Source organism: Halomonas sp. FeN2 (assembly GCF_020595105.1).
In the GTDB taxonomy this organism is placed as follows: Bacteria; Pseudomonadota; Gammaproteobacteria; order Pseudomonadales; family Halomonadaceae; genus Vreelandella; species Vreelandella neptunia.
The window spans coordinates 4,142,406-4,200,076 of the sequence record NZ_CP074200.1 but is presented as its reverse complement, the minus strand read 5'-3'; the positions used below and the strand labels follow the sequence as shown (position 1 = coordinate 4,200,076).

The following is a 57,671-nucleotide window of genomic DNA, read 5'->3' as shown; positions in this document are numbered from 1 at the left end:
TATACTGTTGTAAGATACTCTGGATATTTTCGTCTTTTCTCCGAACAATCTCACTGGCGTCATCTCTGAAATTAATAATTTCAAAACAAAATTCATTATGCCCAACCTCAACATCCATGCTCCATAATATTCTATTACTCGGAACACAATAGAGCAATTGAATATCCCCACTAACAGGAACGTGGAATTTAATTACATTCTTTTTATAAGATTTCCCTGGGTGAACGTGGAAACTGTTAGGAAAATGCTCAGCTGGTATCATCCGCTCGCTTGAAGAGGCGTAGATATCAGCAACGTTAATTTGCAAATTCTCAACAGTCGCCTCTGATACTTTGTGAGCTATATAATCATCTTCGTTAACGTTAAGAATGTAGTCATCACTTTCAGATTCTATAGAAGAAGCAATATTAACTTTTCTAGATTCTAGAAAGTCTCCTAGCTCTCTTTCTCCAAAAATTCTAATTCTTTTCATTTTTGACTAATTCTCCATGAAAGCTAACGGCGGAATGATACGCCCGGCACCTGCGCTGAGAAGACATGGCTAGTTCGATCCTTCGAGAAGCATTTCAGATAGTTCTGTGGTTGGGAGCCAGACTCCTTCGAGACTCTCAAGATAGCTCTGACACAGTGAGACAATTTTATTTTGGCCAGCTATCCTTATATTATGCTGCTCCACCTCGGTACGCCCACTAAGGATATTACCGGTAAAACCCGACGAAGAGACAAGCAAACCCTTAGTTTTGCCACCTGCTTTGACTACTACATCAACCAAAGCCGATAAGACATCACTCCCTGGTCTTTTCCCACTTGCGAGCCAGTGTTTCACCTCAACTAAGAAGATCTGCGCATCACCACCTTCTTCACATTCAAGTCGAAGATCAAAGCCCCCGTCTTTCCCCGACCGGGTTAACTCAGTTTCGAATCCAAGCTGCTCGAATACCTCTCGCAGGGCTCGCTCTAGGTCTCTCCATTCAACGTCACGGAGACATTGCGGATTTTTAGCAATTTCCAATGGAATCGCCTTCATCGCCGTTCGAACTATTACCTCAAGCCGAGACGGGTTTTTTACATCAGGTTCAACGTTGTTTTTAGATGCGGCTTCGCTCAAGTAACGCTTTAGTTGAGGCTTGCCATTTGATGAGAAGACGATACGCCCCTCCGCTTCTAACTCTTCGGCACGCTCTTTCGTATAGCGCCAAGATCGACCTTGCGGCGGCATTTGACCACGCCATTCATATTGAAGCTTTGGCCGATCAACCGGCGACGTTACATCTGCAAGGAGATATGCTCCCCTCGGATCATTGTCCGGGTTCTTATAACGAGCTTTGATGACGGAGTTGCGTAAATTCATTGGTTCAGTTAAACACTTCTAAAGGTTCCGAACAGGTATTAGACGGGCCTTCCTATGATTGGATGAATATGGCGACATGCTCATCTGGAAAATGCAGCTTGCCAAATTCTCCCAAGTCTATACCCCTTCAGCTATTATTTTTTATGAGGCTTTTAAACAAAATATGCGCGACTGCAGCATTTTTCGACAAGTCTGCTTTGATCGTCACGGTGGCTAGTGATTCGCAAATCAATGGTTACCAGCTGATTAACACCCATCGGCCACTACACCCCTGCTTCATTATATTTAAGCAGTATTCATCATTTTCCTAAGCCTGTACAACCAATAACTCTGAGACTTTAGACCACCCTGCGCAGCTGCTCACTGGAACGCCCCGGTACGGCAAGGCCTTACCAGGAATGTCTTTCTAAACTATCGGCCAGCCGGTGGCCTCGCTTTAGGATCTTTCTCTGCCTCTTGCCTGTTGAAAGCGCATAACTCCGCATGAAAACGCATAATTTTCATGCACCCATTTTTCACCAGCCAGCCCAGCAGTGGCGCGGCTTGGTGACGGGCGAGTGGGTGCATAAAAACCACTACATTTAGCGCGCGGGCGGGGCGGGGTGTCGAGTGCGCGGCGTGGGTCGCGGCCGGTGTGGGGGTGGATGGTTGGCAACATCGCCGCATGAAGCCCTCTACGCGCTCGCACAAGGCTGGCTCCCCTTCCGCCGTCCTCTCCCTCGCCTAACACGACAACGCCCCGCACAAAGGCAGGGCGTTGGCCATACGCTTGAGAATGGATTGGTTAGGCTTGGGCGCTATCCAAGTCGTCAAGGCTCGGAACATACTCCATTTGTGCTTCTAGTTCTTTCAACCGGCGGTTAAAGCGAACGGGTGATGGGTAGTCACGTCCGTCTGCTTCACAGGCGAGCAAGGACGGCACCTGTAAAATCTCTGGTTTGGGCTCCGGTTTGGCTTTGGGCATGACGCCCATCAATAGTTTGCCCAATGCAGCATGTTGGCGGCGCTCAATCTCTTCACTAGTCCACCGTCGACTAGCATTATCCATCAAGGGATCGATACTGCTCCCTGGCTGGCTTGATACATCAATGCCAAGCCTCGCCATGTGAGCATAATCGTTGTACGTCCCTTCATGAATGCGTTTGAACAGCCTTGGCAGCTCAGCGCTCAAGGTGGCCATTTCCTCACTGTTGCTCATATTCTTAAGACATTTCATCAACCTCTTGCGTGATGAAATTTCCGCTAGACGACCGATAGCTCCCTCAAGCGGTTGTCGGGCCAAATGCGTCTGCATCCTGAGCCATTCCTGTTGCGGCTCAAGCAGCTCGATCATTTCCTGGGTCTGCTCGGCTTCAGAGGTCAACTGTCCTTTTTGCTTAAGCTGGTCACGTACCGCCTTGCTCTGCTCCCCAAACCCTTTCACGAAATCTTGCCGCCAAGCATCCTTCGTTGCGTTCGTCTGGTGCTGTAGGGCATCGAGCGTTTTCCGTAGCTTGGCCAACCTGCCAGATACGTTTTCGAGCTTCGAGCGCCGGGCGAGGTAAGTGGCGCGTAGCTGCTCGATCTCAGTCTCCAGCTCGGTTTCAGTTTCACCGCTCACGGCAGCTTCGGGGGCTTTGGAGTGCTTGTTATCTGTTGCTTGCATGGTGCATTGCTCCTGCTCAGGTGCTTGGGTGGTGGCTGATGTCTGCTCAGTCATGTTGGCCTCACTGTTGGCATGGGTGCGCGGGTGAAACGGTGGAGCCAAGGCCCCACCAACGGGAAATGTTTAGCTGGGTGGAAAACGCCTGCCAGGAAGGGAAAGGGGTCGCCTCCTTGCAAATATGGGAATAATTCTCAATACCTCCCATACATAATTCCCCTGTCTGATTTTGAAAAACGGGGGCAACGTGGCAACAACGGCAATAGCATTGATTTAATTGATATTTTTTTTGGCAACTTGTAGCCGCTTTTTGAAAACGGCAACAGACAAGCTCAGCCACTCTATAGATATAAAGATATGTGTTGCCTTTGTAGCCACCTCTCTTATTAATAGGCAACACCTGTACCCCGCATGGTTGCTGGGCGTTGCCGTTGTAGCCAGTGTTGCCACAGAAACTAGGTTCACGCGTAAAAAGCCTCTGCATCATTCGCCCCCTCGCTCGCCGTCCAACTTGTCGGGATCAATGACGAAAAAGCGCGTGCTCCCTCCTCCTGGCAGGCGGTAGTTTTTCTGGCGGCGGCCGCTGTCGGTTTTGGCCAGCACGTTGTAGGTTTCCAGTGTGCGAATCACGCGGTCTCTGCCATATCCCGCTGCCGCCTCCGTTAGTGAGGCGCGGTTGAATAGGTAAAGGCGCTTTTTGTCCTCAATCTCGAAGTAACCGGCGCGATGCTTGATCCCAGGATTCGGCAGCTCTGCCGCAATGTTGGAAAAGCGACTATCACCGTGCATGGCGATAAAATCTGATAGCGCGCTAAGTATTTGCCGATCTTCCGCGTTCCCGTCGCCTACCCTGGCGACCCACTCGCGGAATAGCTGACTACATGCGTTAGCGGCGGTGCCTTCTTCCCACGGTAAAATCCCGTAGGTAGATGCCAGCTCTCCAGCTAGTCCAATAATGGCGAAGCGATCCGCGACCCTGCCCGCCTGGGGGCCATCAGAATTGAACCCTCCCCGCACCTCAGCAAACCGCTGATAAAAGTAGTCAGGGTCGGTTTCCTTAATGAGATGCTCCACGAACGCAGGCCCCACCATGCCGTAGTGGTGCGCGGTTGCTGTTGTCAGCTTCCTATGGAATGTCGCTCCATCCATGCCGTGAACGTCATCAAAGGCGCGATAGGCGCGGTTGCCTGCATTTACGTCCACCATGCGCAGCTCTGCCCCAGCGTGGGCGGCATTGCCTGAAATGGCCGCGTGTTCAGAAAGTGACCGCTCCCCGCTGGAAAGCGCCAACACACGCCAGTAAAGCTTGGGCCGCCCTTCCCGCTCACGGGTCATGGTGCCCTTGCCGGTGCCGTTGGCGATGGCGTAGGCCATTTCTTGCACCCGCTTGGGATCGGCGCGTTTGATCTCGTCCAGAATCAGCACCGTGTCATTACGTGACGATGCCTCGATCTCAATACCGCCCTTTGACATATCCCAAGACGCCGCAAAACGGCTGGGGTCGCCCCACACTGAGGCGGCGATAGCCTGGGCCAGTGACTTACCGCTTGAGGAGTCACCCACCAAATGCACGCCACCACCGTTTACGCCTACTTTTGAAAGCAGTGGCCCCGCCAATGCACAGCAAACAGACAGGATCAGCACCGGGTTGCCCTGGCAATAGTGCGCCAGTTCGCTTTGCCAGCTTTCCAGCGTGCCCCGTTCAGAAAATAGGTGGGCACCCTTGCCGCTGTCCTGAAAGCGTACGTCCTGGCCGCCTAAAATTTTGCCTGGGAGTACAAATGCCCCGCTTGCATCGTGCCAGCCCGGTTTGGTCGTGGTGGCCAGCACTCGGTTTAAGTCGTGGTGACTGGCGATATAGGCAGGCACATAGCGGCGCTGGTGGTACTCCACTTTTAAGCCCTGGCGGAAAAGGGCTTTTAAGATCTCCTCTCCCTTACCGGCTAATGCCTCCATGGGCATGACGTATTCAATGACCTTGCCCCGGTGCTTGAAGCGCAGTAAGCGTCCGACGCTGCCGTCATCACTGTTAAGCGTTTCGGCATCCACATGCAGTGGGCCACAGATCCATAGATCAAACGGTTGGCCAATATCATCGCCCTGGCCCTGTTTGATGCCGTGGAACCAAGTTCCTGCCCTAAACAGCTTCCCATCCACCAGCGTTTGGCCTTCATACACGGCATAGCTTGGGCGCTCTAGGGTGTCGATCTCCGGCGCGGTAGGTTGGCCAACTAGCGCAAGGTAGCTTTGCTGCTCGCGTTTTTTCTCACTCATGGTGGCCCCCTTGTTGGCGATACCAGCACGCCAAGTCGTTAAAATCGGTCAGGATATGCGGGGCTTCTTTCGGCCAAGCCGGGAACAGCACCAACGCCCCCACCGCTAACGCGGCGGCATTGGCGGCAGTACGGCCAGGGTTTCCAGGGGTAGCGCGGTCATCGTCGCCAGCGATGACCATTTCAAGGTGGCCATAGCGCTCACATAGGCCACGCGCAACCGGTTCTAAATTGCCCGCGTGCATGGCACACGCCACTGGCTCGCGGGTGTGGGCGTGAATCGTGGCCCCGGTGGCCCAGCCCTCACAGACATAAAGGGTCTTTCCAGGCATGACACGGCCAAGCGGTGAGTAAGCACCCAGCACCTGCCCGCCTTTTAAAAACCGCTTATTCCCCTGGGCATCGATCAGTTGCACATTGACCAGCTCACCATCGGCATAAAGCGGCACCATTAGCTGGCCTTTGGGTGTTTGGCGTAGTCGATAAGGGCTAATCCCTTTGCTCACCAAATACGCATGGCCAGGGCAAGCAGGCTGGCCATTGAGCCAAAGCTGCTTGGCCAGTTGGGCGGCTTTTTGTTGGGCCGCCAGGCGTTGCGCTTCCGCCTGCTGGCGTAGCTGGTTTTTGGTGGGGGTAACAGCAATGGGGGGTGAGGCTTGCGCCTCACCGTTGCGATGAAAAATACCCAGCCCCAACCGCTGATCGATCATCATGGCGGCGTCTACCTGCCGACACCCGCGCAGGTAGCTAAGCAGCGATACAAGGTCACCGCCGTGGGCGTCAGGATCAGCAAAGTCGTTCCACTTGCCGCTGGCCAATGACACACCAAACGAGCCTTTCCCCTGGTCGTCGCGGGCCGTGTTGCGTGCTACCCATTCGCTGCCCTGGCGCGCACCATCGGGCAGCCATTCAGCGACTAGGGTTTCAGCGTCATTAAGCGCAGCTATAGCCACTTGCTGGATTTTTTGAACGGTCGTTTTAGCCATGACGCGCCCCCCTCTTGGCAGGCGGTATTTGCCGTTTGACGGTTTTGCGCGCCACTAGGAAAAGATCAGATGCATCGGCCAGTAAAATACGCGATGCGATAGCCACGTTGGCTAAATCACGCGCATCAGCGCTGGCTCCTGGCGTATCTAGCTGGCAAAGCGACAGCATCAAGTTGCTGACTGCCTCCAGGCGCATTTCTGCATGTTCAAACAGCGTGTCGCCATCGGCGCGGGGGTCGATCAACATGCACTCTGCCTCGGTCAGGCAAACGGCATCTTCAAGGCGTGGGGGAATGGGTGAATTAAGCATTACCCACCTCCTCAACGCACAGGCGTTCAAGCTCGATGAGTAATTGGTCGTGTTCTTGATAAGAGAGGGCGTTTAGCGCGGTGGCCATGCGTGCCATACCCAACAGCTGTTGAAGCTGTTCAGGCTTACGGTTCACACGGTAGGCAATCAGTTTTGCACCGATTAGCGCAGTAGCTATATGCGTGGGGGAAATTTGGGTGTGCGTGTACGCACCTTGGCTTTGATTGGCCATAGGTAAGACTCCTTGGATTTTGGAGTCACCAACAACCGTTCTCACGCGATTGGAGGCGACTGTACGCAGGGTGAGAAACCGGCATCCAAGGGAACCGGCCACGCCGAAACGTGCCCACGCACAGCCGCCATAACGACGCACTACAGGCGGAAAAAAAGCGCCTGCAATGGTAGGGGCGCTGTAGCGCCTTGGATACTTCGGGTTCTCACGCCCGGCTGTAGATTTTGCTACAGCAAGAGCATGATAAGCATTCCCCAGCGTTCCTCGCAAGCTTTTCAGGCAGCAAATGTCGCTCAATTTGATAGGCTTCATGACTTCCCTTTGATGTAACTTCGCTTGGCCCCAGTGCTCCCCGCTCTGGGGCCTTTTTTGCGATCTTTGGGCAAAACTTCCCCATACCCGCTGGGCTTGGCCCAGCAGCGTTATGCCTATTTGGTAGGGTTAGGGGGTTAGCAGTCGGTAAGGATCTCGGCGGGAGGCTGGTGGCGGTTGAAGCGCTCCAAGCCATCGCCCTGGCCATCTAACCATTTGGCGCTAATATCGCCGGTCGAACCTTTACGGAATGCCTTTCGGCTGGGTGATTTGGTGGCGTCTACCATGGCGGCCTCAAGCTTGACCACATCGTCCGCGGTGAGCTTTAGCGTGGTGCCGTTGATGGTGAATTCAAATTGGCTCATGCGTGGCGCTCCTGTTGGTGTGTGGTCATGCGTAGCGGTGCGGGAATGCCTTCCAGGAGTTGGCGTTTGCGTTCTTCCAAGCAGTTAGCGATCCAGCTATCCACCTCCTCTTCTAGCCAAGCAACGCTTTTGCCGCCAATCGGCACCGGTGCCGGGAAAGTGCCCTGGCGAATACCGTCATAAATGGCCGAACGGCTTTTACCGGTTTTCTGCTCTACCTCCTTGCGACGCAGCAGGCGATTACCTAGCTGGATCTTGTTCACCGTTCTGAATGGCGGTGTGTGAGTGGTGAGTTCAGGCATTGATTTGTGTCCTCGCTGTGTCATTCCAGGCAAGTGCCCTAGTGGCCCTATGAAGCTTGACGGTTAACGAAATGACGCGCCATCGATGCGCGTTGTGCCACGATTCCCGCACAACGGGATGGCACACGAACGATTCTGGGCAGCTAGACAGGCATCGAAAGCAGCTTTGGATGACAAAGAGGACGTTGGTTTTTGATGAGCCATAAGGTGGGTTCCTTCAGCGAGTGGTGACGTTGCAAGCCTTACGCTTGAGACACCACTAGCTTGACGAGGAACGAGGAGGACTACCAGAAAGGGCTGTTGTAGAACTGTATGGATATACAACAGAAAGTGTTTCATGAGCTATTTATAACGCGGAGCTGAAGCGTCATCCGAAAGGCATATTTTTTTATATTTTAAATTCAAATAGTTATAAAAAATCAGCCAGTATTTTTCTGTTGTAGAAAACGGAAAATTTACAACACGCAGATGCCTAGCTGGCCACTCAGTGACGGCGCTGGCCATTACTCTCTCCTTCCTTGGTAGCAATGGCGTGCTCGACCGCGTGAAGCACTAGCGTAGTATCCACTACCGTAGAATTACCCTGGTGCAAGTTCGTCATTGCAAGGGTATGGATAGTTTCAGGAAGAAGATCCACGGCGTCGTAACTGAATTTCTCGAAGGTGTAGCAAGCGTCATCGGGAACCCACACGGTGAACCCTAAGTTAGAGGCGCTTCTTACCGTCGCCTCTACCGCTCCCTCACTGGTCGATCCCACCACCACAAGTTGGCGAATGGATCGCTTAAGCAGCCAATCCTCAATGTTGGAGCGTAAAAAGGCATCCGTGATGTTTTTATCGAAAATCTCCTCGTTAGCGAGAGGCTCTAAACCAAGTTTAAAACGCACACCAGGATGGCCGGGGGAATAGGGAGATTCTGGATCACCAGAGAGATGGCGAACATGGATGATGGGCAGCGAGTTCTCACGCCATGCATTCAGCAGACGATACATGTTGTACTCTGCGCGGTCGTTATTGCGCTTTCTAAAATAGGGATAATGCATATCCGCTTGCTGCTGATCGATGATCATTAACGCACATGCATCGGGGTTTAAACTCATTAAATCGAAGTTTTCCGCCACTGCATCGATTGTCGTATCTTTGAATATCTCGTCAGCTTTAAACTTATTGCCACACTCCTCGTTAGTGCACTCTTGGTATAAAACATGATAGCCCTCTGTCATTTTCCGGCTAGATCTAGTCCGGGTTTTCGTTCCGCAATCAGGGCAATTGATAGGTAGCTTTAGTCGCATTTAAACCTCGGCGCTAATGTTATCTAGGTAGTTCGCCCAAAACTGCATCATGGCGGGCCGCTGATCCGGGGCCATGTGTTGGGCATGGGTGTAAACGCCCTCGATCCCTGGCAGCTTGTGCGATAGCTGTAGCTCTATCCATTCTCTGGGATAGCCCAACTCTTTTAAGCCGGTGGCCACAACATGGCGGGTGCCGTGGGGTACGTGCCTGCCCTCATAACCCATACGCTTTAGAGCCATGCCAAAAGCGGCATCGGAGATTGGTTTTCGTGGGTCATTACGGCCAGGAAATAGCAATTTGAAGGGGGCTGTTAGCTTGTGAAGATAACGCAGCTCACACAATGCCTGGCTAGGCAGGGGCACTTGGTGCGCCCTGCCCATCTTCATGCGTTCGGCGGGGATCTTCCAAACGGCTGCATCTAAGTCGAACTCAGTCCACTCAGCCCGGCGTAGCTCTCCAGGCCGAACGGCTGTCAGTAGCAACAGCTTTAGCCCAATGCGCACCATAGGGCTTTTATCGTAAGCCTCAATATCGCGCACAAGCTGTGGAAGCTCACTTTGGGGGATATGGTGGAAGCTACCCCGCTTGTAGGGCTTAAGCGCCGTTTGAAGGTCGGTAAGGGGGTTGTAGCTGGCTCTACCCGTAATGATGGCAAAGCGGTAGATATCACGACAGAAGGCGTGCAGGCGGCGTCTCTGTTCGAATTTCCCTAACTCTTCCAGCGTGCGCAGTATATCCAGCCATTCGAGGGGCAGAATGCTCTCTATCGGCCGATTCCCCACTTTGGGGAACACATACATTTCAAGCACGCGCCTGCTGTCACTGGCACGCTTAGAACTCTCTTTCCAGCGCGGCACCATGGCTGCGTGCCACTCCATGGCCAGCACTTCAAACGTGTTTTCAGTTGCGTACTGTCGTTGGCGTTTGTCGCTCTGCTTTTGCTCTACAGGGTCAATGCCTTGGGATATTAGACGTCTCATATCCGTCCGCTTCTCCCTTGCTTCGGCAAGGCTCACTTCAGGGTACTGACCAAGGCTGATCATGTTGCGCTTGCCGTTAGGGCGTGTGTAGCGCAAACGCCATCCACGGCTGCCATTGGTTGAGATCCTAAGTTCTAATCCCATGCCATCTGAGAGGGTAATAATTTTCGTGCCGGGCTTAGTTGCGTTTATTTGTCGGATAGTTAGCGCCATGGAGGTATACCGAGTATTTCCGAATGGAGGCATATACCGGACTGTATACCACTTGAAAGCGGGATTTGGAAGGAACTGTGAGGAACAACGAGGAGCTAAAAAACCATGTATTTCAGAGTATTGTACTCTTTTTTAGGCCTTCTCAGGACTTGTAAAGAACCCCAGTTGGCGTCCCTGGCAGGAGTCGAACCTGCGACCTGCCGCTTAGGAGGCGGCTGCTCTATCCTACTGAGCTACAGGGACTAACGTCGTCGTTCTAAACTAGCGGGCGCGTAGTATAACGCGTCGACATAGGCAGGGCCAACCGAGTTGGTCTATTTAGCAGAGCTATTCGGCTCTATATCCAACCGAGTAAACGCAGAGCAAAGACCCCCAGCGTAACGGTAATACTCGCCATCAACGTGGTAATAGCGATGATATTGGCAGCTAGGGCCACATTGCCGCCTATCGCTTTCACCATCACAAAGCTGGCGGCGGCGGTGGGGCTGGCGAAGAATAGAAACAGCAAGCCCAATTGCTCACCTGAAAAGCCCACCATCCAGGCCGCAAGAGTTGAGAGTATCGGTAGCGTGACCATCTTCATCAAGCTGGCGCCTAGCGCCACTTGGCTGCTGTCACGCATGCTCGAAACGGAAAGTGTCGCGCCAATACAAATCAGTGCCAGCGGCAGTGTTAACGAGGCAAAATAGTCCCCCGAGGTAACCACCCAGCTGGGCAGAGGAATCGAAAGTGCGGTAAAGGGTAACGCTGCAAATACGGAAATAATTAGCGGGTTCTTCGCTACATGCTTGAGCAGGCTACGCCAATCGGTGGACTGCCCAGGCTGGTAGAATGCCAGTACGACAACCGAGAACGCGTTATACATTACAATCACCACGCCCAGCAGAAGACTACCCGCTGACAAGCCATAGTTACCGTACATGCCCGCCGCTAATGCCAAGCCCACTACCCCGCAGTTACCACGAAACGCGCCCTGGACGTAAATTCCGCGATCCTGATGAGCAACACGGAAATGCGCCCATGCCCAGCTGAGCAGGAACTGGCCGAGCGTTGCCGCGGCAAAAAACACCATCAGCGAAACGTCTAGAGCAACGCTTAAGTCGGCTTTTATCAAACTGAGGAAAATCAAGGTGGGGAGCGTTGCTCTAAATACCAACGCTGAAGCGGTCGAGACAAAGACGCTATCGATCCATTTCAAGCGCTTAAGACCCAGGCCAACAAATACCATTGCGAAGACAGGCAGCGTCACATCAAGCGTGCGGGCAAAAAGTTCAAGTAGGTTCACAACAGTATCTCGGTCAGCCTTGATTTAAAAACTGGCTTCAACAACAAATTTAGCACCTGCTTATACTGTACTGCCGGACAGCGTTTGTCGACTGGCAAGAGCTCCTCTGGATGTAGGGAGCAGAACACAGTTTTACCTGACCTTAATTAGACTGATCAAAGAGCTCCATCACATCATCATGGGGCATATTAATCACAACCCCATCACGCCCGTGCTCTTTGGCTTTGTAACTACCGGCATCGGCGCGTGCCAGGACATCATCCACGCTGCTATCGCTATCATCAAAAGTAGTCACGCCGATACTTAAGGTGACCATAAACTCTTTACCTTCATGGGTAACGGAGATTTCACTCACCGATTGGCGCAATGACTCCGCGATACGCCTTGCCTGAGACAGGGTGCAGCTGGGGAGCAGCACGCCAAACTCATCGCCACCTTGGCGCGCCACATGGTCACTACGGCGAACTTCCCAGGCTACCACCTGTGCAATACGGCGCAGCATTTCATCGCCTAGAGCATGGCCACCTTCGTCATTGATGGGCTTGAAATGATCCAAATCAAACAGTAAAAGGGCTGACGGCGTGCTGGTTTTTTGGAAATCGGCAAAGGCTTCTTCTAAGCGGCGCTCAAAGCCACGGCGATTCAACAACCCGGTTAACGGGTCGTGCTCCGCCTCCCAACGCTGAATAGCTTCCTGCTCGCGGCGCTCGGTAATATCTTTGACAACCCCGACTAAACCCAAGGTCTGGCCATCTTGAGACAGCGTAACCACGCGGGCATGAATATCCAGCCACAGCAGCTCTTGATCGCTACGCAAGAAACGTAACTGACGGACAAAATTGCTGCCGGTGCGAAGGCTATGTATCCACATATCTTGAGCCCCGTCGAGATCATCCATGTGGATCTGCTTAATCCAAGAATCCATGGGGGAGTCAGCGGAAACACCCAGCATCTCCAGTAGTGCGGGGTTCATATAAGTGATATCGCCCTTAATGTTGGCGACAAACATACCCTGAGGCGCCGCATTGAGCACCGAGTCAAGAAACGCCTCGCGCTCTTGAAGATTGCCTAGTAGCAACTGCCGCTCATCTTCCACACGGTTAAAGGTACTCGCCACCTGCTGTAGCTCTTGCATATTGGTCGCCAGGCTCACGCTCTCACGGTACCCTAAGCCCACCTCACCAATCTGCTTCTCCAAATACCTCAAGGGTGAAAGTACTCGGCCCAGCATCCACCATAGTAAAGGGAACATAATTAAAACCAGCACAACCCATGTCCACCATAACTGCCTAATAAAGTCTGCTAATGGAAGTTGCGCTTGAGATATGGGCAAGTAAAGACCGACAATCCAACCGGCAGGCCATACTTGAGAATAGGACTGAAGCGCCATTTCCCCAGTCAGAAGCTCCCCCACGCCATCCCCTTCCCAACCATCTAGCGCCAAGTCCAACAAAGGGTTAAATGACCGGCTGGGTACAGAAGCATTAATCAATGAAGTATTAGGATGGTATAAGACCCTGCCTGAGGAGGTAGCAACACCCGCATAGCCTTTTTCGCCCAAGCGCACTTTGGCTAAACGGCTAAATATCCCCCCGGAATCCAAGCTAAGAACCCCTCCAACAAAACCATTAAAAGCGCCTTCTTCGGTGAAACGCGGCACCCCCACTAGAACCATCGGCATGCCACTTGCCCGACCTACAAAGGGCTCACTAACGTAGGGTCGGCGGATACCGCGCAACATACGGAAATACTCAAGCTCACTGGTTTCAAGCCCTACCCGGCCAACAATAGCGGGCCAATCGGCAACAATCCTTCCGTCGCTGTTGGCAACCACAATTCCCTCAAACCAGGCCAGCAGGCTATCGTTCTGCCGCAATTGATAATTCATCCAACTCGCATCTTCAGTGTCGCCGATCATTTCTCTTAGGCGCTCTAACGCCTGGATGCGCATATCAATTTGTTGGGTAACCTCATCGGCGAGTAGAGTGGCTTCATAGCGCAGGTGTGACATATTAGTGTCATGCACCATGGTTTTGCCGACTTGCCACGCCATGCCCAGTACCAACGCGATCAGCAGCAGCAAGGTAAAGGAAAGCCCCAGCAAGAGCCGGCCCTTTAATGAACTAAAAGAAAATAGATTTTTTAGCAGATAGGCAAAGCGCACCGACCATCCTTTTTATGCATACTTTACTTAGCTCCAGAATCTGCTGGGTAGAATCAATGACACAGAGAACGTACAAACCTACCAAAAAAGCAGCAATCATGCGCGTTGAATGAATCTAACTTAAGTCTTTTATCATGTAAATGATAGTGAGTACTCATTATCTTACCTCACTGCAGCCTTCTTTATGGCAAAACTAATAGCAGGTTAAACATATCCAGGTATTCGCAGGCTAGCTGCCCTGGAAAAATAATGTTCAGGAGAAGGATACGAAGCGTCCCTGCATCCCAAGTGAGGGTTAGACATAACGATCCCAATTTTCTCTACAGCGTAGATCATTCCCGCTCAACGCACTGCAGACATAGTTTTGTGAAGCTTTTCTAGATATACAGATGGTGGAATGGATATTTAAAATGACCAGGAAGACACAGCAATGCCCAACGGGTGCATTATCCAGTGCAAAGGGGGGGAAATTATTTCGGCCCGCCGGCACCTTGCCAATCTAGACACCCTAGGCAAGTCGTAGGCCCCCAACACTAATAACGATACGCTACAATGAGCCTTCATAACCCAATTTTTTTGCATGGAGGCAGGGGTGACATCCTATCGACGCACACATGTTCCTGGCGACTGCTACTTTTTTACCGTCGTTACCTACGCACGACAACCCCTTCTGGCAGATCGTCTCAATATCGAAGCCCTCGGGCGTGCTTTCCGCAGAGTTAAAGAAGAACGCCCCTTCGTAATGGATGCATTCGTACTGCTCCCCGATCACCTCCACTGCCTATGGAGACTGCCTGAAGGCGACGCGGACTACTCTTCACGATGGCGGGATATTAAAAAATACGCCTCACAGGAATTCTTCTTCCCACCCGGCACCCATAACGCATGGCAACGAGGCTTCTGGGAACACGCCATCCGTGATGAAAAAGACTGGCAAAGCCATATGGATTACATCCATTACAACCCCGTAAAACACGGCTGGACTAGAGCGCCCCAGGACTGGGAGTGGTCAAGCTTTCAACAATGCGTTCAAAAAGGCTGGTACGCCCCCGACTGGGGCACCCAAAAAGCCCCCTACATTGCCGCAATGGATTGGGAATAAAGGAGGAAACCCTGGCACCGCTGCGCGATGCTTCCGCGGTGCACTGGGGCTTATGTCGGGCTTCATCTGTATTTAGCTTTGTACCTGAACTCCATACACCAATCTTGGCAATAACAGCGGCGTTCAGCGGCGCTCTAAAATTCAGGCCAGTACACCAGCCAACAATACCTTGGCGTTCTCAATCAATTCATCCAAGTGCTGTGCGCCTTTAAAGCTTTCGGCATACACCTTGTAAAGCGATTCAGTGCCACTTGGCCGAGCGGCAAACCAGCCGTTTTGGGTAGTGACTTTGATACCGCCAATAGCAGCGCCATTGCCTGGCGCGTCTACCAATACAGCGGTGATAGTGTCGCCTGCCAGGGTTTTCTCAGTCACGCTCTCAGCGCTCAGTTTTTTAAACGCCGCTTTCTCTTCGGGCGAACAGGCGGTATCAACACGCTTGTAAAAAGGCTCACCAAAGCGCTCGGTAAGCGTACGGTAATACTCACTGGGCGTTTTGCCGGTGACCGCCATAATTTCCGCAGCCAACAAACACAGCACTATGCCGTCTTTATCCGTGGACCACGCCTTACCGTCGCGGGTTAGCAAACTCGCCCCCGCGCTCTCTTCGCCGCCAAAGGCGAGCCAGCCCTCGTGCAGGCCTTCTACAAACCATTTAAAGCCCACCGGCACTTCATACAGCTCGCGCTGATGGGAAGCCACCACTCGATCGATCATTGAGGATGATACTAGCGTCTTGCCTATTTTTAGCGACGCGGCCCATTCAGGGCGATGTGTAATCAGATAATCGATACACACAGCCAAAAAGTGGTTCGGATTCATCAGGCCACTGGCATCCACTATTCCGTGACGGTCAGCATCCGGGTCGTTGCCAAAGGCGATATCGAAGCGGTCTTTAATCTTGAGCAAGTTAGCCATTGCCGCCGGGCTTGAGCAATCCATGCGGATCTTACCGTCGTGATCCGGTGGCATAAACGCAAACGCCGGATCAACCGTGGTATTTACGACATCAAGATTCAGATTGTAGTGCGCCGCTATCGCCTGCCATACCGGCAGTGCGGTGCCGCCCATAGGATCGGCGCCTAACGCCAAGTCTGCGCCTTGGATGGCGGCAATATCCACCACGCTACCTAGCTTTGCGACGTAATGTGCCGTGAAGTCGTACTCCTGCGCGTGAGCAATCGCCTCCTCAACCGGCACGGTGAGCACATCTTCCAACTGACGCAGCAGATAAGCATTTGCACGCAGCTCAATCCAGCCGGTGGCGTCAGTATCCGCAGGGCCGCCGTGGTGCGGGTTGTACTTAATGCCGCCATCTTCTGGCGGGTTGTGCGAAGGCGTGATGATTAAGCCATCCGCGAGCGCCACATCTGGCGCCGCCTGATCGTGGGGATGATTGTGGTGCAGAATCGCCTGGCTGATCAGCGGCGTCGCGGTGTAGCCGTGATCTTTCTCGACAAATACCGGTACCTTATTGGCAGCCAACACCTGCAGCGCGCACTCCCAGGCAGGGCGCGAAAGCGCATGGGTATCAAAACCTAAAAACAGGGGCCCCTGATAGCCCGCCTCACACCGGTAGTCGACCACTGCCTGGGTGATGGCATAAATATGCGAAGCATTAAACGTACGCTCAATGGAACGGCCACGATGGCCAGAGGTACCAAACGACACCCGCTCCTGAGGGACGTTAGCACTCGGCTGCTGTTCGTAAAATGCTTTTAAGACGGCTTCCATTTTCTGAATTCCTTTTACGTAAACAAACAACCTCATCGGTTTTATGAAAAATGCCAACGCGAATAGTTATCTATAATTTATTAACCTACCGGCATCGTTCACTAGATGTTGAAGAGCATTGATAACACAAAAAGCCAACCATTGGAAAATGGTTGGCTTTTCATAAACGCGTAAGCTTTTGATAAATAATATTATCAGAAGTGGTACCGCGCCCCGGTTATCCAAAACATGTCCTGCATACCGCCACTACTCCGCACACTTGGTGAATCACTATCAGCCAATTCGATGAACACATCGAATGCACTGGAAAACTTGTAGTAACCACCCGCAGCCCAGGCGTTGCTCTCTTCACCTTCGTCACGGTCGACGTTGTAGTAATCTGCAGTAAACGCCCAGGGCCCTGTGGAATAAGTACCACCTAAACCGACCGTTTCGAACCCCTTTACGTAAGTGTCGCTGTTGTCTTGGGTTTCGATACCCAATCTCAGGGATAGCTGGTCAGATAGCGCGTATGTGCCAATAAGGCCATACAGCACTTCATCATTTCCGCTACCGCCACCACGAACTGCGTTTTCCACCGCACCAAACCCAATTTTGAACGGGCCTTGCTGATAGCGAATACCACCTTGGGCCGCGACATCAGAGCCACCCCCACTTTGCTCAGCAGGCGTTAATCCGCGCTCGCTGTAGTGCTTAACTTGTAGGAAAGAAGTAAAACCGTTCAGTTCTGGCGTGTAGTAAGCAATCGAATCGCCCCAAGACTGTAAACCCGATGATTTAAATAGCAATCCGCGGTCTTGATAAACGTCAAACGGCAGCGAGACAAACTGGGCATACATGCTATTAAAATTACCCGCCAGCAATGTGCCGTACTGCTTACTGGATAAGCCAATATAACTTTGTCGAGTTTCGTTGAAGCCCTGAGCCGTATTGCGCTCATCACCAGTAAAACGCCACTCCAAATGACCTAACGCCGTTAGATCTGAAGTGACTGCATGGCTCATTCGAAACCCTAGGCGGGAGTATACATCTACGAATTCCGGGCCATCATCGACCTTATTGCCAGCGCTATCAAACTCAGGGCCACCGCCCGCAATACCCATGGCAATACGGCCGTAAATATCCAGCTTCGTACCATCCTGGTCATAAAGCGCTGCGGCTTGAACCGATGTAATACTCAACAAGCTAGCTACCGCTACCGCCAACTGCTTCTTATGCATTAGAAATAATCCCTTGATACGCTAATTTTATTGACTGCTTTAGTTACCCAACTAAGCAGCCATATAATGTTATACAATATCAAGTAGCTATTAAAGGAAAAACGTTCTTATTTGTATTAGCATTTCAAAAGTAAAACTCCAACCATAAAAAACCGGCCCTTTAGAGGCCGGTTCTTTTTGGTTCTGCTAGGCAGTTATACTTTAAGCGTGGTGTTTAAAACCAAGCTTAGAAGTGGTAACGAGCGCCTGTCAGCCAGTATACGTCGTCGGTCAGGTCACCCAGGGTAACATCACGATCAACAGTCGGCGCATCGCCGTCAGCAAGCTCTAGGAATACATCAAAGTTGCTGGAAACTTTGTAGTAAGAACCAGCTGCCCAGGCGTTGCTGTCATCACGGTTGTCACGGTTGATGTTGTAGTAGTCAAGAGCGAAAGCCCAAGGACCAGTGGTGAAAGTACCACCCAGGCCTACAGTATCGAAACCGTTCTCACCAGTAGCGCTCGGCGTGTAGTTATCGTTCTCATCACGTGTCTCATAGCCCAGACGCGCAGAGAACTGGTCGGTAAAGTCGTAAGAACCGATCAGGCCGTAACGAACTTCATCATTACCGCCGCCTTCAACGATGTCGTCTACAAAGCCTAGACCCAGGGTCACAGGGCCTTGAGCGTAACGAACACCACCTTGCGCAGCCACTTCAGAACCATCGCTAGGCTCTAATTCGCCGCGTGAGCTGTAGTGTTTGCCCTGCAAGAAGACAGTGAAGCCGCTCAGATCAGGCGTGTAGTAGCCGATTGAGTCGCCGCGTGACTGAGTCGGGTGACCAGCAAATTCGAAGCCACGATCGATGTAAACATCGAACGGCAGAGAAACGAACTGGTTATAGAAGGCGTCAAAGTTACCGCCTTGAATAGTACCGAACTGATCGCTTTGCAGACCGATATAGCTCTGACGAACTTCTTTAAAGCCGGTGTTGCCGTTGCCGCTGGGGCCGGTACGCTCGTCACCGTCGAAACGCCACTCAACACGACCAAAGGCAGTCAGGTCGCTGGTAATTTCCTGGCTCATGCGCAGACCAAGACGTGAGTAAACGTCTACAAACTCAGCGCCGTCATCAACTTCCTGACCAGCACCATTGAATTCTGGGCCACCACCAGCAACACCCATGGCGATACGGCCATAGACATCCAGCTTAGTACCGTCTTGGTCATAAACGGTTGCTGCTTGGGCTGCAGCAGAAGCACCCAGGGCGCCAACGATAGCAGTCGCTAAAAGTGTTTTTTTCATGATGTAAGTTCCTTAACTCGTATACTGTTTCGATCGTTGCTGCTCAGCTCTTGATGAGCTGGCAGTTGGCTTTTGCGGGCCATGCTCTTTTGCCATCCGCCGGTTTTTCCCGGTGGTATGCGGCATGTCCTCAACTAAGCCTTGTTATAGTCCAATGCTCGCAGGACAAACTCTATACCGGGACTCAAGGGAACGCAATAGAAAAAAACAGTGTTTTCTTACTATTTGTGCTTTTTTATGGAACCCCTGCTGCTGGGCCCGGTCTCAGCGGCCTTTGAACTTCTGCTGTAAGTCTAACAATTTATCTTCCATGCTAAGCTGCTTACGCGACTCATCTTTTTCCCCTTCAGGCGGTTTAGAAGCCTCTATACGAGGTTTGTTAGCGGCAGGCGACGGTTTAGGTTGCGCTCTTTTTGGCTGCCTGGCCGCTTCCTTATCAGCGCGTTTTTCTTTTTTATCACCGCGTTTTTCTGCCGCATGGAGCGCCGCTTCCTTATCGACCTTGCCAGCGGGCTGTCCATCCAAATCGACTCGTTCTACGCCTTCTCGCACTGCTTTTATATAGCGAGGTAGGTTTACGTAGTTGGCTAAGGCGCGACGAATTAGCTTATTGGGCCACTCTTCCCGCTCGGCAAGCTCTTGGTGAATACCCACTTTTAGCGGTTTGGTGTGGCCCTTGAAAAATGCGTTGGGATACCGTTCGTACCACTGATTAAGCAAAGCGTGCGGTGAAGGTGTTTTGGCCGTTTCAGCGGTAGTGGATGATTCGGCTTTTTCTTCTAAAGCTGTTTCAACAGGGGCAGTCTCAACGGGTGCAGCTTCGTTATTTACTTTCTCTTCAGGAGCCTCTTCGTCGAGGAGTGCTGTATGGAGAATTGCTTCGCTATGGGTTTCAGTTTCTACTGCCGTCGTAGATTCCGAGCTTGGCAGGCTTTGCGCATGGGCATCTTTCTGCGCCAACTGCTGCTTTAGCCGCTGATTCTCTTCACGCAGGGCTTGTAGCTCAGCTTGTGTGCGTTCAAGACGCGTTTCTAAATCGTCTAACATATTTATTAAGCTGGCGGCCATAGCCTTCTCCTCTGCCCTATTCAGTCGGCGATGCGCTCGTAAACGACGAAATCATAGTTTGGCTGCCCTTCTGCTGGCTGCCCCGCTACGCGCTGTACTTCTTGCCACTCGTTGGAGTCGAAGTCAGGAAACGTTGCGTCGCCTTCTACATTTATATCCACTTCCGTTATGTACAGCCGCTGGGCAAAGGGTAATGCCTGGCGGTAAATTTCTCCGCCCCCCATTACCATGATCTCTTCTGCCGCTTCTATAGTGGCGTGCTGGTCGGCTAGCTCTAGCGCTGTGGGGAGGTCATGACACACACGCACGCCTTCGTGGGAAAACTCAGCATTGCGGGTAACCACCACATTAAGCCGGTTGGGCAGCGGCTTGCCAATGGAAGCGTAGGTTTTACGCCCCATCACCAGCGGTTTTGCCTGAGTAATGCGTTTGAAAAACTTTAAATCTTCGGGCAGGTACCAGGGTAACTTGCCATCTACGCCGATCACTCGATTTTTAGCCATGGCAACGATCATTGCCACCGGCACCAGGGAATCGAAAGCGCCGTTTTGGTTGCTCGTATCGTTTTGTTGGCTCATACCGCCACCTCGGCTTTTATGTGCGGGTGCGCCTCGTAAGCATCAATGTGAATATCTTCAAAACGGAATGCGAACAGGTCGTCTACTTCAGGGTTAAGCACCAACTTAGGCGCTGCATTAGGCGTGCGCGTTAACTGCTCTTTGGCTTGTTCAAGGTGGTTACTGTACAGGTGCGCGTCGCCCAGGGTGTGGATAAATTCACCCGGTTGCAGACCGGTCACTTGGGCGACCATGGCCAGCAGTAAGGCGTAGCTTGCAATATTGAACGGCACACCGAGGAAAATATCGGCGCTGCGTTGGTAAAGCTGGCACGACAGTTTTCCATTGGCGACATAAAACTGAAACAGGCAGTGGCAAGGCGGGAGCTGCATTTCATCGACCTGAGCCGGGTTCCAGGCAGAGACAATTAGGCGGCGCGACTGTGGCGTAGTGCGAATTTGACCGAGCACCTTGGCAATTTGGTCAACGCTGCCGCCTTTTGGGTCGGGCCAGCTCCGCCACTGGTAGCCGTAAACAGGGCCTAGGTCACCGTTTTCATCCGCCCACTCGTCCCAGATCCGCACCCCGTTCTCTTTTAGGTAGGCAATGTTGGTGTCGCCTTTCAGGAACCATAGGAGTTCGTGAATGATAGAGCGCAGGTGGAGTTTTTTGGTCGTTAGTAGCGGAAAGCCTCGCGATAAATCGAAGCGCATTTGGTGACCAAACACGGAGCGAGTGCCGACACCTGTACGGTCGTGGCGGTCAACACCATGCTCCAGAACGGTTTGCATCAAGTCTAAATAGGGTTGTTCAAGCGCGGGCGTTGTAGCAGTCACTGAATTTCCAAATTAACAGGCGATGTAGCGGTTTATTCTAGGCCCCCATAGCTGCCCGGTCTAGCGGTGCCGGCTTGTTAGCGCTATTAGACCACTTCCGGCACCACGGTACTTTAGCTTGCATCCTTTATGTCGACTGGCTGAGAGCGCGACCAGGCGATGATGACGAGGCCAAGCGCGATCATGGGGAGCGAGAGCAGCATGCCCATAGTAACCCAGCCGAAGGCGATAAAGCCGATGTGGGCGTCGGGCAGGCGGACAAACTCAACCAGAAAGCGGAACACGCCGTAGCAAACTAAAAACAGCCCGGATAAAAAGCCTCGTGCAGTCGGTTTGGCAGAGACCCACCACAGAATGGCGAACAGCACGAGACCTTCTAGCAAAGCCTCATAGAGCGCTGATGGGTGGCGTGGTTCAGGCCCCATGCCAGGGAACGGCATGCCCCAGGGCAATGAGGTCACACGGCCCGGCAGCTCATGGTTAATAAAGTTACCGATACGCCCGGCGCCCAAACCGATTGGCACCAGAGGAGCGATAAAATCGGTGAGCGTTAAGAATGCCAGCTGTTTACGCCGGGCGAATATCGAGGCGGCGAGCAGTACGCCGAGGAGGCCGCCGTGAAAACTCATACCACCATCCCATACGCGGAAAATCCACAGCGGGTCGGCTGTCCACTGCCCTAGTCCGTAGAACAGCGCGTACCCTAAGCGCCCACCAGCAACGACACCGATCGCACAGTAGAAAAGCAAATCACCGATATCGTCATTATTGAGACCGATACGTGATGCGCGCCGACAGCCGAGCCACCAGGCGGCGACAAACCCCACTACGTACATCAGGCCATACCAATGGACTTGCAGCGGCCCCAAAGAGATAGCCACTGGGTCAATCGTCGGGTAATTAATCATTTACACTCTCTAATCTGACCAAAGGAAGTATTTATAGCACTCACTCAACAAGCCAAACATTCACCGGCTAGGAGAGCAGGAAGCGAACCCCTACCACTGCCAACAGTAACGCGAAGGAGAGTCGTAGCGCATGGGCAGGCAAAACGTGGGCAAGTTTAACGCCTAAGCGGGCAAATGGAACGCTGGTGACAACAATACTGAAGAACGCTGGCCACATAACAAAGCCAGTCGCCCAAGCAGGCAGCAGCGGATTGCCCCACCCCACCACGATAAATGCCAGCGCTCCCACTAGCGCAATAGGCAGCCCGACCGCCGCTGCCGTACCTACCGCCTGGGTCATGCTGGCACCGCAACGTGACAATAGCGGCACGGTCATCGCGCCACCGCCAATCCCAAACAGCGCTGACACTGTGCCAATCGCCCCACCTGCCAGCGCCATTACCCAGTTGCTTGGCGCGGCACTGCCGGGTTTGGGCGTCAACCCAAACACCATCTTGGTGGCAATGAGTAGAACGAAGATGCCAAACATAGTTCCCAGCGAGGAGCCTGAGAGATTATCTGCAACAAACGCCCCAGCGACGGAACCCAACACTAAGCCTGGTAGCAAGGCTTTAAGCCATGCACGGTGAATGCTGCCGCGACGAAAATGCCCCAGCGTTGAAGATGAGCCGGTGACCAGGATAGTAGCGAGGGAGGTGCCAATGGCTAGATGCATGATAATTTCTGGGGCGATGTTTTGCAGCTCAAAGGCAAACACCAGCACGGGAACAATGATAATGCCACCGCCCACGCCAAACACGCCGGCCATTGTTCCTGCGACTGCCCCTAGAGCTAGGTAAATCGCTAACGTCATGGCGATGGTCATTCAGGCGGCGTTGCGTTAACAGAGCCTGGAAACCAGCGAGCAATCATATTAAGCAGCGTTTCGGGCTGATACGGCTTGGCGAGCAGGTCATCCATACCCGCGGCTAGACAGGCATCTCGCCCGGCATTGTCGACGTTAGCTGTTAGTGCGACCAGCACACTTTGACTGCCGCCACGTTCACGTTCGAACTCCCGCCAACGCCGAGTGGTTTCAAGACCGTCCAGGGTGGGCATAAAGATATCCATGAATACCAGATCAAAATTGGTACTTTTTTGGCGCTCCAGCGCCTGCTCTCCGCTGCTAACCCCTTCCACCTTTAAGCCTTGGGTTTCCAGCATTTGCCGGGCGAGCATCAAATTCACTGGGCCATCGTCGACGACTAATACACGCAAACTGCGCTGCTGAGCGGTAGGTTCGCCGCCAACTCCCGACTCATTGCCTACGGTTCCTTGTCCAGGGTTATGCCCATAAGAGCCTTGATCAGAACCCTGCTGGATAAGATTGGTCAATAGCGCACGTATATCCGACACGTGTTCGTGTACTTCCATGACGTTTTGCCGACATTTATCGGTAATTTCTTTATTAGCCATGGAATTCAAGTGATCTAACAAGTTGTCTGTTTCATGTTGCAGTAGTGACAAATAGCCTGATTTCAAACGCGACTCTTCCCGCGCTCTTTCCCGGCCAGCCATCAAATGTTTAAGTTGCCGTTGCTGGTGCTGGAGGTCGTCCAACAGCGTTTGTTCATGTTCCTGCCAGGTTTGCTTGGTGGCGGTGCTGGCCACTTGCGAGCAATTCATGCAGCGTTCAAGACCGGCTAGCACTTCATTAACGCTAGCCAACCGCTGAAGGGGTAAATGAGATTCATCAGCGGCATCTGGCGGTGAACATTTATGCTCAGGTAGCGCACGCGCTGCGGTGGTGCAGAGTGCCTGACTATGCCGTTCAAGCTCGGTGAGTTCTTGCATAAAACGAGCATCTTTATGCCGAGCACGTGTTTTAAGCAGCATAAGGAAGGCGCAGACATTCAAACTACTGCCGATCAGCAGGGCTGCCATCAGCCATAGCATCGTGCTCCACGAAGCATTGCTTGGCGACATCCACCACATCATGGCGCCAACCACTATGCAAAGCACAACTAATGCGGCTTGCACAAGCAGCAGAGGCCACAGAGATGGCCAAACGATGGCGTTCCAAAAGTGTTCCCTTTCATTGGATTGCATGATCTCGCCTTCCTATTGGCCATATGGCCGCTGATAACGTGACCGCTGATTAAGCTTTAAGCTGCCTGTCGATACTCACGCCATTCAGTGTAGTTATTTATGCTACAAACATGATACTGATGTAAGTGTACGTCTACGCTTCGTTACTGTCATGCGGCGGCTGCGTGAAACCTTTTCCACCCTTTTCACCTATGAGTTTGTTATGTGCTTGATATCGTTTGCTTGGCAACCCGGCACTTCCACCCCATTGCGGCTGATAGGTAACCGTGATGAGTTTTATGCGCGCCCCACCGCGCCGCTGGCTGAGTGGCAAGATAACCCCATGCTGGTCGGTGGGCGTGACTTAGAAGCCGGCGGCTCGTGGTTGGCGGCTAAACGCAGCGGCGTCGTGGCAGCCTTGACCAACGTACGCGATCTGCAATTAAACGTGCCCCCCGGCGCCCCAAGCCGGGGGGAACTGGTCGCTAATGCCTTGCAGTGTGACGATATCGAAGGGTGGTTATCTGCACTCAACGAGGGCGAGGCACTGCGCTACGCGGGATTTAATTTATTAGTTGCGACGCCACAGCGGCTTTGGCACCTGCACCGGGGCAGAGATTGCCTGACTCTCAGCGAGGTAGCTCCCGGCATTCATGGTCTATCCAACGCTGACCTCAATTCACCCTGGCCAAAGCTTTTGCATGTTCGCAATGCGCTTGAGCAGGATTTATTGCCAGCAGGCGCATCAAAGACTTGGCCAGGCGCCGTTCAGCGCGCGATGAAAAACCCGCAAGAAGCCGCTGACCAGGAGTTACCAAATACCGGCGTAGGGCTTGAACTGGAGCGCCAGCTCTCGGCGGCGTTTATTGTCGGCGAACGCTACGGCACTCGCGCCACCTCGTGGCTAACCTTGGATAGCCACGGGCACATCGAGATTACCGAGCAGCGCTTTGGGCCGCTGGGGCACTTTGAGGGTGAAACCACACTGGCTCTGCCCAGCGATGCGCCAACCTCCTAAGCATTGATTGTAACGCCCAAACATTCGCGAGCTGAAGCTCCCTCTCACGGGAGCTACCATCAGGCTGGCAGCGTTAATTAATTCCACACTGAGTTACTAAGAGCCTTTTAAAACGTTGCTAAAACTTAGTCGCGGGGCGGCATAAGGTGCGTTAGCTGCCACTCATCCATACGCCCCTCTAGATGGGTATGCACCTGGGCAGGAGTGTCTAGCGCCATCACTTCCTTGAGCAGTTGCTCGGCATCGCTAAACGGCACCCGTCGAATGGCCGCACGCACTTTAGGCAAACTTGGCGCATTCATAGAAAGACTGGAAAAGCCCATGGCCATGAGCAGCAAGGCCCCAGCGGGGTCACCGGCCAACTCGCCGCATAGCGAAATTGGCTTATTGAGGCGCTTGGCATCAGTAGCCAGCTCCAGTAGAGCACCGAGCAGCGCCGGGTGCAGCGCATCGTAAAGGCTCGATACGCGCGGGTTATTGCGATCCACTGCCAGTAAGTACTGGGTTAGATCGTTGCTGCCCACGGAGAAGAAGTCGACTCGCTTGGCCAGTGCGTCCATTTGATAAATAGTGGCAGGCACTTCAATCATCACGCCCACCTGAGGCCTGACAACCGTAATCCCTTCTTCGCCCAGCTCTAGAATGGCGCGATCCAGCAGGCGCAACGCTTCATCGACCTCTTCGACGTTGGTGATCATTGGGAAGAGAACGTAGAGATTATCCAGATCAATGGAGGCTTTGAGCATGGCGCGCAACTGCACCATTAGTACTTCAGGGTGATCCAGCGTCACCCGCATACCTCGCCAGCCAAGGAACGGGTTGGCCTCCTCAATGGGGAAATAGGGCAGATCTTTGTCGCCACCGATATCCAGGGTACGCATCACTACCGGCAGCGGCGCGAAGCCTTCGAGCTGGTCACGATAGAGTTTGGTCTGCTCTTTTTCACCGGGGAAGCGTTCGGTAATCATAAACGGCACTTCGGTTCGGTAGAGGCCCACTCCACCGATACGACTTTTAAGCAGCGCGGTGGCATCTACCGCTAAGCCGGTATTGACCATAAGCGGCATGGTGTGGCCGTCGGGCGTGGCGCTGGGCAGATCTTGCTCGTGTTCTAGCAGTTCGCTCAGCGCCTCTTCTTCGGCGATCAGACTTTCATAACGGGCAGTAAGTTCAGGCGCTGGGCGCACAAACAGGCGGCCGCGGTGGCCGTCCAGCACCACCGGCGCACCGCCTAGGCGTGGTAACGGTAAATCCACCATACCCAACACCGTAGGAATGCCCATGGCTCGGGCTACAATCGCCACGTGAGACGTACTGGAGCCGCGCACCGAGACTAGCCCTTTAAGCTTCTCGCGGGGAACTTCGCCCAGCATGGCAACGCTAATTTCGTCGCCGACCAAGATCGCGTTATCGGGGTAGGTTTCTGGCGTGGACGGGGTATCTTCCTGCAGGTGCGCGAGTACCCGGCGGCCCAGATCGCGAATATCTGCCGCCCGTTCGCGCAGGTAGTTATCGTCGACCCGCTCTAAGTACTGCACGTGGCGACGCACTACGTCGGCCAAGGCACCTGGCGCCCACTGCCCCTCACGAATACGCTTTTCTACTTCATCGGCCAGCGCCGCTTCGCCCAGCATTTGCTGGTAGACATCAAATAGCGCCAGCTCTTGTGCAGAGATACGGCTTGCCAAGCGCTCTGCCGCCGCACGAATTTCGCTGCGGGTTTTACCGATAGCCTCCTTTAAGCGCGCTACTTCATAGTCCTGATCACTTGGAATGAGGTCGGGCACGCTATTCAGGTCGGAGGGAGGCGTAATCACCACCGCTTCCCCCATGGCCATGCCGGGTGAGGCAGCCACGCCTTTGAACATTGCCTGCCCACCGGCAAGCGCCGGGCGTAGCAGGTTGCCCGTGGCTAAAGCATGCGCCAACACCCCCGCCAACTGCGCCGCCATGGTGACCAGGAAGGCTTCGTCCTCATCATCATAGCGGCGCTTTTCGGCTTGCTGAACAACCAATACGCCCAGCATGTGTCGCTGGTGAATAATCGGCACACCCAGAAAACTGGAGTAGCGCTCTTCTCCGGTCGCTTCAAAATAGCGGAACTGTGGGTGGGTCTGGGCGTCCTCGAGGTTAAGCGGCTCGCTGCGCTTGGCCACCAGGCCCACCAGGCCTTCGCCTAACGGCAGTACTACGCGCCCTACTGCCTGGGTACGCAGACCAATGGTCTCCATCAATACCAGCGACTCAAGTTCCTTGTCGTAGAGGTAGAAGGAACACACATCGGTCTGCATCGCTTTACGAATTCGGCGTACCATCGTGGACAGCGCGGCGTCGAGGTTGCGCGCGCCATTCACTTCCTGAATCACCCGGCGCAGCACCTCAAGCATGGACGTTTTACTTTTCACTATTATTTGCCTCGCTGAGGAATTTCCTGGCAAACTGCTGCCGCCCTATTTTGGGCAGCGGCACGTCGCCCTAATCTTCATCCTGTGCCAGGCGTTGAACGCGGGGAGACAACTCTCGTAGCGCGCGCCGATATACCTCTCGCTTGAAGGGCACGACCTGCCCTAGCGGGTACCAGTAGCTTACCCACCGCCACCCATCAAACTCGGGCGTTGGGGTTGCCGTCATACAGATCTGGCTTTCCTGGCAACGGATTTTAAGTAAAAACCACTTCTGCTTCTGGCCTATACAGACCGGACGCGAATGTGTGCGAATCATACGTCGTGGCAGACGGTAACGTAGCCAGCCCCGGGTGCAGGCAACAATATCAACATCGTCGGCGGTTAGGCCGATCTCTTCGTAAAGCTCACGAAAAAGTGCTTGTTGTGGCGTCTCGCTTGCATTGATGCCCCCCTGGGGAAATTGCCACGCATTTTGTCCTACCCGACGCGCCCAAAGCAGCTGCCCCTGGCTATTGGCAATGATGATGCCAACATTGGGGCGAAAGCCGTCAGCGTCGATCACGGACATCACCTTATAAATTTTCAGTTATCCCCATTTTTCCACAAGGGTGACAAGCGTATCAATACAATATAACGCTAAGTCATGAATGGTTGCGGAGAGTCGGTGGGAATGGCGGTGCGACTCTGCGATAATCCGCGTCCGCTATTTGCCTTACTAGCGTCTGTTACACCAACACTAATCGCTTATTACCACTGACTAAAAAAGGGGAGCGCCGTGAGTCTGGCCATTTTCGATTTGGATAATACGCTGCTATCCATCGACAGCGATCATGCCTGGGGCGAGTTTTTACTCGAACAAGGGGCAGTCGACCCGGTCGCTTACCGGGAAGCCAACGAGCGCTTCATGGCCGATTACAATGCGGGCACCCTGGACATGGCCGCCTTTTTGGAAATGGCGCTTAAGCCCCTGGCCGATAATTCCCCGGAACAGCTTTCGGCGTGGCACCAGCAGTTTATGGTCAGCAAGATCGAACCCAGTATTCTACCTAAAGCCGAAGAGCTGCTGGCGCGCCACCGCACCAAAGGCGACACGCTGCTGATCATTACCGCCACTAACCGCTTTATTACCGCGCCTATTGCCGAGCGGCTGGGTGTCGATCATTTAATCGCGGTGAACCCGGAAGTCAAAGAGGGCCGCTACACGGGCCGCGTCTCGGGCATTCCCAGCTACCGCGAAGGCAAAGTCACCCGCTTGGAAAAGTGGCTGGAAGGTCAAGACCTGACCATGGAAGGCGCGTGGTTTTACAGCGACTCGCACAATGATTTACCGCTATTAGAAATAGTCGAGCACCCCGTCGCCGTAGACCCCGACGACACCCTGCGCGAGATCGCCAAAGAACGCCAATGGCGGATCATGAGTTTGCGGGATTGAGGCTTGTGAATGTTGATGAGTAAACGGTAATAAAAAACCCCGCAAGCCAGGCTTGCGGGGTTTTGCGTTTACTAACGCTAGTGTAAAAGCGTCAGCGGGCGCGTTTAGCCGAGCAGGTGCTCGACGGCTGCACGCTCTTCGCGCAATTCTTTCTCGGTGGCTTTCATCTTCTCTTGGCTGAATTCGTCAATTTCGAAGCCTTGAACGATTTCATACTTGCCACCCTGGCAACGCACTGGGTAGGAGTAGATGATGCCTTCTTCGATGCCGTAGCTGCCGTCAGAAGGAATCGCCATGCTGACGATGCCTTTGGAACCCAGCGCCCAGTCGTGCATATGGTCGATGGCGGAAGAGGCAGCAGAGGCAGCAGAGGAAGCGCCACGTGCTTTAATAATAGCCGCACCGCGCTGCTGCACGGTGGGGATAAAGTCGTTTTCGTACCAGTCGCGCTCAACCAGATCAAACGCCGCTTTGCCGTCGACTTTACACTGGGCCAGATCCGGGTACTGGGTGGCACTGTGGTTGCCCCAGATGATCATGTTTTCAACGTCAGTGACATGCTTACCGGTTTTCTGTGCCAGCTGGGTCAGGGCACGGTTGTGATCCAGGCGCGTCATGGCGGTGAACTGGCCTGCATTCAGATCCGGCGCGTTGCAGGAAGCAATCAGCGCGTTGGTGTTGGCCGGGTTACCGACGACCAGCACTTTCACATCACGGCTAGCGTGATCGTTCAAGGCTTTACCTTGCACGGAGAAGATCGCTGCGTTGGCTTCCAGCAGGTCTTTACGCTCCATGCCCGGGCCGCGCGGACGTGCGCCAACCAGCAGAGCGAAATCAGCGTCTTTGAAGGCTACGTTCGGATCGTCAGTAGCAACGATCTCTTGCACCAGCGGGAAGGCACAGTCGTTAACTTCCATTACCACGCCGTTCAGGGCGTCCATTGCCTGGGGAATTTCCAGAAGCTGGAGAATGACAGGCTGATCCGGCCCCAACATGTCGCCAGCGGCGATGCGGAAAATAAGAGAGTAGCTGATCTGACCGGCGCCGCCGGTAATCGCAATACGTACTGGATCTTTCATCATTGCTCCTTGATTGGTTCGCCTAGGGATGGTTCTCGCCTGAGGAGTGGCTTAACAGAACTCAAGACGCAAAGATGGTATGCCCAGCCGGGCAAAAACTCAATCAGACATGCGACTACTACCAATTTGTAATACTAGCCCTTCGCTCAGCGGCTTGCTGCTCGCTGAAAAGGACGAGTTGCGCTATGGTATCTTCGGTTTTATGACCTCCTTTCTTGTGTTGCTAAGGACATGGATGCTCCATGCGAAAAATTCCGTTCTCTTATGCATTGGCTAGCTTACTGGTGCTGGCGCTAGTGATATGGCTCGCTTTTGGTAATTTTCAGCGCTTTCAAACCACGCCCCCAGACGCTCCAGCCCGCAGCGAAGCAGGCTCGCGGGTCGAAATAGTCGTACAGCAGAGTACCCCGTTTATTCCTCAACAAATTATCCAGGGCCAACTGACGGCAGAGCGCGAAACTACCCTACGCGCCAACGTCACGGGCTTTGTGACTGAGAAGCCGGTCGCGCAAGGTAGCCGCGTTGCGGCGGGTGATACGCTACTGGTGCTTGATAATGACGCCCTGCCCGAGCAGCTACAGCAGGCTCGGGATGAACTAGCGGTGGCCGAGGCGGAGTATGCCGGAGCACGCAACCTACGCCAGCGGGAGCTGATTTCCCAGCCAGAGTTACTGCGCTTACAGAGCGCACTAAGCGCCAGCGCTGCCTCGGTGGCACAGCTGCAGAAGCAACTGGACGACAGCCGCCCCACGGCCCCTTTTGATGGCGTGCTGAACCGTGTCCAGGTGGAGCTAGGCGACTTGCTGCAGCCCGGTGAAGAGTGGGGCCAGTTGGTCGATGACCGCCACTTGAAGGGAGCCGCCTGGGTTTCTCAGCAGCAGGTGGGCGATTTAAGCGAAGGTTTACCGGTGACCGCACGGCTACTCAATGGCGACCACCTCGAAGGTGAGCTGACCTTTATTAGCCACCGCGCAGAAGAAGCCACGCGTAGCTTTTATATCGAAGCCACCCTGGACAACCCGGCGGGTAAGCGCTTGGCAGGCGGCAGCGCAGAGTTGACGATTACCTTGCCGCCCCGCCAGGTGCACACCCTTTCGCCTGCGCTGCTGAGTTTGGACAGCGAAGGACAGCTGGCGGTAAAGCACTTGGATGAGAACGACAAAGTACAGCTGACCACCGTGGAACTGGTAAGTGCCGATACGCAACGCGCCTACGTGACCGGCCTACCCGACCCACTACGCCTGATTACACTGGGCGCTGGCATGGTGGATACTGGTGAAACCGTGACCCCGGTGCCTGTTGAAGAGGCGATTATTTCACAGCCAGCGGAACAGGATAGCGTTCATGCGCCAGTTGATTAACGCGGCGCTAGCCCATACCCGCACGACGCTACTGCTGTTGGTAAGCCTTCTGTTGGCGGGTATTACGGCCTGGCAGGTGATTCCCAAGGAAGCCAACCCCGACGTCACCATCCCGATGATTTATGTCTCGCTGTCACTGGAGGGAGTGAGCCCCGAAGATGGCGAGCGGCTGTTGATCCGCCCCATGGAGCAGGAATTGCGTGGCATTGAAGGGCTGCGCAAGTTCACCGCCCAGTCCAGCGAGGGGCATGGCTCGATTACGTTGGAGTTCGATCCTGGCTTCGACCCAGATACCGCGCTGACCGACGTGCGTGACCGGGTAGACATCGCGCGCAGCGAGCTACCTTCCGAGGCCGATGAACCACGTGTCATGGAGGTCAACGTATCGGAGTTTCCGGTCTTGACCATAGGCCTTTCCGGGCAGCTGGATACCCGTGAGCGCATGACGATTGCCCGGCGCTTGCAGGAGGAGATCGAAGGCATTGCTGATGTGCTGGAAGTCGATATTGCCGGTGAACGGGAAGACTTGCTGGAGATCGTCGTCGATCCACTGGTGCTGGAGAGCTACGGCGTTGATTTTGACACGCTGTTTAATCAGGTATCGCGCAATAACCGTCTGGTGGCAGCGGGCAGTTTGGATACCGGCGCGGGGCGTCTTGCGCTGAAAGTCCCCGGCATTATTGAGTCCCTTGACGATGTGATGAATATGCCGGTCAAGGTCGATGAGGATCGCGTGGTTACCTTTGGCGATGTGGCCTGGATCAACCCCACCTATAAAGAGCCGGAAGGCTTCGCCCGCATTGATGGCCAACCCGCGGTGGTGCTGGAAATTTCCAAACGCGCCGGGGCGAACATTATCGCCACCATTGGCGCAGTTCGTGACCGCTTAGCCGAAGCAGATGACGTGCTTCCCGAGCAGCTGCGCTTTACCACCATACTGGATGAGTCGACCACCGTTGAGAATATGCTCTCCGAGCTGCTCAACAACGTGCTGACCGCCGTGGCGCTGGTATTGATTGTCGTGGTGGCAGTCATGGGCTGGCGCATGGCGCTGCTGGTCGGCCTCACCATTCCCGGCGCCTTCTTAACCGGCATTCTCCTCATCTGGGTATTTAGCTTTACGCTCAATATCGTGGTGCTGTTTGGCCTGATCTTGGTGGCGGGCATGCTGGTGGATGGCGCTATCGTTGTCAGTGAGCTTGCCGATCGACATCTGCGCGATGGCCAAACGCCTCATCAGGCTTGGCTCAACGCTGCGTCAAGAATGAGCTGGCCGGTGATTGCTTCGACGGCCACTACGCTCGCCGTATTTATCCCCCTGCTGTTCTGGCCCGGCGTGGTCGGTCAGTTTATGAAGTACCTGCCCGCCACGGTAATTCTGTGCCTGCTGGCATCGCTGGCCATGGCACTGGTGTTTTTGCCTACTCTGGGGCGCCTTTTTACGCGTACCACGGCGACGACAGGCGCTAATCATGAAGAGACCACAACATCATTTGGTCGCGGCTATCGCCACCTACTGGCCAGGCTGCTGATGCACCCTGCCTGGGTACTGCTGGTGACCATATTATTAATGGCGCTGCTGTATACCGGCTATGCCCGCTTTAACCACGGTATCGACTTCTTCCCAGCCGTTGAGCCCGACAGCGCCCAGGTACTGGTGCGAGCCCGAGGCGACTTCTCTGCCGTGGAAACCGATGCCATTGTGCAGCGGGTAGAAGCCAAACTCTCCGGGATGAGCGAAGTGCGAGCGCTATATGCCCGCTCTTTTGCGGTGCCTAACGAGCAGATGGGCAACGACGTGATTGGCATGCTGCAGTTCCAGTTTATCGACTGGCATGAGCGTCGCCCTGCCCAGGCCATTTTGGACGATATGGCCGAGCGCGCCGGGGATATTCCTGGCATTACGCTGGAATTTCAGGAGCAGGAGATGGGTCCCGGCGGCGGTAAGCCGATCGTGCTCGAAGTGAGCGCCACTAATCCCGACGTCGCCGATGCGGGCGTGAACCGGCTAACCCAACTGATGCGCGAGCTGGGCGGCTTTACCGATATTCAGGATAACCGCAGCCTGCCTGGCGTGGAGTGGCGGGTTAACGTGGATCGTGAAGCCGCGGCGCGCATGGGTACCGATGTAACGACCATCGGTAGCGCGGTTCAGCTGCTCACCACCGGCCTACAGGTGGCGAGCTACCGGCCACCTGAAGTCAACGATGAAGTGGACATCCGCGTGCGCCTGCCGCAGAACTGGCGCTCGCTGGATCAGTTGGAGCGGTTGACGATCAATACTCAGCGAGGCCAAGTGCCAATCTCACATTTTGTGACCCTGGAACCAGCACCTAAGGTCGGCACCCTGAACCGCATTGATGGCCGACGTGCCATTACGGTAGACGCCGACCTGGCACCTGGATATCTCGCCGATGAGCGCCTGGGCGCCCTACTGGCGGCGGGAAGCGACAGTTTGCCCGACGGTTTGATGGTCAACGTGGCGGGCGAGCAGGAAGACCAGCAGGAGTCTATGCAGTTCTTAGCCAGCGCCTTCTTGATTGCTATCGGCTTGATGGCGCTGATTCTGGTCACCCAGTTCAATAGCTTTTACCAGGCGGGGTTGGTGCTCTCAGCGATTGTGTTTTCCACCGCGGGTGTGCTCATGGGCCTACTGATTACCGGCCAGGCTTTTGGCATTGTCATGGTGGGGATGGGCGTGATTGCCCTGGCGGGCATCGTGGTCAATAACAACATTGTCTTGATCGATACCTACAACGAATTGCGCGGCCAGGGTATGACACCCAGCGAGGCTGCACTCGAAGCGGGCTGTTTACGCCTACGCCCGGTGCTATTAACGGCGATTACCACGGTGCTGGGGTTAATGCCGATGGTGCTGGGGATCAACGTAGACCTGTTCACCCCGGCCCTGGGCTTTAATGCTCCCTCCGCCCAGTGGTGGACGCAGATGTCGAGCGCCATAGCCGGCGGGCTCACCTTCGCCACCGCGCTAACGCTGTTGCTCACGCCGTGTATGTTGGTGATTGGTGGGAAGCTTCGTCGTAGGGGGTAAATGATGTATCGATTTTTAGCCCACTTGCAACAACGGCCCAGCGGAGTAGGCGTAACAATGAAAGGCTCAAAAGCGCCGCATGGCGGCGCCTGTTTAACAGGGTCTTATTAAGCAGGGGCTTTGGTGTGCTGCGGGCTATGGGCTGCGTGCAAGCGCGCGATTAACTGGTCTTCCAGCGCGAAGCGTTCAGTAAGGCCACGGGCTAAGCGGTCAATCCAGGCAGGCAGGCGTGCGATATTTTGCTCGCAGCTAAGCGTGGAGCCAAAATCGGTATCAAACTCCAGCACCATCTCGGTGGACATTTCCAGACGTTCGAGCAACTTCGACGCGATGACGAGTGCGCTCCCGTCGCCAAAGGCCCGTGCCTCTTCCGAGAGCTGGGGGTAAATCTCAAAGTGACCTGCGCTGATGTAATCCATTAGCTTTTCACTGAACGTATCGATAGGTGCTTTGCTGACTGCTTCCAGCTCAGCATCACACGCCTCTTTCAGTTCGATAAAGCTAATTAGTAGCTGACGACGCTGATCCAGCCATCGGTCGATAAGAGTATGCACGCCTCCCCAGCGCTCCAGGGCATTTTTGCAATCTTCGAGCATGGGGCTTTCTCCTTAAACTCACCTTTAACAACTATTAACTACTCAAAACAGCGATAGGCTTAGAGTCGCGCCTACACCTACCTCTGTCAATCCCAGCAAGTACGGTTTCCATGGTACTAAAAGTTCACTGCCCATAACGCTTTCTTCTATAGCTGATAACCAGCGCCCTCAAGCGGCTGCCACTGCCATATTCCTGCGTCTATTCATGCTCTCATCTTCCGGCCACCATTGCGAGCAGAGCCGCATGAGGGTTTTAAACGCTCACAAGCCTACTCACAGAAAAATACTTTAAGCTTAAAAAGTTTATGCTTGAATTTTATAAAACCTTCTCCTATCTTCAGAAATGAGTGTGTTTCCAGTGGAGAATAAAAATGAGAATCGCCTGCCTGGGTGGAGGGCCTGCCGGCCTCTATTTCGCTATCAGCATGAAGTTACACGACCCCTCCCATGAGATGGTGGTGATTGAGCGCAACCGTGCAGACGACACTTTCGGTTGGGGCGTGGTGCTGTCAGACGAAACCCTCGACAACCTGGCCGCCAACGACCCGGTCAGCGCAGAGCGAATTCGCGAGCATTTCGCCTATTGGGACGATATTGCGGTCGTTCATAAGGGCGTTAAAACCGTTTCTACAGGTCACGGATTCTGTGGCATTGGCCGCCGCCAACTGCTGATTCTGCTCCAAGAGCGCGCTCGTGAGCTGGGCGTAGAGATGCGCTTTGAAACCGATATAACGGAAGCCTCCATTGAGCAGCTCCGTCGTGAATATGACCTGGTACTGGCCGCCGACGGTCTCAACTCCCGCACCCGCCAAACTTACGCCGACCACTTCAAGCCCGACATTGATGTACGGGCGTGTAAGTTCGTTTGGCTGGGCACCCATCAAACCTTCAACGATGCCTTCACCTTTATTTTCGAGAAGACCGAGCATGGCTGGGTATGGGCCCACGCCTATCAGTTTGATAAGGATACGGCGACCTTTATCGTTGAGTGCAGTGAAGCCACCTGGCAGGCGTTTGGCTTTGGCGAAATGAACCAGCAGGAGTCGATAGCCGTCTGCGAGCGTATCTTTGCCAAGCATCTTGACGGCCACGCGCTGATGACCAACGCCAACCATATTCGTGGCTCAGCGTGGATAAACTTTCCACGAGTACTTTGCGAACGCTGGAGCTATGAGAACGTGGTGCTGATGGGTGACGCCGCCGCCACCGCGCATTTCTCGATCGGCTCCGGCTCCAAGCTCGCCCTGGAGAGCGCCATTGCACTGGCTAATTACTTGCACAGTGAAAACAGTTCGGAAGCTGCCGTTGCTCGCTATGAAGAGGATCGCCGCTTCGAAGTGCTGCGCCTTCAGTCAGCCGCACGCAACTCCACCGAGTGGTTTGAGCAGATAGAGCGCTACCTGGATCTCGACCCGGTACAGTTCAACTACTCGCTGTTAACCCGCTCCCAGCGCATTAGCCACGAAAACTTACGGGTGCGCGACCCAAATTGGCTGGAGAGCGCAGAGCGCTGGTTTCAAACCCAGGCGGGCAACCCTGGCAGCGCCCGCGCACCGATGTTTGCGCCTTATCAACTGCGCGATATGACCCTGGTTAATCGCGTGGTGGTCTCCCCAATGGCCCAGTACAAAGCCGTCGATGGCTGCCCTACCGATTGGCACTTTAGCCACTACGCAGAGCGCGCCAAGGGTGGCGCAGGCCTGGTGTATACCGAGATGACCTGCGTCAGCCCCACCGGGCGTATTACCCCCGGCTGCCCAGGTTTGTACGCCCCTGAACACGAAGCGGCGTGGAAGCGTCTTTGTGATTTCGTGCACACGGAAACCAAGGCCAAGCTGTGCGCCCAAATCGGCCACTCAGGAGCAAAAGGCTCTACTCAACTGGGCTGGCAGGAAATGGATGCCCCGCTCGCGGATGGCAATTGGCCAATATTGGCAGCTTCAGCACAGCCCTGGTCAGCGCGCAATCAAGTACCCAAAGCCATGGATCGGCGCGATATGGATCGCGTGCGTGACGAGTTCGTTAGCGCGGCGCAGATGGCCGATCGCGCAGGTTTCGACATGATCGAGATTCACGCCGCCCACGGCTACCTGCTCTCTTCGTTTATCACGCCATTAACCAACCACCGTGACGATGAGTATGGCGGCTCACTGGATAACCGGCTGCGCTACCCGCTTGAAGTGATCAACGCCGTGCGTCGCGTGTGGCCTGCCCATAAGCCGCTGTCGGTGCGCATTTCTGCCAACGACTGGTGCGGCGCTGAAGGCATCACCCCCGACGATGCGGTAGAGATCGCCAAACGGCTGCGCGACGCGGAGGTGGATATTGTCGATGTCTCTGCCGGGCAAACCTCGACTCAGGCAAAACCCGTCTATGGACGTATGTTCCAAACGCCCTTCTCTGACCGGATTCGTAATGAGACGCCAATCGCCACCATGGCGGTGGGCAATATCTATCAGGCCGACCATGTGAACTCAATTCTGATGGCTGGGCGCGCCGACTTAGTCTGTATCGCTCGCCCTCATCTTGCCGATCCCTACTGGCTACTGCACGTTGCTGCGGGGCTGGGCGATAGTGAGGTGGAGTGGCCGGCGCCCTACCGAGCCGGCGCCGATCAGCTACAGCGCTTGGCCGAACGTGGCGAGGGCTGGGTATGAGCCAATCCGTTAGAAACTCGGCAGCGAACAGCCTGGCTGGCAAGCGGGCGGTGATTACCGGCGGCGGCAGCGGTATCGGTGCAGATATGGCTCTGGCCTTTGCTCAAGCAGGCGCCGACGTCACCATTACCGGCCGTCGGGAGGCTGCTCTTCAAGCCGTCGCAGAGCAGCACAACGCCATTCACTTCGCGGTGGTCGATGTCACCGACGAAGCCGCCATGGTGGCGCTATTCGAGAAGATCGGCAGTGTGGATATCGTTATTGCCAACGCCGGGGCGGCAGAGAGCGCGCCGTTCGCCAAGACCTCCTTCGAGCAGTGGCAGCGCATGTTGAACGTCAACCTTAGCGGAGTGTTTCTGACCCTGCGCGAGGGCTTGAAGCAGTTGAACGACGGCGGGCGCCTTATCGCCGTTGCCTCCACTGCGGGCCTTAAAGGTTACGCATATGTGGGCGCTTACTGCGCGGCAAAGCATGGCGTAGTGGGGTTGGTACGTTCTCTGGCGGCTGAAACCGCCACCCGCGATATGACCGTTAATGCGCTCTGCCCCGGCTTTACCGATACGCCGTTACTGGCCGCCAGCGTGGAGAATATTGTGACCAAAACCGGCCAGTCAGCCGAACAAGCCACCGCGCACTTTCAATCGACCAACCCCACCGGCCGCTTAGTCACACCTGCGGAAGTCACCGCAACGGCCCTATGGCTATGCGGGCCTAACAGTGGCGCAATCAACGGACAGGCGATCTCAATCTCAGGAGGAGAGGTATGACGGCAGAAAGCTTAAGCAAGGAGCGCCTGCGCTTATGGCTGCGCATGCTACGGGTTACCCGTCAGGTGGAGTCCGAGCTGCGTGAACGCCTGCGCACTGAGCATGACTCTACGCTGCCGCGTTTTGATGTGATGGCCGCGCTATATGCCGCGGAGGAGGGCCTAAAAATGAACGAGCTCTCCAAGCGGCTGCGGGTTTCCAACGGCAACGTCACCGGCATTATTGACCGCTTAGTAGAGGATGGCGCCGTGGAGCGTATTGCCATTGATGGCGACCGGCGCGCCACGCGGGTCTGCCTGACCAGCACTGGTCGCGAAAGCTTCAGGGCCATGGCCGTTGAGCATGAGCGCTGGATCAATGCGCTGTTTGAGGGGGTAACCGAAGAGGACGCTCACCACATAGGCGAACTGCTGCACCGCTTGCCGGCTGCCTCTAAAGACGCCTCCTTATCTTAACGACGGCGGCACAGATTAATCACTGACAGGCGAGAACAAGAGTATGAAGAGCATGGCTGACTTAGCCCCCGAGCATTTTATTTGGGAAATGAGAGGTGGTGTCGCCGTTATCCGGTTGAATCGCCCAGAGCGCAAAAACCCGCTGACCTTTGAGAGCTACGCTGAGCTACGCGACACCTTTCGTGACCTGGTCTATGCCTCGGATGTGCATGCCGTGGTATTTACCTCCAACGGTGAGAACTTCTGCTCCGGCGGCGATGTTCACGAAATCATCGGCCCCCTGGTGGGCAAGGATATGAAGGGCCTGCTCGAGTTCACCCGCATGACCGGGGATCTGGTCAAGGCGATGCTGAACTGCGGCAAACCGATCATTGCCGCTGTCGACGGCATTTGCGTGGGCGCAGGGGCGATTATCGCCATGTCCTCGGATATTCGTTTTGCCACCCCACGCGCCAGCACGGCATTCCTCTTTACCCGGGTGGGCTTGGCGGGCTGCGATATGGGCGCCTGCGCCATGCTACCGCGCATTATCGGCCAGGGCCGTGCCGCCGACCTGCTCTACAGCGGCCGCAGCATGAGTGCCGAGGAAGGCCTGCAGTGGGGCTTCTACAATCGCGTGGTCGAATCGGACGCTCTCGAAGAAGACGCCATCGCCTACGCCACCCGGCTGGCTAGTGGGCCCACCTTTGCCCACAGCATTACCAAGACCCAGCTAAATCAGGAGTGGTCCATGAGCCTGGAGCAGGCCATCGAATCAGAAGCCCAGGCCCAGGCGATCTGCATGCAGACCAACGATTTCGCGCGCGCCTACCACGCCTTTGTAGCCAAACAAAAACCTGAGTTCAAGGGGGACTAATGAGCGACACGAGCTTTCTAGCGTGGCCCTTTTTCGAGGCCAGGCACCGCGAACTTTCCCAGCAGCTCGAAGCGTGGTGCCGCTCTGAACTTCCCCGCGACCACAGCGACGTGGATGCCACCTGTATTCAACTGGTACGCGATTTAGGCAAGGCCGGGTTTCTGGAAGGCACAGCGGGCGAGCATATCGATGTGCGCAGTCTCTGCCTGATCCGTGAAACCCTGGCTCGCCATGATGGCCTGGCCGATTTTTCATTTGCCATGCAGGGGCTGGGAACCGGCGCCATCAGCCTTTATGGCAGCGATGAACAGAAGCAGTGGCTGGACAAAACCCGGCGCGGTGAAGCCATTTCCGCGTTTGCCCTGAGCGAGCCACGCTCGGGATCTGATGTGGCCCAACTGGATACTACCGCCGAGCGCGATGGCGACAGCTACCGCTTAAATGGCGAAAAGATCTGGATCTCTAACGGCGGCATCGCCGACGTCTACACGGTCTTTGCCCGCACCGGCGAAGGTCCCGGTGCCAAAGGCCTTTCGGCCTTTTTAGTGCCTGCCGACACACCCGGACTGGAGATTCGTGAGCGCCTGGAGTCGGTGGCACCTCACCCGCTGGCACGGCTGGGCTTCGACGATATGGTGCTGCCTGCTAGCGCCTTGATCGGCAAGCCTGGGCAGGGCTTTAAGATCGCCATGTCGGTGCTGGACGTTTTCCGCTCCACGGTTGGCGCGGCAGCCCTGGGCTTCGCCCGCAGGGCACTGGAAGAGTCGCTCTCCCGCAGCCGCTCCCGGGAGCTGTTTGGCGCCACTCTTGCTGATCTACAAATGGTGCAGGGCCACTTGGCCGATATGGCGCTAAACGTGGATGCCGCCGCCCTTCTGGTTTACCGCGCTGCTTGGACGAAAGATCAAGGCGCGGAGCGGGTAACTCGCGAAGCGGCAATGGCCAAGCTATTTGCCACCGACCAGGCCCAGCAGGTGATTGACCAGGCAGTACAGCTTCACGGCGGCGACGGCGTTCGCAAAGGCCATATTATCGAAAGCCTCTACCGGGAAATCCGCGCGCTGCGTATTTATGAAGGTGCCTCAGATGTACAAAAAGTAGTCATCGCCCGCAGCATGCTCGCGGAAGAGTAAATAGCAAAAAACCGTACAGTAGCTCTCAAAAACAATAAAACACAACGCCAGACACCGTATCCCTGCCCCAGGGCCATCACAGTTGGAAATGACGTCTTTGAATATCTTCGTTAACGGGAGAAGAGAGCAGGTTGAAGCGAGGGTCTTTTGACAGGGCCGGAAAATGTTCCTGACAATTCCGCCATTCCCGCCATCCATGGCGGTCAGATGTCAAAAGTAGCGCCCAAGGAAGGGTTCACAGCGCCCTCGCGGAAGCCTGCTCTCGAGACCAAAGAGGTGCAGAACACCATCTGAGAAGGATCTGATTCCTATATGGCTTGGGCAGGAATAAACAACGACACCAAATACGGAGGTTGGTCATGTACATCCAGTCGGCCCATGCTGATACTTTTGCGCGGGATAACCTGCCACCCACTGATTGTCAGCCTGAGTTCCTGCTCGCGGGCTACAATTATCCCCAACGACTTAACGCGGGCGTTGAACTCTGCGACCGGCTGCTCGACCAGGGTTACGGTGAACGAATTGCCTTAGCGGGCAATGGCCGTCGTCGCACCTATCAAGAGCTCACCGAGTGGACCAACCGCCTTGCTCACGTGCTAGTCGAAGACCTGGGCGTGGTTCCCGGCCAGCGGGTATTGATCCGTTCGGCGAACAACCCGGCCATGGTGGCCTGCTGGCTGGCCGCCACCAAGGCCGGCGCCGTGGTGGTCAACACCATGCCGATGCTGCGCACCAAAGAGCTATGCCAGGTAATCGATAAAGCGGCAATCAGCCTCGCCCTCTGCGATACCCGCCTGCTCGATGAACTGATTGAGTGCCAACAACATAGCCCGGCGCTCAAACGTGTGGTTGGCTTTGATGGCACAGCTAACCACGACGCAGAGCTTGACCGTTTAGCGCTGGGCAAACCCGCCTCCTTTAAAGCGGTGGATACCGCCGCCGACGATGTGGCGCTGCTGGGGTTTACCTCTGGCACTACCGGCTCACCCAAAGCCACCATGCACTTTCACCGCGACCTGCTGGTCATTGCTGACGGCTACGCCAAGGAAGTCCTACAGGTAACACCCGAGGACGTGTTCGTCGGTTCGCCGCCGCTGGCATTTACCTTTGGCCTGGGCGGGCTGGCCATTTTCCCGCTGCGCTTCGGCGCCACCGCCGTACTACTCGAACACGCCTCCCCGCCCAATATGATGGACATTATCCGCGAGTATCAGGCCACGGTGGTCTTCACCGCACCGACGGCCTACCGGGCGATGCTGTCGGCGCCTACCAGCCATGAGGATTTGAGCAGTCTGCGCGTGGCGGTTTCCGCTGGCGAAACCCTGCCCGCACCGATTTATCATGACTGGATCAAGCAAACCGGTACGCCCATCCTCGATGGCATCGGCGCGACAGAGATGCTGCACATCTTTATCTCCAACCGTCTGGATGACCATCGCCCCAGCTGTACCGGCAAGCCGGTGACCGGTTACGAAGCGCGTATTGTTGATGACGAGATGAATGATGTGCCCCACGGCACGGTCGGCAAACTGGCCGTGCGCGGCCCTACCGGCTGCCGCTACCTGGCCGATAAGCGCCAGCAAAAGTATGTAAAGGCGGGCTGGAATATCACCGGTGATGCGTTTTACCAGGATGAGGAGGGTTACTTCCACTTCGCAGCCCGCAACGACGACATGATCGTCTCGGCAGGCTATAACATCGCAGGCCCCGAGGTGGAAGCAGCCCTGCTGGCTCACCCTGCCGTGAAAGAGTGCGCGGTGATCGGAGCGCCCAGCCAGGAGCGCGGCCAAATTGTCGAGGCTTTTGTTGTTCTAAACGATGGTTTTCAGCAAGATGAAGAGTGTCAGCAAATGTTGCAGGACTTCGTGAAGCAGACCATCGCGCCGTATAAGTACCCTCGCTCCATACGATTTATCGAGGCACTACCTAAAACACCCACGGGTAAGGTTCAGCGCTTTCGGCTGAGCCAGGAGCATTACCTGAGCGCTGGCTCTCCTGGCATCAATGTGAATAGCACTAACATCAACAGCACCAAAACTAATAGCACCAACGCATGACCCTCTAAGTAATAAACGATTAAAAAAATGAGGAATGATCCATGAAAATGATATCCCGCTTTGGCCTTGGCTTACTGCTCTCCTCCAGCCTGGTAACGGCTCACGCTGATGACGTCAAGATCGGCATGATCACCACCCTCTCAGGCGGCGGTTCGCACCTGGGTGTGGACGTTCGCGACGGTTTCATGCTGGCCCTTGAGCAGTCGGGCCGCGACGACGTGGAAGTGCTGATTCAGGATGACGCGAGACGCCCCGACCTGGCACGCACGCTGGCCAACGAGTTTATGCAGCGTGATGAGGTCGATATTCTTACTGGCATTATCTGGTCCAACCTGGCAATGGCGGTCGTTCCTTCGGTGGTACGCCAGGGCACCTTCTACCTGTCACCTAATGCTGGGCCCTCCGATTTGGCAGGGCGAATGTGCCACGAGAACTACTTCAACGTCGCTTACCAGAACGACAACCTGCACGGCGCCATGGGTGCCTACATGCGCGAAGAGGGGTATGAGCGCCCCATCATCATGGCGCCCAACTACCCTGCTGGCACCGATGCACTGGCAGGCTTCAAACACCTTTATGAGGGTGAGGTCGTTGGCGAGCTTTACACCCAAATGGGCCAGACCGACTACGCGGCTGAAATTGCCCAGATTCGCGATAGCGATGCCGACAGCTTGTTCTTCTTCTTACCCGGCGGTATGGGCATCTCGTTTATGAAGCAGTGGGAAAGCTCCGGTGTCGATATGCCGATCTTTGGCGCCGCCTTCTCGTTTGATGAAATCCTCATCAAAGCGGTAGGCAGTGCGGCGATAGGCGCACGCAACACCTCGCTATGGGCCTATGACCTGGAAAACGAGGCCAACGATCGCTTTGTAGAGGGCTTCCGGGAAGCCTATGACCGCACGCCAACGCTATACGCGGCACAAGGTTACGACACCGCCAACCTGATTCTTAGCGCGCTTGAAACTGCACACCCCGATGACAAAGACGCCTTCCGCGAGGCGCTGCGGGCCGCTGACTTTGACAGCGTACGCGGTGAGTTCCGCTTCGGCCCCAACCAGCACCCAATCCAGGATATTTACGTGCGCGAAGTGGTGGAGGGTGACGATGGTGAGCCCACCAATCGCCTGATTGGTATCGCTATTGAAGATATTCAGGACGTCTATTACGAACAGTGCCAGATGTAATGCCGACTCGGCTGGGTGTAGCCACCCAGCCTTTTCTCTTTACCTTCGCTAAGGATGCCCAACGTGTCCGTTACTCTGCTGATAGAGCAATTACTGAACGGCGTGCAGCTTGGCACGATGCTGTTTTTGATGGCCAGCGGCCTCACTTTGGTGTTTGGGGTGATGGGGCTGATCAATCTTGCCCATGGCTCTTTTTATATGGTGGGCGCCTACGCCACGGCAGCGGTGACTGCCTCAACGGGCTCTTTTCTGATTGGACTGGCTGCTGGGATGACTGCGGCCGCCCTGGTAGGTGCACTGGTAGAACTGTTGGTGATACGCCGACTTTACCATCGCCCTCATCTTGATCAGGTATTGGCAACCTTTGCGCTAATACTGATCTTCTCAGAAGGCACGCGCTGGATTTTTGGTTCTTCACCCCTATGGTTGAGTCCTCCTTCTTGGCTGACGGGGTTTGTCACCCTGCCAGGTGATACCCGCTACCCCATCTATCGGCTGATGTTGATTGGAGTGGGTATCGCTATTTCGATTGCCCTTTACTTGCTTATCTCGCGAACTCGACTCGGTATGCGCATTCGGGCAGGTGAAAGCGATCGCGAAATGATTGGTGCGCTGGGGGTCAATATTTCAAAACTCTATACCTTGGTGTTTGCTTTGGGGGCGGCGTTAGCGGGTTTAGCCGGCGCGTTAGTAGGCGCATTGCAATCTGTACAGGTAGGTATGGGCGAGCCGGTGCTCATTTTAGCGTTTGTCGTGATCGTCATTGGCGGTATCGGCTCCATTAAAGGTGCGCTACTCGGTGCCCTGCTGGTGGGTATTGTCGACACCTTGGGTCGGGTCTATTTGCCTATCTTCTTTCAAACGTTTATGCCGCCGTCTGAGGCGACCGGCGTCGGTTCAGCGTTGGCCGCGATGCTGATCTATATCCTCATGGCCGTCATCCTTGCGTTCAAACCTAAGGGACTGTTCTCTGCCCATGACTAACAACACTTCCTTGTCCAAGAACGCCGCGCTAGCGCCCGAAGCGGATAGACCTTTTGACCGCAAAGGGCTGGTTCAGATGGCCCTACTCGGCCTGCTGTTACTGCTACCGGTGTTGGCTTATTTCTCAGGCCACATTTATTACGTCAATCTGGCCTCGCGTATCACCATTATTGCCATGGCGGCCGTTGGCCTTAACCTGGCCATTGGCTATGGGGGCATGGTGAGCTTTGGCCACGCGGCCTATTTCGGCCTAGGTGGCTATGTGGCAGGCATCAGTGCTTATCACGCTTTTGATATGACCCCATTTATGACGTGGCCTTTCAGCGTGCCGGGCAGCGACAATTTACTGGTGGTTTGGCTCGCGGCGGTTCTCCTCTGCGCGCTACTGGCGCTGGCCATCGGCGCCATTTCCCTGCGCACTACCGGTGTCTATTTCATCATGATCACTCTCGCCTTTGCGCAGATGATCTACTATTTTGCCAACTCCTGGCCCACCTATGGCGGCGAGGATGGCCTGCCGATTTACATACGTAACACCTTGCCGCTAGTCGATAGCAGCAATGCACTCACCTATTTCCTGATCTGTTTTATTGGCTTAGTGCTGGCTATGGCGATTACCTCACGGATGATGAAATCCCGTTTTGGCGCTGCCTTGACCATGGCACGGCTTAATGATGTGCGCCTAGCTACCGCGGGGATCAGCCCCTACCCCATTCGCTTGGCAGCCTTTGTCATCTCTGCGGCGATTACCGGGCTTGCTGGTGCGCTCTATGCGGACCTCAACGGCTTTGTTAGCCCCACAATGCTCAGCTGGCACTTCTCCGGGGAACTGATGGTCATCGTCATTTTGGGCGGCGTTGGGCGTCTTTACGGCCCGTTAGCCGGTGCGGTGCTGTTTGTGATGATGGAAACCTTTCTGGGGGGAGTCACCCAGTATTGGCAACTCTTCCTGGGGCTTGTACTGCTTGGAGTGGTGCTGTTTGCCAAGCACGGCGTGATGGGATGGCTAGCAGGGAGAGAACGCAATGAGTGAGGTCGTCCTTTCACTGCAAAATCTGCATAAACGTTTTGGAGCACTGCAGGCGACTAACGATGTCTCGTTAGATCTTAAGCAGGGCGAAATCCACGCGCTAATAGGCCCGAACGGAGCGGGTAAATCGACCCTGATCGGGCAAATAGCCGGTAGCCTGCGTCCTGATGAGGGCCGCGTTTATCTAACCGACACCGAAATGACCGGCATGAGCATTGCTCAACGTGCGCGCCTTGGGCTGGGGCGTAGTTTTCAGGTCTCATCGCTGGCCGAGCCGCTTTCGGTCATGCGTAATGTGATGATGGGCGTTCAAGCGTTACAGAGTCACAGTTTTCGCTTCTGGAAACCCGTTGCCCGCGACCGGAATCTGCTGGATCCCGCCTACGAAGCGCTGGAGCGTATGCAGCTTAGTCACCGCGCTTGGACGCCGGTATTTGAACTTTCCCATGGGGAGCGCCGCCAGGTTGAGGTGGCTTGCGCTCTGGCGCTCAAACCCCGCGCCCTGCTGCTCGATGAACCCATGGCAGGCTTGGGCCCAGAAGGCTCGGCGAAGCTAACCGAGCTGCTGGAGGCGCTTAAGCTGGAAGTGCCCATCCTGCTGATAGAGCACGATATGGAGGCGGTGTTTCGGCTTGCCGACCGCATTTCAGTACTGGTCTCCGGTAGTGTTATCGCCCATGGGGATAGCCAGGCGATTAAGCAGAACCCGCGCGTCCGGGAAGCCTACCTGGGAGATTCCGATGCTTAAAGTTGCCAATATTGAAACGTTTTATGGCCCCTCTCAGGCGCTATTCGGCGTTAATCTCGAAGTAAACGCTGGAGAAATGGTCGCCTTGATGGGGCGCAATGGTATGGGTAAAACCACCACTATTCGCTCGATATTCGGCCTAACCCCGGCCAGCCGCGGCACCATTGAGTTTGAATCCCAGAACCTACGCCGACTGCCCGCCTACCGCATCGCGAAAGCGGGGCTTGGTTTGGTGCCGGAGGGACGCCGCTGCTTCCCCAATTTGTCGGTGCGCGAAAACCTGTTAGTGACGGCACGACCGGGTGAGTGGACGCTGGAGAAGGTAGAAACGCTGTTTCCGCGCCTGGAGGAGCGCCGTGCGCAAATGGCCAAAACGCTCTCTGGCGGTGAGCAGCAGATGCTGGCCATTGGCCGGGCGCTGATGACCAATCCGCGTCTACTAGTGCTGGATGAGGCTACCGAAGGCTTAGCACCGGTTATTCGTCAGGAGATCTGGCGGGCGATTCGCCTGCTCAAGGAGCAAGGCCAGGCCACGCTGCTGGTGGATAAGTCGTTAAGCGAAATTCTGCCCATCGCCGACCGCTGCACCATCCTGGAAAAAGGCTGCACGGCGTGGGAGGGCAAACCCGCCGCGCTGGACAGCGCCATTCGTGACCGTTATCTGGGCGTGTAGGGAGGAGAAAACAGTGGCGTTTACTACCCAGCGAAAAGTCCGTTTCCAGCACTGTGATCCGGCGGGTATCGTTTTTTACCCCCGCTATTTCGAGATGATTAACTCCGTGGTGGAGGATTGGTTTGAGGAGATCGTGCAGAGCGATTTTAACCAACTGCATGTGGAGAGCGGCACCGGGGTTCCTACCGCCGCTATCGACACCCAGTTTCACGCGCCGAGCCGGTTAGGCGAACGACTCACCTTTGAGTTAGCGGTTCAAACCGTTGGGCGTAGTAGCCTGACGCTGCAAATCACTGCTTACTGCGGTGAGCAGAAGCGCCTAACCAGTAATTCAACCCTTGTATATGTGGATCTAAATAGCGGTAAGCCAATGCCCTGGACAGAGGCTATGCGCCAGCACTTTATCGTTGAAAACCTATAAGGATAGCCATAATGAGTGACGCCAACTTTCATCAGCTTCTTCACCCTTCGCATTGGAAAGCAGCGGTCGGTTACGCTAACGGCGTGCTGGCTTCGGGCCAAACTGTGTTTGTAGGCGGCCAGATTGGTTGGAATGCCGACCAGGTATTTGAAAGTGATGACTTTGTCGTGCAAGTGAATCAGGCGCTGCAGAATATCGTGGCGATCTTAAAAGAGGCCAACGCAGGCCCGGAGCATATCGTGCGGTTGACCTGGTATGTGACGGACAAGCAGGAGTATCTGGCGCGGCTTAAGGAGGTGGGCGCTGCCTACCGTGAGGTGCTGGGTAAACATTTTCCGGCGATGACGATGGTTCAGGTGGCGGGGCTGGTTGAGGATCAGGCCAAGGTAGAAATCGAAGCGACTGCGGTGATTCCGGCCGTATAAAATTGCTTATTGAGAGATAACACTAAGCACAAGAACGGAATAGCCTGCAGCGGGGGTCTTTCGCCATGGATGGCGAAAGTAGCGCCCAGGGATGGGTTCACAGCGCCCCCGCGGAAGGCTATTGCGTTCCACTCATAGCTAAGGCGTGTTCTTATAACCCATGAAAATCTTTAATCCACTCAACGAAGCAGCCATCGTTAAGATAGTGTTCAAGAATCGAGAAGTGATCCACGTCAGGAAGTAGCTGCTGAGTCACTGTTTGGCCTTGCTGGCTCAAATGCTCAGCATAGCTGCTCATCTGGCGCTCGAACTCTTCAGGCTCCAGGCTCCCTGCTACCAGCTTTATAGGCGCAGGTACTCGGCACGGCAGCCATAAGGGGCTGAACTCCTGCACATCGCGCCCGCTGAGCTGAAGTTTGGGCTGCAGCCATGACCAAGGGAATGGCCGCAGGTCGTATAAACCGCTGATGCAGAGTGCACCGCGAATTAGCTGGTTGGGTAAGCCAAACGCGCCCTCCCAGTCCGTCGACATCAGCATTGCGCATAGATGCCCACCTGCCGAGTGCCCCGAAATACTCAGCTGCTCCGGATCAACGTCCAATTCAGCGGCATGGCGATAAACGTAGGCCACCGCTGCCTGGCTTTGCCGGACCAACTCGCTAAAGCGCACCTGCGGGCAGAGCGCGTAGTTGACCACCGCGACGGTGATCCCGGCGTTAACCAAGTCATCGACGATAAAGCTAAATTCACGATGGCTCAGCGAGCGCCAGTAGCCGCCGTGGAAAAACACATGCACCGGTGCATTAGGTGTATCGGCATGAAAGATATCCATGCGCTCCGCAAGCGTTGGGCCATAAGGCAGATCGAGACTTACTTTGTGACTGGCGCGGTGGCGGTCACGAGATGCTTCGCTGCGCTCACGCCACGCCTTTACCAACACCAACGGATCTCGCCCCATCATCGGGTCGTAGGCGCGGTCGATCTCTTCCTGGGTCGTGAAGTGTCGATAAAGCATGCCGATCTCCTTATAGCTGCCTTACGGCTATCCCCGGCTCTTAAAAAACAGCATGCGCAGCGGGGCGAGAGCCAGGATGGCAAAACCGATCAGCGTCCAGGCGGGCAGCGAGAGGCCAAGTAAGGAGAAGTCGATATTGGCGCACTCACCTGAGCCGGTTAACACCATGGCCACCACGTCCTGCATGGGCAGAATATCCATCATGTAATCGAGCCCAGGGCCGCAGGAAGGTACTTCATCGGCGGGCAAACCTTGTAGCCAAACGTGACGGCCGGCGATAAAGGCACCAGTTCCCACAGCAGCCAGCGACAGCAGCCCGTAAATCACTTTGCCTACACGCCCGGCGGGGCTGTGGATAGCGGCAATGGCAAACACGATGCCCGCGGCGATCACCGCTACGCGCTGAAAGATACACAGCGGGCAGGGTTCATATCCGCCGATGTGCTCAAGCCCCAGGGCTACCGCCATCATTAAAACGCAGAAGGCTAAACCAGCCAGGGCGGCCGAGCGAAAGGAGTGCAGAATCATTGTCTAACCTCAGATGGCAGCGCCGACATGGCGCGGGACTCACGAGCTTTAGTGAAATAGGCCTGCAAGAACTCCTCGAAGGTCTCTTTATCAGCGGCTTCAATATCGTGCTGCTGCTGGTGTGAGGTCTCAATCAGCTGAGCAAGCAGCGCTTCACGACTGCGCTGCATCGGCGCGGCTTTTAACTGCTCGGCCTGCTCTTTGGCCAAGCTAAGCATCAAATCGCTTAGCGATCCGCCGTTCGCTTTTAACCGTTCCAGCACCTGGGCAGAAGGCGTTAGCGAAGGGTCTGCAAGGCGTGTCGCAAGGCTTGCCAGCGCGTCAGCATGCGGGCTCCCCTCTTCGACCGCATCCAGCAGGCGGGCAACTTCGCCCATCTCGGCGAAAATTTGTTCGCCCCACTCACGCACCGAGGTGGTTTCACCATGGTTGATTAGCATGAGTTCAGGATCACGGCCCCGCTCCACCACCCAACGGCGGTTGTCATCCAAGCGGTCACACTCTTCGTCGGAGATCCACGGGCTGTCGCTGAGCAGGCACCACATCAAAAAGGTGTCCACAAAGCGCATCTGGTCTTCAGTAACGCCCAGGGGGTCGAAGGGGTTTAAATCCAAACAACGTACTTCGATGTACTCCACCCCGCGGGCTTCGAGGGCTTGGCTAGGCGTTTCATTGTGCTTGGCGACCCGCTTGGGGCGAATATCGCTGTAGTACTCGTTCTCGATCTGGAGAATATTGGCGTTCAACTGACGCCACTCACCGTCCACATTAACGCCCATTTTTTCATAGTCGGGCCACGGTGAAGAGATGGCGTGACGCAGGGTATTAACGTAGTTAGAGAGCGAGTTGAAACAGATTTTAAGCTGCGACTGTACTTTGTTTTGATAGCCCAGATCGGACATACGTAGCGTCGTTGCATAGGGGGCAAAGTACGTATCGTCACTAAGCGACTGCAGTTTTTCCGGCACTTTCTGCCCCTCAGGCAAAAAGCTCTTATCGATGGCCGGGGAAGCGCCAAACAGGTAGAGCAGCAGCCAGCTATGGCGGCGGAAGTGGCGGATCATGCCGAAATAGCGGGTGGAGCGGTAGTCGTTGAAGGGGATATTGTTGGCTTTTTCCAACTCGCGCAGTGCGTGCCACATGTCATCGGGCAGCGATACGTTGTAATGAACGCCTGCAATCGCCTGCATGATGCGGCCGTAACGCATGTCCAACCCTTTGCGGTAAACATGCTTCATGGTGCCCACGTTGGAGCTGCCATAATCGGCAATCGGCACGCTGTCGTTGCCGGATAGCCTAGAGGGCATGCTGCCGGGCCAGATCCACTCGTTTTGCAGATGGTGATAGGTAAAGGTATGCAGGTCAGATAGAAAGCACAGCGCTTCACCTGGCTGAGAGTAAACCGGCGTGATGTACTCTAACAGCGACTCTGAGTAGTCGGTGGTGATATGCGGGTGGGTTAATTTCGAACCCAGCGCGTACGGGTGCGGCGTTTGCGCAATGTGGCCAGTAGCATCAACCCGCAGCCCCTCTTTTTCAAGCCCACGACGCAGGCGGCCCAACCGACCAAGGCGCGCACTGGGTATCAGGCGCTCGACTTGCGCGGTCAGCGCGGATGGCACAGTGAGTGGTTCAGGCAAGGTGAACACTCCTTGTCAGTAAAGCCCGCCGTGAGCGGGCCTTGGTGTAGTCAGGTGGCATCGCCATCATCGCTGATTCAAAAACAGAAAACAGGATATGGCGGCAACGATCGTTTTTTCAAGACACCTTCGCTTCCAGGGCACGCGACTATTTGCCGCCACGCGCTTTCAGCAGCGCAGCACCCAGTGCACCCATAGGCTCCGGCGCTTCCGCTTTATTGGCGTTGTTACGCTGGTTTCGAGCCGGTTTACGGGCACCATTGTGTTGATCTTTAGGCGAGCCACTGAGCTTATTGGCACCGTTTTCAGCCTCAGGCTGGTCATCCAAACGCATCGATAGACCTACCCGTTTACGGGGGATATCGATGCTCATCACTTTAACGGTGACGATATCCCCTGCTTTGACTACGCTGCGCGGATCATCGATAAAACGATCAGATAGCGCCGAGATATGCACCAGGCCATCCTGATGAACGCCGATATCCACAAAAGCGCCGAAGTGGGTCACGTTGGTGACTGTGCCTTCGAGCACCATGGAAAGCTTGAGATCATTAAGGGTTTCGACCCCTTCGCGGAACTCAGCCGCTTTAAACTCAGGGCGAGGGTCGCGGCCGGGTTTATCCAGCTCTTTGAGGATATCGCTGACGGTGGGCACGCCGAAACGCTCATCGGCAAAATCGGCGGGCTTTAACGCTTTCAGAGCGGCGCTGTCGCCAATCAAGCCGCGCACTTCACGGCCGCTCTGCTTGGCGATACGTTCCACCAGTGGGTAGGCTTCCGGGTGGACGGCGCTGGCATCCAAGGGATTATCAGCATTGTGGATACGCAGGAAGCCCGCGCACTGCTCGAAGGTTTTGGCACCGAGGCGGCTCACTTCTAACAGCTCTTTACGGCTTTTGAAGGCGCCTTTGACATTGCGCTGGGCAACGATATTTTCGGCCAGCGCAGCACTCAGACCGGCTACCCGTGAGAGCAGTGCGCTGGAAGCGGTATTGAGGTCAACACCTACAGCGTTAACACAGTCCTCAATGACCACTTCCAGGCTACGCGATAGCTGCACCTGAGAAACATCGTGCTGGTACTGGCCCACACCGATGGATTTAGGCTCGATCTTAACCAGCTCGGCCAGCGGGTCTTGCAGGCGGCGGCCGATGGAAACAGCACCGCGGACGGTAACATCGAGATCCGGCATTTCCCGTGAGGCATACTCCGAGGCGGAGTAAACCGAGGCGCCTGCTTCAGAGACCATCACTTTGCTTAGCCGATGCGCTGGCGCCAGGGCTTTTAGCAGCTCCCCTGCGAGCTTGTCAGTTTCACGACTGGCGGTACCGTTACCCACCGCAATCAGCTCGACGCCGTGCTGTTTCACCAGCTTAGCCAGCACGTTCAAGGCTTCATTCCACTGGTTTTGCGGCGCATGGGGGTAGATAGTGGTGTGATCGACAAATTGCCCGGTAGCATCGATCACCGCAACCTTACAGCCGGTGCGCTGACCGGGGTCGATGGCAAGGGTGACTTTCTGCCCCGCCGGCGCGGCTAGCAGCAGGTCTTTTAGATTAGCCGCAAACACTTCAATGGCGGTAAGCTCAGCCTGTTCGCGCAGGCGACCCAGCAGCTCGGTCTCAAGTGCCGTGTAGAGCTTCACCCGCCAGGTCCAGCGAACGACTTCGGCTAACCACTTATCCGCCGGTCGGCCCTGGTCGCTGATCCCAAACTGCTTGGCAATCGCCAACTGGGCGGGGTGAATGAGAGCTTCGTCTTCGCCGGGTAGACGAATCGACAGGCTCAACACGCCTTCGTTACGCGCCCGGAACATTGCCAAGGCGCGGTGTGATGGCGCTTTGGCGAGTTTCTCATCGTGTTCGAAATAGTCGGAGAATTTGGCGCCCTCCTGCTGCTTGCCATCCAGAACGCGGGCACTGAGCTCGCCCTCTTGCCACAGCCGTTCACGCAGTTGGCCGATGAGTTCGGGATCCTCGGCGAAGCGCTCCATCAAGATCTGCTTGGCGCCATCCAGGGCGGCTTTGGCATCTTCGATGGCAGGGATATCACCCTCAGTCGGACGCAGATAGTTTTCCGCTTCGCTTTCCGGATTAAGCGTTGGATCGGCAAGCAGCGCATCCGCCAACGGCTCAAGCCCTGCTTCGCGAGCGATTTGCGCTTTGGTGCGGCGTTTTTTCTTAAACGGCAGGTATAAATCTTCCAGCCGCTGCTTGGTCTCGGCGGCGTCAATGCTGGCTTTCAGCGTAGCATCGAGCTTGCCCTGCTCATCAATGGCGACAAGTACCGCGGCGCGGCGCTCTTCCAACTCACGCAGATAGCGAAGACGTTCATCCAACTGGCGCAGCTGGATATCGTCCAGCGCGCCGGTGACTTCTTTACGGTAACGGGCAATAAACGGCACGGTGGCGCCGCCATCCAGCAGCTCCACCGTGGCAGATACTTGCTCGGGACGCACACCAAGCTCAGTGGCCAGGCGGGAAATAATACGCTGATTGACATCCATAAATTGCAACTAACTCATGCAGCATTTTTTAGTGCCAACAAGGTATCACAAACGCGCCACGGCTGGCATGACTTGCGGCTTCAGCGTCGCCACCCGTGGTCATCCCAGAACGGACGGCGTGACTCGCGCTGAACGGCTTCCCGGCTAATGCCAATATCTTTCAACATATCGTCGTTCAAATGGCGCAACGCATAGCGTTCACGACGCAGCTGCCGCCAGCGATAGAGCCTTTCCCGCCAGGTTACTTTTTTGTCGCACTGCTCCGCCTGCTGGCGCTGTACGTTTTGATGACTTGCGACTGAGCACTCCATTTCAACCTCCTTATAGCCGCTTACAACGGCATAGCAAATAAGCGTTGAAGGAAGTATTGAGCAGCGTCTAAAATCAATCCAACGAATACTCCTTATGCTCAACATCAGCAAGATTGATACTTATGGCTATGCTTCCCACGATCGATCACGAACTGCTACGTACCTTTGTTGCCATTGTTGATCAAGGCGGCTTTACCCGCGCCGCTCAGACGGTGAACCGCACCCAATCGGCAGTGAGTATGCAAATTAAGCGGTTGGAAGAGGACGTTATTCAGCGCCCGCTGTTTGTGCGCCAAAGCAAGCCGCTGCAGCTGACCAGCGAAGGCCATACGCTGCTGGGCTATGCGCGCAAGATTTTATCGCTGCAGGGAGAGGCGCTGACGCTGCTACGCCAGCCCGATATGGTGGGTCGTGTACGCCTGGGAGTGCCCGATGACTATGTGATGCGTTTTCTGCCCGGCATTCTGAAAACCTTCTCCCAAGCCTGGCCACTGGTAGATGTGGATGTGCACTGCGCGCCGTCTTCGGTACTCTCTCAGCAGCCTAAAGACAGCCTAGACCTGATCATTATGACCCGGGAAATTGGCGATGAGATTGGCACCATATTAAGACGGGAGCCCACGGTATGGGTCTCTGCTGAGAGCCACAGCACTCATTTACAGACACCGGTGCCCCTTGCCATGTTTGAGGCACCCTGCTTTTGTCGGCGTCACGCCTGCAATGCACTGGATCGCGCAGGCCGGGCCTATCGAGTCGCTTACAGCAGCCCAAGCTTGGCGACGTTACAGGCGGTTGTGGGGGCGGGATTGGCAGTGTCTGCCTGGATGCGCAGTTTAGTCACCGCCGACATGCAGATATTGGGTAAAATAGAAGGGTTTCCCGAACTGCCGGAAGCGTCCATCGTTTTGCAGCACACCTCCTCCACCCAGTCACCGATTATCGATAGCCTGGCCGAGCATATTGTTGAAGGGTTTAGGCTTTAATCTATGCCCGTTCTGATGCTGTACCTGCCTCCGAGCCCTTAGTAGCAGCTTGGCCAGCTCAACAGTGGCCAGTTCGCAATTCGTCTTCAGTAATTGAAGCTCCTCAGCACTCCAAATACTTCCCGGTTTGCCATCACTCTGGGAGCAGCACTTTTCAGCCAATCACCGCTAAGCTCCATAAGCTGTAAGACATCGCTTAAAATTTTGTAAGAGATCTCTTACAAACGTGTAAGAGATCCCTGTCACTTGCCCTCCAGGCCTTGCTCTCTGACCCCGGCTCGCTATCCTGACCGTTTCTCATTAGCAGTTGATGATCCAAGGAGCGGCATTATGTCTAAAAGGACGGGGGCGGATAGCACAGGCTTACAGTTTACCCTGACCCTACCCGGGGCCGATGACACCGCCGTGGTGCGCTTTACCCATCGTGAGGCCCTCTCTGAGCCGTTTTCGCTCTCGGTTGAGTTTGCCAGCCGCACCCACGACCTGTCGCCCAGCGACTGCTTGGATCAAAACGCCACCCTGACCATTTGGCAGGACGGCGAGCCGCTACGCCGCGTGCATGGCATGATTTCAGAGCTGCACCGCGGCGACAGGGGACACCGGCGCAGCTTCTATCGGGTGGAGATCCGTCCCGCGCTGTGGCGGTTATCGCTACGCCATAATTCGCGGATCTTTCAGGACACCTCGCCTTTTGACGCCATCACCACCCTCGCTAACGAGCGCAGTCTCACCGAACTCGGCTTTGCCACCACCCGCACGCCCCTCGACCGGGAGTTTCTGGTTCAGTATCGCGAGACCGACTTGGCCTTTATCGAGCGTTTAGCCGCCGAAGAGGGCTGCTTCTATTTCCATGAGTTCGAGAACGCCGAGGGCGGCAAACACCAGCTGGTGTTTGCCGATGCCACGGTGGTCTTGCCCAGCGTGGGCGAGCGCACCTACCACAGTCGCGCCGGGGGTACCCCGCCCCGACGCCACCTGCGTAAATTGCGTCAGGTTAGCCGGGTGCGCCCCGCCTCGGCGATGCTCAAGGATTACACATTTAAAAACCCTGCCTATGCGCAGATCCACGAGCACCAGGCGCCGGGGCTGGGCGAACACGCCCAGCGGGAGGATTACGAACACTTCGACTACCCCGGCCGCTACAAGAAGGATGCCTCCGGCAAGCCCTTTACCCGCCACCGCTTAGAGTCCCTGCGCGCCGATGCAACCACCGCCGAGGCCGAGAGTGACCTGCCGGAACTCGCCCCCGGTATCTGCTTTACCCTCACCGACCACGATATCGATAGCCTTAACCGCGCTTGGCAGGTGGTTTCGGTGGTTCACCACGGCGAACAGCCTCAGGCCCTGGAAGAGGACGGCATGGCCCGGGGAAATAACGGGAACAGTGCCCAATCAGGCGAGCTAATGACCCGCTACCACAATGACGTGGTGATCATGCCGAAGGATCAGACCTTCCGCCCGGTGCCCAACCCCAAGCCGCGGGTCGATGGCCCCCAGGTGGCCTTTGTGGTCGGCCCCGAAGGTGAAGAGATCTACTGCGACGAACATGGCCGGGTCAAGGTGCAGTTTCCCTGGGATCGCTACGCCGAGCCCAACGAAACCGCCAGTTGCTGGGTGCGGGTGGCCCAGGGCTGGGCCGGAGGGGGCTACGGCAGCATGGCGATCCCCCGGATCGGCCATGAGGTCATTGTTTCGTTTTTAGAGGGTGACCCCGATCAACCGCTAGTCACCGGGCGCAACTATCACGCGGTGAATACCCCGCCCTACCCACTGCCGGAGCACAAGACCCGAACGGTCATCCGCACCCAAAGCCACAAATCGGAAGGCTTTAACGAACTGCGCTTCGAGGACGCCACTGGTGAAGAGCAGAT

The 57,671-nt window shown here is 55.3% G+C and carries 52 protein-coding genes, 1 tRNA gene and 1 pseudogene (2 of these 54 cut by a window edge); 20 read left to right on the top strand and 34 right to left on the bottom strand.

Going from position 1 to position 57,671, the window contains the following annotated elements; all coding sequences use genetic code 11:
- The 16 genes and pseudogenes from KF947_RS19275 to KF947_RS19200 form a co-directional block, all read right to left on the bottom strand.
- On the bottom strand, window positions 1-472 hold the beginning of the coding sequence (locus KF947_RS19275; RefSeq protein ID WP_227404833.1) for a hypothetical protein. 755 nt of this gene lie to the left of the window's left edge; only the first 472 of its 1,227 coding nucleotides appear in the window; the start codon lies at window positions 470-472; its stop codon lies beyond the left edge, outside the window.
- 69 nt (window positions 473-541) lie between these two features.
- Window positions 542-1,351, bottom strand: a complete 810-nt coding sequence (locus tag KF947_RS19270) for a restriction endonuclease (protein WP_227404832.1) — start codon at window positions 1,349-1,351, stop codon at window positions 542-544.
- A gap of 784 nt (window positions 1,352-2,135) precedes the next feature.
- Window positions 2,136-3,050, bottom strand: a complete 915-nt coding sequence (locus tag KF947_RS19265) for a hypothetical protein (RefSeq protein ID WP_227404831.1) — start codon at window positions 3,048-3,050, stop codon at window positions 2,136-2,138.
- A 426-nt stretch (window positions 3,051-3,476) separates the two neighbouring features.
- Entirely contained in the window at window positions 3,477-5,267 is a 1,791-nt protein-coding gene (locus KF947_RS19260; RefSeq protein ID WP_227404830.1) for a DUF927 domain-containing protein, read from the bottom strand.
- Entirely contained in the window at window positions 5,260-6,252 is a 993-nt protein-coding gene (locus KF947_RS19255) for a toprim domain-containing protein (RefSeq protein ID WP_227404829.1), read from the bottom strand. Before KF947_RS19255 ends, KF947_RS19260 begins: the two co-directional genes overlap by 8 nt.
- Window positions 6,245-6,562 (bottom strand): hypothetical protein, encoded by a 318-nt coding sequence (locus KF947_RS19250; protein ID WP_227404828.1) that lies wholly within the window; start codon window positions 6,560-6,562, stop codon window positions 6,245-6,247. The genes KF947_RS19255 and KF947_RS19250 overlap by 8 nt, the downstream gene beginning before the upstream one ends.
- Entirely contained in the window at window positions 6,555-6,794 is a 240-nt protein-coding gene (locus tag KF947_RS19245; RefSeq protein WP_227404827.1) for a hypothetical protein, read from the bottom strand. The genes KF947_RS19250 and KF947_RS19245 overlap by 8 nt, the downstream gene beginning before the upstream one ends.
- Before the next feature lie 449 nt (window positions 6,795-7,243).
- Complete coding sequence (locus KF947_RS19240; protein ID WP_227404826.1) at window positions 7,244-7,471, bottom strand: hypothetical protein; 228 nt, start codon at window positions 7,469-7,471, stop codon at window positions 7,244-7,246.
- Window positions 7,468-7,773 carry a helix-turn-helix transcriptional regulator gene (locus tag KF947_RS19235; protein ID WP_227404825.1) on the bottom strand — a complete coding sequence of 102 codons (306 nt, stop codon included), beginning with the start codon at window positions 7,771-7,773 and terminating at the stop codon, window positions 7,468-7,470. Before KF947_RS19235 ends, KF947_RS19240 begins: the two co-directional genes overlap by 4 nt.
- Window positions 7,774-8,115: 342 nt before the next feature.
- On the bottom strand, window positions 8,116-8,277 hold the full coding sequence (locus KF947_RS19230) for a hypothetical protein (protein WP_227404824.1): 162 nt from the start codon (window positions 8,275-8,277) through the stop codon (window positions 8,116-8,118).
- Window positions 8,258-8,872: an isochorismatase family protein gene (locus KF947_RS19225; protein ID WP_227406320.1), complete on the bottom strand. Its 615-nt coding sequence runs from the start codon at window positions 8,870-8,872 to the stop codon at window positions 8,258-8,260. The genes KF947_RS19230 and KF947_RS19225 overlap by 20 nt, the downstream gene beginning before the upstream one ends.
- Before the next feature lie 45 nt (window positions 8,873-8,917).
- A pseudogene (locus tag KF947_RS22255) lies at window positions 8,918-9,064 on the bottom strand (ogr/Delta-like zinc finger family protein); the annotation flags it as partial.
- Window positions 9,065-10,258, bottom strand: a complete 1,194-nt coding sequence (locus KF947_RS19215; RefSeq protein WP_227404823.1) for a tyrosine-type recombinase/integrase — start codon at window positions 10,256-10,258, stop codon at window positions 9,065-9,067. It lies immediately after the preceding pseudogene.
- A gap of 166 nt (window positions 10,259-10,424) precedes the next feature.
- A tRNA-Arg gene (locus KF947_RS19210) sits at window positions 10,425-10,501 on the bottom strand.
- Window positions 10,502-10,595: 94 nt separating this feature from the next.
- Complete coding sequence (locus KF947_RS19205) at window positions 10,596-11,543, bottom strand: AEC family transporter (RefSeq protein WP_133730325.1); 948 nt, start codon at window positions 11,541-11,543, stop codon at window positions 10,596-10,598.
- A 142-nt stretch (window positions 11,544-11,685) separates the two neighbouring features.
- Entirely contained in the window at window positions 11,686-13,707 is a 2,022-nt protein-coding gene (locus tag KF947_RS19200; RefSeq protein ID WP_413614112.1) for a diguanylate cyclase, read from the bottom strand.
- Between the two features lie 592 nt (window positions 13,708-14,299).
- Here KF947_RS19200 and KF947_RS19195 point away from each other — a divergent pair.
- Window positions 14,300-14,809 carry an REP-associated tyrosine transposase gene (locus KF947_RS19195; RefSeq protein ID WP_133730323.1) on the top strand — a complete coding sequence of 170 codons (510 nt, stop codon included), beginning with the start codon at window positions 14,300-14,302 and terminating at the stop codon, window positions 14,807-14,809.
- A 141-nt stretch (window positions 14,810-14,950) separates the two neighbouring features.
- On the opposite strand, the gene pgm is transcribed toward KF947_RS19195, so the two are convergent.
- The 9 genes from pgm to KF947_RS19150 all read right to left on the bottom strand — a co-directional run bounded on the left by pgm (window position 14,951) and on the right by KF947_RS19150 (window position 24,505).
- Window positions 14,951-16,543 carry a phosphoglucomutase (alpha-D-glucose-1,6-bisphosphate-dependent) gene (gene pgm, locus KF947_RS19190; RefSeq protein ID WP_227404821.1) on the bottom strand — a complete coding sequence of 531 codons (1,593 nt, stop codon included), beginning with the start codon at window positions 16,541-16,543 and terminating at the stop codon, window positions 14,951-14,953.
- A 194-nt stretch (window positions 16,544-16,737) separates the two neighbouring features.
- Window positions 16,738-17,763 carry a porin gene (locus KF947_RS19185; protein ID WP_227404820.1) on the bottom strand — a complete coding sequence of 342 codons (1,026 nt, stop codon included), beginning with the start codon at window positions 17,761-17,763 and terminating at the stop codon, window positions 16,738-16,740.
- Window positions 17,764-17,989: 226 nt separating this feature from the next.
- On the bottom strand, window positions 17,990-19,048 hold the full coding sequence (locus KF947_RS19180; RefSeq protein WP_133730320.1) for a porin: 1,059 nt from the start codon (window positions 19,046-19,048) through the stop codon (window positions 17,990-17,992).
- A gap of 264 nt (window positions 19,049-19,312) precedes the next feature.
- Complete coding sequence (locus tag KF947_RS19175; RefSeq protein ID WP_227404819.1) at window positions 19,313-20,116, bottom strand: ProQ/FINO family protein; 804 nt, start codon at window positions 20,114-20,116, stop codon at window positions 19,313-19,315.
- A gap of 20 nt (window positions 20,117-20,136) precedes the next feature.
- The gene (locus KF947_RS19170; RefSeq protein WP_227404818.1) at window positions 20,137-20,694 is read right to left on the bottom strand and encodes a dihydrofolate reductase; all 558 of its coding nucleotides are present in this window, start codon (window positions 20,692-20,694) and stop codon (window positions 20,137-20,139) included.
- A complete protein-coding gene (locus KF947_RS19165) occupies window positions 20,691-21,509 on the bottom strand; it encodes a thymidylate synthase (protein ID WP_133730317.1) in 819 nt (272 codons plus the stop codon). The genes KF947_RS19170 and KF947_RS19165 overlap by 4 nt, the downstream gene beginning before the upstream one ends.
- A gap of 113 nt (window positions 21,510-21,622) precedes the next feature.
- Window positions 21,623-22,417, bottom strand: coding sequence for a prolipoprotein diacylglyceryl transferase (gene lgt / locus KF947_RS19160; protein WP_227404817.1), 795 nt, complete (start codon window positions 22,415-22,417; stop codon window positions 21,623-21,625).
- A 67-nt stretch (window positions 22,418-22,484) separates the two neighbouring features.
- Window positions 22,485-23,282: a sulfite exporter TauE/SafE family protein gene (locus KF947_RS19155; RefSeq protein WP_227404816.1), complete on the bottom strand. Its 798-nt coding sequence runs from the start codon at window positions 23,280-23,282 to the stop codon at window positions 22,485-22,487.
- On the bottom strand, window positions 23,279-24,505 hold the full coding sequence (locus KF947_RS19150) for a response regulator (RefSeq protein ID WP_227404815.1): 1,227 nt from the start codon (window positions 24,503-24,505) through the stop codon (window positions 23,279-23,281). Before KF947_RS19150 ends, KF947_RS19155 begins: the two co-directional genes overlap by 4 nt.
- A gap of 202 nt (window positions 24,506-24,707) precedes the next feature.
- Between KF947_RS19150 and KF947_RS19145 the strand changes: the two genes are divergently transcribed.
- On the top strand, window positions 24,708-25,502 hold the full coding sequence (locus KF947_RS19145; RefSeq protein ID WP_133730313.1) for an NRDE family protein: 795 nt from the start codon (window positions 24,708-24,710) through the stop codon (window positions 25,500-25,502).
- A 125-nt stretch (window positions 25,503-25,627) separates the two neighbouring features.
- Here the strand turns inward: KF947_RS19145 and ptsP are convergent, their stop codons facing one another.
- Both ptsP and rppH read right to left on the bottom strand, forming a co-directional pair.
- Window positions 25,628-27,889: a phosphoenolpyruvate--protein phosphotransferase gene (gene ptsP / locus KF947_RS19140; RefSeq protein ID WP_223288260.1), complete on the bottom strand. Its 2,262-nt coding sequence runs from the start codon at window positions 27,887-27,889 to the stop codon at window positions 25,628-25,630.
- An 88-nt stretch (window positions 27,890-27,977) separates the two neighbouring features.
- On the bottom strand, window positions 27,978-28,469 hold the full coding sequence (rppH, locus tag KF947_RS19135; protein ID WP_088701249.1) for an RNA pyrophosphohydrolase: 492 nt from the start codon (window positions 28,467-28,469) through the stop codon (window positions 27,978-27,980).
- Window positions 28,470-28,682: 213 nt separating this feature from the next.
- On the opposite strand from rppH, the gene KF947_RS19130 reads away from it, so the two are divergent.
- A complete protein-coding gene (locus tag KF947_RS19130) occupies window positions 28,683-29,339 on the top strand; it encodes an HAD family hydrolase (protein ID WP_133730312.1) in 657 nt (218 codons plus the stop codon).
- A gap of 104 nt (window positions 29,340-29,443) precedes the next feature.
- On the opposite strand, the gene KF947_RS19125 is transcribed toward KF947_RS19130, so the two are convergent.
- Window positions 29,444-30,418, bottom strand: a complete 975-nt coding sequence (locus KF947_RS19125; protein ID WP_227404814.1) for a malate dehydrogenase — start codon at window positions 30,416-30,418, stop codon at window positions 29,444-29,446.
- Between the two features lie 242 nt (window positions 30,419-30,660).
- Between KF947_RS19125 and KF947_RS19120 the strand changes: the two genes are divergently transcribed.
- A complete protein-coding gene (locus KF947_RS19120; protein ID WP_133730310.1) occupies window positions 30,661-31,779 on the top strand; it encodes an efflux RND transporter periplasmic adaptor subunit in 1,119 nt (372 codons plus the stop codon).
- Entirely contained in the window at window positions 31,763-34,831 is a 3,069-nt protein-coding gene (locus tag KF947_RS19115) for an efflux RND transporter permease subunit (protein WP_227404813.1), read from the top strand. The genes KF947_RS19120 and KF947_RS19115 overlap by 17 nt, the downstream gene beginning before the upstream one ends.
- Window positions 34,832-34,938: 107 nt before the next feature.
- On the opposite strand, the gene rsd is transcribed toward KF947_RS19115, so the two are convergent.
- On the bottom strand, window positions 34,939-35,427 hold the full coding sequence (gene rsd, locus KF947_RS19110; RefSeq protein ID WP_227404812.1) for a sigma D regulator: 489 nt from the start codon (window positions 35,425-35,427) through the stop codon (window positions 34,939-34,941).
- Window positions 35,428-35,798: 371 nt separating this feature from the next.
- Here rsd and KF947_RS19105 point away from each other — a divergent pair, with 371 nt between their 5' ends.
- The 13 genes from KF947_RS19105 to KF947_RS19045 all read left to right on the top strand — a co-directional run bounded on the left by KF947_RS19105 (window position 35,799) and on the right by KF947_RS19045 (window position 48,817).
- Window positions 35,799-38,084 carry a bifunctional salicylyl-CoA 5-hydroxylase/oxidoreductase gene (locus tag KF947_RS19105; RefSeq protein WP_227404811.1) on the top strand — a complete coding sequence of 762 codons (2,286 nt, stop codon included), beginning with the start codon at window positions 35,799-35,801 and terminating at the stop codon, window positions 38,082-38,084.
- Window positions 38,081-38,851: an SDR family NAD(P)-dependent oxidoreductase gene (locus KF947_RS19100; protein ID WP_227404810.1), complete on the top strand. Its 771-nt coding sequence runs from the start codon at window positions 38,081-38,083 to the stop codon at window positions 38,849-38,851. The genes KF947_RS19105 and KF947_RS19100 overlap by 4 nt, the downstream gene beginning before the upstream one ends.
- Entirely contained in the window at window positions 38,848-39,306 is a 459-nt protein-coding gene (locus KF947_RS19095) for a MarR family winged helix-turn-helix transcriptional regulator (RefSeq protein WP_227404809.1), read from the top strand. Before KF947_RS19100 ends, KF947_RS19095 begins: the two co-directional genes overlap by 4 nt.
- 52 nt (window positions 39,307-39,358) lie before the next feature.
- Window positions 39,359-40,162 (top strand): enoyl-CoA hydratase family protein, encoded by an 804-nt coding sequence (locus KF947_RS19090; protein WP_413614111.1) that lies wholly within the window; start codon window positions 39,359-39,361, stop codon window positions 40,160-40,162.
- Entirely contained in the window at window positions 40,162-41,295 is a 1,134-nt protein-coding gene (locus tag KF947_RS19085; protein WP_227404808.1) for an acyl-CoA dehydrogenase family protein, read from the top strand. The genes KF947_RS19090 and KF947_RS19085 overlap by 1 nt, the downstream gene beginning before the upstream one ends.
- A 359-nt stretch (window positions 41,296-41,654) precedes the next feature.
- Entirely contained in the window at window positions 41,655-43,352 is a 1,698-nt protein-coding gene (locus KF947_RS19080; protein WP_227404807.1) for a benzoate-CoA ligase family protein, read from the top strand.
- Between the two features lie 41 nt (window positions 43,353-43,393).
- Window positions 43,394-44,536, top strand: coding sequence for an ABC transporter substrate-binding protein (locus tag KF947_RS19075; RefSeq protein ID WP_223288213.1), 1,143 nt, complete (start codon window positions 43,394-43,396; stop codon window positions 44,534-44,536).
- Between the two features lie 63 nt (window positions 44,537-44,599).
- Complete coding sequence (locus KF947_RS19070) at window positions 44,600-45,520, top strand: branched-chain amino acid ABC transporter permease (RefSeq protein WP_133730300.1); 921 nt, start codon at window positions 44,600-44,602, stop codon at window positions 45,518-45,520.
- Window positions 45,513-46,553, top strand: coding sequence for a branched-chain amino acid ABC transporter permease (locus tag KF947_RS19065; RefSeq protein WP_227404806.1), 1,041 nt, complete (start codon window positions 45,513-45,515; stop codon window positions 46,551-46,553). The genes KF947_RS19070 and KF947_RS19065 overlap by 8 nt, the downstream gene beginning before the upstream one ends.
- Window positions 46,546-47,298 (top strand): ABC transporter ATP-binding protein, encoded by a 753-nt coding sequence (locus KF947_RS19060; RefSeq protein WP_133730299.1) that lies wholly within the window; start codon window positions 46,546-46,548, stop codon window positions 47,296-47,298. Before KF947_RS19065 ends, KF947_RS19060 begins: the two co-directional genes overlap by 8 nt.
- Window positions 47,291-47,971, top strand: a complete 681-nt coding sequence (locus tag KF947_RS19055) for an ABC transporter ATP-binding protein (RefSeq protein WP_133730298.1) — start codon at window positions 47,291-47,293, stop codon at window positions 47,969-47,971. The genes KF947_RS19060 and KF947_RS19055 overlap by 8 nt, the downstream gene beginning before the upstream one ends.
- Before the next feature lie 13 nt (window positions 47,972-47,984).
- Entirely contained in the window at window positions 47,985-48,392 is a 408-nt protein-coding gene (locus tag KF947_RS19050; protein ID WP_133730297.1) for an acyl-CoA thioesterase, read from the top strand.
- A gap of 11 nt (window positions 48,393-48,403) precedes the next feature.
- Window positions 48,404-48,817, top strand: coding sequence for a RidA family protein (locus KF947_RS19045; RefSeq protein WP_133730296.1), 414 nt, complete (start codon window positions 48,404-48,406; stop codon window positions 48,815-48,817).
- 151 nt (window positions 48,818-48,968) lie between these two features.
- On the opposite strand, the gene KF947_RS19040 is transcribed toward KF947_RS19045, so the two are convergent.
- The 5 genes from KF947_RS19040 to KF947_RS19020 form a co-directional block, all read right to left on the bottom strand.
- Window positions 48,969-49,832, bottom strand: a complete 864-nt coding sequence (locus KF947_RS19040) for an alpha/beta hydrolase (protein ID WP_133730295.1) — start codon at window positions 49,830-49,832, stop codon at window positions 48,969-48,971.
- 27 nt (window positions 49,833-49,859) lie between these two features.
- Complete coding sequence (locus tag KF947_RS19035) at window positions 49,860-50,360, bottom strand: disulfide bond formation protein B (RefSeq protein ID WP_133730294.1); 501 nt, start codon at window positions 50,358-50,360, stop codon at window positions 49,860-49,862.
- Entirely contained in the window at window positions 50,357-52,000 is a 1,644-nt protein-coding gene (gene gshA, locus KF947_RS19030; RefSeq protein ID WP_227404805.1) for a glutamate--cysteine ligase, read from the bottom strand. The genes KF947_RS19035 and gshA overlap by 4 nt, the downstream gene beginning before the upstream one ends.
- A gap of 148 nt (window positions 52,001-52,148) precedes the next feature.
- Window positions 52,149-54,506 carry a Tex family protein gene (locus KF947_RS19025; RefSeq protein WP_133730292.1) on the bottom strand — a complete coding sequence of 786 codons (2,358 nt, stop codon included), beginning with the start codon at window positions 54,504-54,506 and terminating at the stop codon, window positions 52,149-52,151.
- Window positions 54,507-54,586: 80 nt separating this feature from the next.
- On the bottom strand, window positions 54,587-54,817 hold the full coding sequence (locus KF947_RS19020) for a DUF1127 domain-containing protein (protein WP_133730291.1): 231 nt from the start codon (window positions 54,815-54,817) through the stop codon (window positions 54,587-54,589).
- A gap of 122 nt (window positions 54,818-54,939) precedes the next feature.
- Here KF947_RS19020 and KF947_RS19015 point away from each other — a divergent pair, with 122 nt between their 5' ends.
- Window positions 54,940-55,800: a LysR substrate-binding domain-containing protein gene (locus KF947_RS19015; RefSeq protein ID WP_223288219.1), complete on the top strand. Its 861-nt coding sequence runs from the start codon at window positions 54,940-54,942 to the stop codon at window positions 55,798-55,800.
- Between the two features lie 330 nt (window positions 55,801-56,130).
- A protein-coding gene (locus KF947_RS19010; RefSeq protein ID WP_227404804.1) for a type VI secretion system Vgr family protein crosses the window boundary here: on the top strand, window positions 56,131-57,671 show its 5' portion. The gene runs 580 nt beyond the window's last position; 1,541 of the gene's 2,121 nt are visible here — the first part of the coding sequence; its start codon is at window positions 56,131-56,133; the stop codon falls past the right edge of the window.

Bases quoted from the DNA above. Each gene is read 5' to 3' on its own strand.
- KF947_RS19170 (WP_227404818.1), bottom strand. From the start codon at position 20,694: ATGAGCCAACAAAACGATACGAGCAACCAAAACGGCGCTTTCGATTCC.
- KF947_RS19095 (WP_227404809.1), top strand. From the start codon at position 38,848: ATGACGGCAGAAAGCTTAAGCAAGGAGCGCCTGCGCTTATGGCTGCGC.
- KF947_RS19045 (WP_133730296.1), top strand. From the start codon at position 48,404: ATGAGTGACGCCAACTTTCATCAGCTTCTTCACCCTTCGCATTGGAAA.
- KF947_RS19035 (WP_133730294.1), bottom strand. From the start codon at position 50,360: ATGATTCTGCACTCCTTTCGCTCGGCCGCCCTGGCTGGTTTAGCCTTC.
- KF947_RS19215 (WP_227404823.1), bottom strand. From the start codon at position 10,258: ATGGCGCTAACTATCCGACAAATAAACGCAACTAAGCCCGGCACGAAA.
- KF947_RS19260 (WP_227404830.1), bottom strand. From the start codon at position 5,267: ATGAGTGAGAAAAAACGCGAGCAGCAAAGCTACCTTGCGCTAGTTGGC.
- KF947_RS19085 (WP_227404808.1), top strand. From the start codon at position 40,162: ATGAGCGACACGAGCTTTCTAGCGTGGCCCTTTTTCGAGGCCAGGCAC.
- KF947_RS19185 (WP_227404820.1), bottom strand. From the start codon at position 17,763: ATGCATAAGAAGCAGTTGGCGGTAGCGGTAGCTAGCTTGTTGAGTATT.
- KF947_RS19180 (WP_133730320.1), bottom strand. From the start codon at position 19,048: ATGAAAAAAACACTTTTAGCGACTGCTATCGTTGGCGCCCTGGGTGCT.
- KF947_RS19270 (WP_227404832.1), bottom strand. From the start codon at position 1,351: ATGAATTTACGCAACTCCGTCATCAAAGCTCGTTATAAGAACCCGGAC.
- KF947_RS19230 (WP_227404824.1), bottom strand. From the start codon at position 8,277: ATGGCCAGCGCCGTCACTGAGTGGCCAGCTAGGCATCTGCGTGTTGTA.
- KF947_RS19235 (WP_227404825.1), bottom strand. From the start codon at position 7,773: ATGCCTGAACTCACCACTCACACACCGCCATTCAGAACGGTGAACAAG.
- KF947_RS19265 (WP_227404831.1), bottom strand. From the start codon at position 3,050: ATGACTGAGCAGACATCAGCCACCACCCAAGCACCTGAGCAGGAGCAA.
- KF947_RS19065 (WP_227404806.1), top strand. From the start codon at position 45,513: ATGACTAACAACACTTCCTTGTCCAAGAACGCCGCGCTAGCGCCCGAA.
- KF947_RS19250 (WP_227404828.1), bottom strand. From the start codon at position 6,562: ATGCTTAATTCACCCATTCCCCCACGCCTTGAAGATGCCGTTTGCCTG.
- KF947_RS19245 (WP_227404827.1), bottom strand. From the start codon at position 6,794: ATGGCCAATCAAAGCCAAGGTGCGTACACGCACACCCAAATTTCCCCC.
- KF947_RS19150 (WP_227404815.1), bottom strand. From the start codon at position 24,505: ATGCAATCCAATGAAAGGGAACACTTTTGGAACGCCATCGTTTGGCCA.
- KF947_RS19015 (WP_223288219.1), top strand. From the start codon at position 54,940: ATGGCTATGCTTCCCACGATCGATCACGAACTGCTACGTACCTTTGTT.
- KF947_RS19075 (WP_223288213.1), top strand. From the start codon at position 43,394: ATGAAAATGATATCCCGCTTTGGCCTTGGCTTACTGCTCTCCTCCAGC.
- KF947_RS19255 (WP_227404829.1), bottom strand. From the start codon at position 6,252: ATGGCTAAAACGACCGTTCAAAAAATCCAGCAAGTGGCTATAGCTGCG.
- KF947_RS19090 (WP_413614111.1), top strand. From the start codon at position 39,359: ATGGCTGACTTAGCCCCCGAGCATTTTATTTGGGAAATGAGAGGTGGT.
- lgt (WP_227404817.1), bottom strand. From the start codon at position 22,417: ATGATTAATTACCCGACGATTGACCCAGTGGCTATCTCTTTGGGGCCG.
- KF947_RS19175 (WP_227404819.1), bottom strand. From the start codon at position 20,116: ATGGCCGCCAGCTTAATAAATATGTTAGACGATTTAGAAACGCGTCTT.
- KF947_RS19060 (WP_133730299.1), top strand. From the start codon at position 46,546: ATGAGTGAGGTCGTCCTTTCACTGCAAAATCTGCATAAACGTTTTGGA.
- KF947_RS19105 (WP_227404811.1), top strand. From the start codon at position 35,799: ATGAGAATCGCCTGCCTGGGTGGAGGGCCTGCCGGCCTCTATTTCGCT.
- pgm (WP_227404821.1), bottom strand. From the start codon at position 16,543: ATGGAAGCCGTCTTAAAAGCATTTTACGAACAGCAGCCGAGTGCTAAC.
- KF947_RS19055 (WP_133730298.1), top strand. From the start codon at position 47,291: ATGCTTAAAGTTGCCAATATTGAAACGTTTTATGGCCCCTCTCAGGCG.
- KF947_RS19240 (WP_227404826.1), bottom strand. From the start codon at position 7,471: ATGAGCCAATTTGAATTCACCATCAACGGCACCACGCTAAAGCTCACC.
- KF947_RS19040 (WP_133730295.1), bottom strand. From the start codon at position 49,832: ATGCTTTATCGACACTTCACGACCCAGGAAGAGATCGACCGCGCCTAC.
- KF947_RS19080 (WP_227404807.1), top strand. From the start codon at position 41,655: ATGTACATCCAGTCGGCCCATGCTGATACTTTTGCGCGGGATAACCTG.
- KF947_RS19120 (WP_133730310.1), top strand. From the start codon at position 30,661: ATGCGAAAAATTCCGTTCTCTTATGCATTGGCTAGCTTACTGGTGCTG.
- KF947_RS19100 (WP_227404810.1), top strand. From the start codon at position 38,081: ATGAGCCAATCCGTTAGAAACTCGGCAGCGAACAGCCTGGCTGGCAAG.
- KF947_RS19020 (WP_133730291.1), bottom strand. From the start codon at position 54,817: ATGGAGTGCTCAGTCGCAAGTCATCAAAACGTACAGCGCCAGCAGGCG.
- KF947_RS19225 (WP_227406320.1), bottom strand. From the start codon at position 8,872: ATGAGTTTAAACCCCGATGCATGTGCGTTAATGATCATCGATCAGCAG.
- KF947_RS19125 (WP_227404814.1), bottom strand. From the start codon at position 30,418: ATGAAAGATCCAGTACGTATTGCGATTACCGGCGGCGCCGGTCAGATC.
- KF947_RS19155 (WP_227404816.1), bottom strand. From the start codon at position 23,282: ATGACCATCGCCATGACGTTAGCGATTTACCTAGCTCTAGGGGCAGTC.
- KF947_RS19115 (WP_227404813.1), top strand. From the start codon at position 31,763: ATGCGCCAGTTGATTAACGCGGCGCTAGCCCATACCCGCACGACGCTA.
- KF947_RS19145 (WP_133730313.1), top strand. From the start codon at position 24,708: ATGTGCTTGATATCGTTTGCTTGGCAACCCGGCACTTCCACCCCATTG.
- ptsP (WP_223288260.1), bottom strand. From the start codon at position 27,889: ATGCTTGAGGTGCTGCGCCGGGTGATTCAGGAAGTGAATGGCGCGCGC.
- KF947_RS19025 (WP_133730292.1), bottom strand. From the start codon at position 54,506: ATGGATGTCAATCAGCGTATTATTTCCCGCCTGGCCACTGAGCTTGGT.
- rsd (WP_227404812.1), bottom strand. From the start codon at position 35,427: ATGCTCGAAGATTGCAAAAATGCCCTGGAGCGCTGGGGAGGCGTGCAT.